Annotated in this window: 38 protein-coding genes (2 of these 38 running past the window's edge); 12 read left to right on the top strand and 26 right to left on the bottom strand. The window is 30.6% G+C overall.

Features of this window, described 5'->3' with window-relative positions; all coding sequences use genetic code 11:
- A protein-coding gene (gene recG / locus ACY2RX_RS06715; protein WP_490103201.1) for an ATP-dependent DNA helicase RecG crosses the window boundary here: on the bottom strand, positions 1–485 show its 5' end (the start). 1,612 nt of this gene lie to the left of the window's left edge; only the first 485 of its 2,097 coding nucleotides appear in the window; it begins with the start codon at positions 483–485; its stop codon lies beyond the left edge, outside the window.
- Positions 486–674: 189 nt separating this feature from the next.
- Between recG and ACY2RX_RS06710 the strand changes: the two genes are divergently transcribed.
- The 6 genes from ACY2RX_RS06710 to purL all read left to right on the top strand — a co-directional run bounded on the left by ACY2RX_RS06710 (position 675) and on the right by purL (position 20,242).
- Positions 675–8,708 carry a DUF8693 domain-containing protein gene (locus ACY2RX_RS06710; protein ID WP_490103200.1) on the top strand — a complete coding sequence of 2,678 codons (8,034 nt, stop codon included), beginning with the start codon at positions 675–677 and terminating at the stop codon, positions 8,706–8,708.
- A gap of 207 nt (positions 8,709–8,915) precedes the next feature.
- Positions 8,916–10,127 carry an RsmB/NOP family class I SAM-dependent RNA methyltransferase gene (locus tag ACY2RX_RS06705; RefSeq protein ID WP_490103199.1) on the top strand — a complete coding sequence of 404 codons (1,212 nt, stop codon included), beginning with the start codon at positions 8,916–8,918 and terminating at the stop codon, positions 10,125–10,127.
- Between the two features lie 76 nt (positions 10,128–10,203).
- Positions 10,204–12,339 (top strand): endonuclease, encoded by a 2,136-nt coding sequence (locus ACY2RX_RS06700; RefSeq protein ID WP_490103198.1) that lies wholly within the window; start codon positions 10,204–10,206, stop codon positions 12,337–12,339.
- On the top strand, positions 12,339–13,448 hold the full coding sequence (locus tag ACY2RX_RS06695) for an endonuclease (protein WP_490103197.1): 1,110 nt from the start codon (positions 12,339–12,341) through the stop codon (positions 13,446–13,448). The genes ACY2RX_RS06700 and ACY2RX_RS06695 overlap by 1 nt, the downstream gene beginning before the upstream one ends.
- Positions 13,449–13,580: 132 nt before the next feature.
- A complete protein-coding gene (locus tag ACY2RX_RS06690; RefSeq protein ID WP_490103196.1) occupies positions 13,581–16,382 on the top strand; it encodes a starch-binding protein in 2,802 nt (933 codons plus the stop codon).
- Between the two features lie 128 nt (positions 16,383–16,510).
- Positions 16,511–20,242, top strand: coding sequence for a phosphoribosylformylglycinamidine synthase (purL, locus tag ACY2RX_RS06685; RefSeq protein WP_490103195.1), 3,732 nt, complete (start codon positions 16,511–16,513; stop codon positions 20,240–20,242).
- Between the two features lie 259 nt (positions 20,243–20,501).
- Here the strand turns inward: purL and ACY2RX_RS06680 are convergent, their stop codons facing one another.
- The 5 genes from ACY2RX_RS06680 to ACY2RX_RS06660 all read right to left on the bottom strand — a co-directional run bounded on the left by ACY2RX_RS06680 (position 20,502) and on the right by ACY2RX_RS06660 (position 27,233).
- Positions 20,502–22,190, bottom strand: a complete 1,689-nt coding sequence (locus ACY2RX_RS06680; protein ID WP_490103194.1) for a LamG-like jellyroll fold domain-containing protein — start codon at positions 22,188–22,190, stop codon at positions 20,502–20,504.
- Positions 22,191–22,491: 301 nt separating this feature from the next.
- Positions 22,492–22,632 (bottom strand): FtsX-like permease family protein, encoded by a 141-nt coding sequence (locus ACY2RX_RS06675; RefSeq protein ID WP_490103229.1) that lies wholly within the window; start codon positions 22,630–22,632, stop codon positions 22,492–22,494.
- 114 nt (positions 22,633–22,746) lie between these two features.
- Entirely contained in the window at positions 22,747–25,161 is a 2,415-nt protein-coding gene (locus tag ACY2RX_RS06670; RefSeq protein WP_490103193.1) for an ABC transporter permease, read from the bottom strand.
- Between the two features lie 49 nt (positions 25,162–25,210).
- Positions 25,211–25,912 carry an ABC transporter ATP-binding protein gene (locus tag ACY2RX_RS06665; protein ID WP_490103192.1) on the bottom strand — a complete coding sequence of 234 codons (702 nt, stop codon included), beginning with the start codon at positions 25,910–25,912 and terminating at the stop codon, positions 25,211–25,213.
- Positions 25,913–25,988: 76 nt separating this feature from the next.
- Entirely contained in the window at positions 25,989–27,233 is a 1,245-nt protein-coding gene (locus ACY2RX_RS06660) for an efflux RND transporter periplasmic adaptor subunit (RefSeq protein ID WP_490103191.1), read from the bottom strand.
- Between the two features lie 162 nt (positions 27,234–27,395).
- Between ACY2RX_RS06660 and ACY2RX_RS06655 the strand changes: the two genes are divergently transcribed.
- Together ACY2RX_RS06655 and ACY2RX_RS06650 are read left to right on the top strand one after the other, a co-directional pair.
- Positions 27,396–28,766, top strand: coding sequence for a sigma-54-dependent transcriptional regulator (locus tag ACY2RX_RS06655; RefSeq protein ID WP_490103190.1), 1,371 nt, complete (start codon positions 27,396–27,398; stop codon positions 28,764–28,766).
- Between the two features lie 144 nt (positions 28,767–28,910).
- Positions 28,911–30,089, top strand: coding sequence for a sensor histidine kinase (locus tag ACY2RX_RS06650; protein ID WP_490103189.1), 1,179 nt, complete (start codon positions 28,911–28,913; stop codon positions 30,087–30,089).
- 68 nt (positions 30,090–30,157) lie between these two features.
- Here the strand turns inward: ACY2RX_RS06650 and ppdK are convergent, their stop codons facing one another.
- On the bottom strand, positions 30,158–32,887 hold the full coding sequence (gene ppdK / locus ACY2RX_RS06645) for a pyruvate, phosphate dikinase (RefSeq protein WP_490103188.1): 2,730 nt from the start codon (positions 32,885–32,887) through the stop codon (positions 30,158–30,160).
- Between the two features lie 290 nt (positions 32,888–33,177).
- Here ppdK and ACY2RX_RS06640 point away from each other — a divergent pair, with 290 nt between their 5' ends.
- Entirely contained in the window at positions 33,178–33,963 is a 786-nt protein-coding gene (locus tag ACY2RX_RS06640) for a pentapeptide repeat-containing protein (RefSeq protein WP_490103187.1), read from the top strand.
- A 264-nt stretch (positions 33,964–34,227) separates the two neighbouring features.
- On the opposite strand, the gene ACY2RX_RS06635 is transcribed toward ACY2RX_RS06640, so the two are convergent.
- The 13 genes from ACY2RX_RS06635 to ACY2RX_RS06575 form a co-directional block, all read right to left on the bottom strand.
- Positions 34,228–34,491: a membrane lipoprotein lipid attachment site-containing protein gene (locus ACY2RX_RS06635; protein WP_490103186.1), complete on the bottom strand. Its 264-nt coding sequence runs from the start codon at positions 34,489–34,491 to the stop codon at positions 34,228–34,230.
- Between the two features lie 251 nt (positions 34,492–34,742).
- Entirely contained in the window at positions 34,743–36,284 is a 1,542-nt protein-coding gene (locus tag ACY2RX_RS06630; protein ID WP_490103185.1) for a hypothetical protein, read from the bottom strand.
- Positions 36,285–36,293: 9 nt separating this feature from the next.
- Positions 36,294–38,585 carry an FdhF/YdeP family oxidoreductase gene (locus tag ACY2RX_RS06625; protein ID WP_490103184.1) on the bottom strand — a complete coding sequence of 764 codons (2,292 nt, stop codon included), beginning with the start codon at positions 38,583–38,585 and terminating at the stop codon, positions 36,294–36,296.
- Positions 38,578–39,396, bottom strand: a complete 819-nt coding sequence (fdhD, locus tag ACY2RX_RS06620; protein ID WP_490103183.1) for a formate dehydrogenase accessory sulfurtransferase FdhD — start codon at positions 39,394–39,396, stop codon at positions 38,578–38,580. The genes ACY2RX_RS06625 and fdhD overlap by 8 nt, the downstream gene beginning before the upstream one ends.
- A 214-nt stretch (positions 39,397–39,610) precedes the next feature.
- Entirely contained in the window at positions 39,611–40,789 is a 1,179-nt protein-coding gene (locus tag ACY2RX_RS06615) for a class I SAM-dependent methyltransferase (RefSeq protein ID WP_490103182.1), read from the bottom strand.
- Between the two features lie 8 nt (positions 40,790–40,797).
- On the bottom strand, positions 40,798–41,880 hold the full coding sequence (locus ACY2RX_RS06610; protein ID WP_490103181.1) for an AI-2E family transporter: 1,083 nt from the start codon (positions 41,878–41,880) through the stop codon (positions 40,798–40,800).
- A complete protein-coding gene (locus ACY2RX_RS06605; RefSeq protein WP_490103180.1) occupies positions 41,880–43,157 on the bottom strand; it encodes a hypothetical protein in 1,278 nt (425 codons plus the stop codon). Before ACY2RX_RS06605 ends, ACY2RX_RS06610 begins: the two co-directional genes overlap by 1 nt.
- Before the next feature lie 53 nt (positions 43,158–43,210).
- Positions 43,211–43,870, bottom strand: coding sequence for a pyridoxamine 5'-phosphate oxidase family protein (locus tag ACY2RX_RS06600; protein WP_490103179.1), 660 nt, complete (start codon positions 43,868–43,870; stop codon positions 43,211–43,213).
- Positions 43,871–43,872: 2 nt separating this feature from the next.
- Positions 43,873–44,388: a GNAT family N-acetyltransferase gene (locus ACY2RX_RS06595; protein WP_490103178.1), complete on the bottom strand. Its 516-nt coding sequence runs from the start codon at positions 44,386–44,388 to the stop codon at positions 43,873–43,875.
- A gap of 2 nt (positions 44,389–44,390) precedes the next feature.
- Positions 44,391–44,681, bottom strand: a complete 291-nt coding sequence (locus tag ACY2RX_RS06590; RefSeq protein ID WP_490103177.1) for a DUF1272 domain-containing protein — start codon at positions 44,679–44,681, stop codon at positions 44,391–44,393.
- A 167-nt stretch (positions 44,682–44,848) separates the two neighbouring features.
- On the bottom strand, positions 44,849–45,328 hold the full coding sequence (locus ACY2RX_RS06585) for a pyridoxamine 5'-phosphate oxidase family protein (RefSeq protein ID WP_490103176.1): 480 nt from the start codon (positions 45,326–45,328) through the stop codon (positions 44,849–44,851).
- A gap of 203 nt (positions 45,329–45,531) precedes the next feature.
- On the bottom strand, positions 45,532–46,053 hold the full coding sequence (locus tag ACY2RX_RS06580) for a DinB family protein (protein ID WP_490103175.1): 522 nt from the start codon (positions 46,051–46,053) through the stop codon (positions 45,532–45,534).
- Positions 46,054–46,068: 15 nt separating this feature from the next.
- On the bottom strand, positions 46,069–46,371 hold the full coding sequence (locus ACY2RX_RS06575; protein WP_490103174.1) for an antibiotic biosynthesis monooxygenase family protein: 303 nt from the start codon (positions 46,369–46,371) through the stop codon (positions 46,069–46,071).
- 110 nt (positions 46,372–46,481) lie between these two features.
- Here ACY2RX_RS06575 and pdxR point away from each other — a divergent pair, with 110 nt between their 5' ends.
- Entirely contained in the window at positions 46,482–47,954 is a 1,473-nt protein-coding gene (gene pdxR / locus ACY2RX_RS06570) for a MocR-like pyridoxine biosynthesis transcription factor PdxR (protein WP_490103173.1), read from the top strand.
- On the opposite strand, the gene ACY2RX_RS06565 is transcribed toward pdxR, so the two are convergent.
- Both ACY2RX_RS06565 and ACY2RX_RS06560 read right to left on the bottom strand, forming a co-directional pair.
- Positions 47,951–48,991 carry a 4Fe-4S dicluster domain-containing protein gene (locus ACY2RX_RS06565; protein WP_490103172.1) on the bottom strand — a complete coding sequence of 347 codons (1,041 nt, stop codon included), beginning with the start codon at positions 48,989–48,991 and terminating at the stop codon, positions 47,951–47,953. The genes pdxR and ACY2RX_RS06565 overlap by 4 nt on opposite strands.
- A 25-nt stretch (positions 48,992–49,016) precedes the next feature.
- On the bottom strand, positions 49,017–49,886 hold the full coding sequence (locus ACY2RX_RS06560) for an RluA family pseudouridine synthase (RefSeq protein ID WP_490103228.1): 870 nt from the start codon (positions 49,884–49,886) through the stop codon (positions 49,017–49,019).
- 71 nt (positions 49,887–49,957) lie between these two features.
- Between ACY2RX_RS06560 and ACY2RX_RS06555 the strand changes: the two genes are divergently transcribed.
- Entirely contained in the window at positions 49,958–51,724 is a 1,767-nt protein-coding gene (locus tag ACY2RX_RS06555; RefSeq protein ID WP_490103171.1) for an AMP-dependent synthetase/ligase, read from the top strand.
- Between the two features lie 84 nt (positions 51,725–51,808).
- Positions 51,809–53,584, top strand: coding sequence for an AMP-dependent synthetase/ligase (locus ACY2RX_RS06550; protein WP_490103170.1), 1,776 nt, complete (start codon positions 51,809–51,811; stop codon positions 53,582–53,584).
- Between the two features lie 62 nt (positions 53,585–53,646).
- On the opposite strand, the gene leuB is transcribed toward ACY2RX_RS06550, so the two are convergent.
- The 4 genes from leuB to leuC all read right to left on the bottom strand — a co-directional run.
- Positions 53,647–54,702 carry a 3-isopropylmalate dehydrogenase gene (leuB, locus tag ACY2RX_RS06545; RefSeq protein ID WP_490103169.1) on the bottom strand — a complete coding sequence of 352 codons (1,056 nt, stop codon included), beginning with the start codon at positions 54,700–54,702 and terminating at the stop codon, positions 53,647–53,649.
- Positions 54,703–54,775: 73 nt separating this feature from the next.
- Positions 54,776–56,296 carry an alpha-isopropylmalate synthase regulatory domain-containing protein gene (locus tag ACY2RX_RS06540; protein WP_490103168.1) on the bottom strand — a complete coding sequence of 507 codons (1,521 nt, stop codon included), beginning with the start codon at positions 56,294–56,296 and terminating at the stop codon, positions 54,776–54,778.
- A gap of 59 nt (positions 56,297–56,355) precedes the next feature.
- Positions 56,356–56,955 (bottom strand): 3-isopropylmalate dehydratase small subunit, encoded by a 600-nt coding sequence (gene leuD / locus ACY2RX_RS06535; protein ID WP_490103167.1) that lies wholly within the window; start codon positions 56,953–56,955, stop codon positions 56,356–56,358.
- 90 nt (positions 56,956–57,045) lie between these two features.
- Positions 57,046–57,671 carry the end of a 3-isopropylmalate dehydratase large subunit gene (leuC, locus tag ACY2RX_RS06530; RefSeq protein ID WP_490103166.1) on the bottom strand. Its footprint extends 775 nt past the window's final position, so only the last 626 of its 1,401 coding nucleotides appear in the window; the start codon falls outside the window, past its right edge; the stop codon is at positions 57,046–57,048.

Raw genomic sequence — 57,671 nt, 5'->3', positions numbered from 1 at the left:
GAAACTCCAGAATTTGATAATTTTTCTGTTGATGGATATATAGGCTGCATTTTAGTTTGCAACTTTTTTTTGTATTCGGTCACCAATTCCATTTCTGGATGTGGAATACTAAAACTACCATTATAATGATTTAGTTTTCCATAAATTACATACGGTTCATTAATTTTTAGAGAATCTTTAATCCATTTTTGCCCTTTAAACCAAACTAATTCCATAGCACCAGAAGCATCTTGAAAAGTGGCCACTAACCTACTTCCTCTTTTTTGAGCCACCATTTTTACAGAAGTAATTTTACCAACAATTTGTACTTCCGAAGAATTGGGTTGTAATTCATTTATTGCATAAAACTTGGTTTTATCAATATATCTAAAAGGAAAAAAGTTTAGTAAATCATTACAAGTTTTTATACCCAACTCTGTATACAAAAGTGTTGCTCTTTGTACACTAACTCCTTTTATATATGTAATTGGTTTACTTAAATTCAATTGAAAAAGTTATAAATAACGAAAATAAATAAAACTTAGTAAATTTTATGAAATTATATTTTTAAAACCTGTATTATAAATTTTAAAAAAAAGATTATATAAACCTGTGACTTTTTAATAATTAGTGCATCTAAACAGTATATACTGATTAAAAAGTTTATTACTTTTGTAACAATTAAATGTTTTTTTATGATTCTTAATCTAAAAAAAACGAAATTATTTGGGGAAATAATTCGTTTTAACAAGAGTAGCATTGCTATGCTATTTTTTCTGTGCTTTTCTATAAGCTCTTTTTCACAATTTTTATATAGCGATTGTGCAGACAGTCCCTCAAGTTTCACTTGGAGTACTTCACCATCTGGCAATGATAAATTTGATTGGCCTGATGGAAACCTAACAAGAACTCTAACTAATGTAGATGGTACAGGGGTAAATATGACCTTTACTTTTTCTGGTGAAACAGGAACTTTAGCACAATGGCAATCAAGTTCAACAACTACAGATTCGCCAGCAGTGGGTTTAGATGCTAATCCAGAAGAAATGCTACAATATTTTACTTCTGGTTTTTCTAGTGGAGGAGTAACATTAACAATTACTTTTAGTGAACCTATTTATTCTGTAGGATTCGATTTATTTCACGTAAATGGTAATGGTACTAACGGAGATAAATACACTATAACCGCAAAAGATAATTTTAACAATACTGTTTTACCTAAGTTTACTAGCTCACTAAACCCTAATTATTATACTATAAATGAGAATACTGGAATTGTAGACTCTAATGCGAGTGGATCATCAACTGTTGGTGATGATGACAATGTTGGTGTCAATTTTTCTTCTGCAAATAAGATAAAATCTATCACAATGCTTTGGCAAGATTGCTCTGTTTGTACAGCTGGTAATGTGCACGGATCTGGTATGACTGGTTTAACTTTTTGTAAAGACTTTGCTGATGTAGATAAAGATGGGGTTGGAGACAATGTAGATATAGATAATGATAATGACGGTATTTTAGATATAAATGAAGGTGCTTGTCCTGGTAGTACTATAACAACACCAGTTGATAGATTAACAGTATCTGGAGGAACTACTGGTTCTGTAAAAAACATAGATGTTTCTTCTTTGGGAGTTTCTGTTGGCGATCTAGTACGTGTAAGTAATGTGAGAGCAAGGGGTGATATAGATGATGCAGCTTCTACAGAAGGTTTTACACTTAACTTTAATAGTGGTACTATAACTAGTACATTGCTATCTCCTTCAGGTACACAATGTAGTGCAAATTTAGATGCAGTTGTTCCTACTGTAAATCAAACACTAACAGTTATTGATATTGGTGGAGGTGTCCCTGGAATCACCATACAAGCAACTACACTTTCTGGTGTAAATAATTTTTGTGAAAATGCTGGAGGATCTTCAGGGTCAGATTTTGCTTTAGAATATACAGTAAATATTAATTGTGTTAATTCTAGAGATTCAGACGGAGATGGTGTTGCAGATTATTTAGATTTAGATTCTGATAACGACGGTATTCCTGATAATATAGAAGCACAATCTACTACTGGTTATAAAGCACCAATAGGTATAGACTCTGATAAAGATGGTTTAGATAATACTTACGACACTACTCCAACAGGAGAATCAAATGGTGCTGGTTCTATAGGAATAACACCACAAAACACAGATGGTACAGATAACCCAGATTATTTAGATTTAGATTCTGACAATGATGGCTCTAATGATATTGTAGAATCTGGTAGTGGATTAGCTCAATCTGGAGGTAAAGTTACTGGTGCTGTTGGTACTAATGGTTTGGTAAATACACTAGATAATGGAGATAATTATACAGATGTAAATGGTAATTTTGATATTTCTCAAACAGACAACTTTACAGATTCTGATGGTGATATAAACTCTGGTGGTGATGTAGATTATAGAGATATCCCTGGTAAAGATACAGATAATGATGGTATTGCTGATGTAGACGATTTAGATGATGATAATGATGGAATTTTAGATACAGTAGAATGTTCTCAACCTGCAGTTGTAGACTTCGAAGATAACTTTGGTAGCATTTTAGCAGATAATGGTACAGATTCTGACTTAAATAAATCACCTGGAGATGCTGGCTATAACGCTACAAGTTTAAATAGCTCATCAAAAAGCACAGCTTCCGCAGCTTACCTTAATGGTCCTAAAAACACTCTAGGTTCGTATGATAACGGAACAATAACTGATAATCTTTTCGGATTAGCAACAGATGTTACTTCTGATACGGGAGATGCTTTCTTGTTTCACAACACAAGTGTATCAGGAGGAAATATATATAACCAAGTAGTTTGGTATAACAAAAATACTATTACAGCTTTACCTAATACTACATATACTTTTAAATATTCCGTTTTTAGTTATGGTAGTGCTCCTCCAAACCTTAGCGTTGTAGTTGATGAAAACACTGCTGATGGTGCAAACAACTGGGTTACAAAAGGAAGTGCTTACACAGCAACAGCATCTTGGGTAGAACAAACAGTAACTTTTACTACTGGTGCTTCAACTACATCAATATATGTTGGTATTTTAAATAATAATAATGTTGGTAATGGTAATGATTTTGGCTTAGATAATATAATCTTAACACATACTGCCATTTGTGATTCTGACGGAGATGGCATTCCTAATTCATTAGATTTAGATTCAGACAATGATGGTATTCCAGACGTAATAGAAGCTGGAGGTACAGATGCTAATAATGATGGTAGAGCAGATGGTAATGTAGGCACTACTCCAACAACCAATGGTGTTCCAAGTACTGCTGGTACAGGTACTACCCCTACAAATTCTGATGGAGATACTATACCAAACTTTTTAGACATAGATGCAGACAATGATGGAATTCCAGATAATATTGAAGGGCAAACTACAAGCGGTTATGTAGCTCCAAGTGGTGTAGGAGCAGGTATTACAGATGCAAACAACAACGGTTTAGATGACAATTATGAAAACGGATCTATTATAGGTCTGACTCCTACAAATACAGATAACACAGACAATCCAGATTATACAGATACAGATTCTGATAACGATGGTATTAACGACATTTCAGAAAACGGAGATGCACAAAATACATTAGCAAACGCAGATGCAGATGCAGATGGTTTAGATGATAATTTTGATGATAATAACGATTCTGCCATAGCTGGCTCAACTGTAAACGACAATCATAACCCACCTGCCGCAGGTAATTTAGGTGATGCAGATGCAGATATAACAACAGGAGGAGATGTAGACTACAGAGACATACCTGGTGTAGATACAGATAATGATGGTATTGCTGATGTAGACGATTTAGATGATGATAATGATGGAATTTTAGATACTGAAGAAACCTGCCCTAATGCAGTAATAAATCAATCTATTATAAATGTGTATATAGATCTAGGAGCTTATGAAAACGAAAATAGTTGGACACTTACTGGACCTGGAGGTTTTTCTCAAAGCGGAGGACCGTATGCAGATGGAGATGAAATAATAAATATAAACTATACCGTTACTACTACTGGATCATATGTATTCACACTCTCTGATACTGCAGGTGATGGTTTAGATGGCCCTGGCACTGGAGGTTCAGGAGGTAGTAGTAATGAAAACGCTACTTCATTATACAGAATTTCTTTAGATGGCACTACAGTATTTCAAAGTGGAACTTTCCCTAGATTTGGTAATGCTGCTGCTGCTGCCACAGTAAATGTTTCAGTTACATTACCAAGACCAGCAACGGGTTTCTCTTGTTTAACAGCAGATCCAAGCGCAGATTCTGATGGGGATGGAACACCAAATTATAAAGACCCTGATTTTGCAGCAGCTAACAGCTCAACTATTGTTAATGGAGTTATGGCTAGTTTAGACGCAGATGGAGATGGTATTCCAAATTATTTAGACTTAGACTCTGACAACGATGGTATCCCAGATGTAACAGAATCTGGTGGTACAGATGCAAATAATGATGGTAGAGCAGATGGTACAGTTGGTACTACAACAACAACTAAAGGTATACCAAGTACAGCAGGTACAGGTAATGACCCAACAAATTCTGATGCAGATTCTTTAGATAATTATCTAGACATAGATGCAGATAATGATGGTATTCCAGACAATATAGAAGGGCAAACAACAAGTGCTTATATTGCACCAAGTGGTGTTGGTAATGCTATAACAGATGTAAATAAAAATGGAATTGATGATAATTATGAATCAGGAAGTAATATTGGCTTAACACCAACAAACACAGACAATACAGACAACCCAGATTATATAGATACAGACTCCGATAACGATGGTATTAACGACATTTCAGAAAACGGAGATGCACAAAATACTTTAGCAAATGCTGATGCAGATGCAGATGGTTTAGATGATAATTTTGATGACAATAACGATTCAGCCATAGCAGGTTCAACCGTAAATGATAATCACAATCCTCCTGCTGCAGGCAATTTAGGAGATGTAGATAATGACATTAACTCAGGTGGAGATGTAGATTACAGAGATGTATCTGGTACAGATACAGATAACGATGGTGTTGCAGACAAAGATGATTTAGATGATGATAATGATGGTATTTTAGATACAGTAGAATCTGGAGGAAATATCCCTAATGGTGATGAAGATGGAGATGGAATTCCAAATTATAAAGATACCTCAGATGGAGGTAATGGCGGAGATGGTTCTACTACAGATTATACAGATACAAATGGAGACGGAATTCCAGATGTTTATGACACAGATGGAGATGGTGTTCCTAATCATTTAGACTTAGATTCAGATAATGACGGAATTCCAGATGTTATAGAATCAGGTGGTACAGATACAAATAGAGATGGTAGAGCAGATGGCACAGTTGGTACAACACCAACAACAAAAGGTATACCAAGTACAGCAAATACAGGAAATACGCCAACACATTCAGACACAGATGGTATTCCTAATTATTTAGATATAGATGCAGACAATGATGGTATACCAGATAATATAGAAGGGCAACCAACAAAAGGTTATGTTGCACCAAGTGGTGTTGGAGCAGCTATGACAGATGCAAACAATAATGGTGTAGATGATAATTATGAAAGTGGAGCCATTATTGGTTTAAATCCAGAAAATACAGATAATACAGACAACCCAGATTATATTGATACAGATACTGATAACGATGGTACTCCTGATATCGAAGAAAATGGAGTTGGTGTTCCAAATTCATTAACTGGAGGTGATGTTGATGGTGATGGATTATTTGATATTTTTGATCAAAATAACGATTCAGCAATAACTGGTTCAACAGTAAATGACAATCATAACCCTCCAAACGCAGGTAATTTAGGCGATGCAGATAATGATATTAACAGTCCTTTTGGAGATTTAGATTACAGAGATACTGCAGGAGCTCAAGGTATACCAATGATTACGCAGGTATATCAATTTGGCTCAGAAAAATGGATAGAAATTACCAACATTAGCACAACCAGTTCTATTGATGCAAATCAAATTAAAATACAATTATATAAAAATCAAACAGGAGATAGATCTAATGTAACACCAAGTGTTACCTATAATGTTACAACTCCTTTAGCACCAGGTAAATCTATATTATTTAAAAACACTGCAAATACCATTTCAAATTTAGATGGTACTGCTACAGTAGTTACAAATAATACGCTTACTGATATAGAAGGAGCCAATGATATTATTACTTTATCTCCTAAAAATGATACTTCTTCTTGGGAAAACAGATTTGATGTTGTTGCTGCTTTTAATAACAAAACATCCTTTGTAAGAATTGATGAAACATTAGTTCCTAACAAAACATACACTGCAAATGAGTGGGTTATTTTTATAGATGATGAATTAAATCCATACAGATTATTAGGAGCTGGTGGTGCAGAAAGACATCCTCACGATCCGTTAGTTTCCGAAATTAAAAATGCTAGTGCAGAAATGAACACAAGACTTGGTCTTCACAGAATAAACATTACAACAAGAACAGCTGGTAATTGGAGCAATGGTGTGCCAGATAGATCTAGACACGTTGTTATAGATCAAGATTATAATCATACAACCAATAAATTAAGTGCAAGAAAATTAACAGTAAATGCTGCTCGTAAATTAGGAATCACAGATAATTTATTAGTTGTTACTAATAATGTTACTTTAAACGGAGATATTCGTTTAATAGATGCATCCAAAGAAAGTAAAGCACAATTAATACAAACACACACTTCTGCCAGTTTAGTTTCTGGTGGCGGTAAATTATTAGTTGATCAAAACTCTGCTGTTCCTAGTAAATACAGATATAATTATATTGGTTCTCCTGTAAAAAATAGTGCAGGTTCTGCAACGTATACTGTTGCTGATATTTTAAAAGATGGTACAGTACCAACAAACTTTGCTGGTACAATAAACACTAATATTGCCAAAGATATTACTTGGATTGGTGGTTATGATGGTAACTTTAATGCAAGCCCAATATCTCTTGCTCATTATTGGATTTATACTTACGCTTCTGGTAATGGTACTAGATCTAATTGGTCTCAAAAATATAGTACAGGAACCATACCTAACACAGATGGATTTATTTTTAAAGGTCCTGGTAGAGCTCAAAACTATACATACTTAGGTACACCAAAAGACGGGAATCTTACAACTGCAATTGGTAAGGGAGAATCTTACTTGGTGGCAAACCCTTATGCATCTGCTATTAGTGTTAAAAAGTTTTTAGAAGATAACAATTCTTCTTTAAGTGGTACTTTATACTTCTGGGAACACGCAAGTGAAGTATTAAGTGAAGAAGGTACTATCTATGGACATAGATTTGCAGGTTATATTGGTGGTTATGCTACAAGAACTATAACAATGGGAGTTTCTGCTCTTGCGGCTGCTGGTAGCGCTATAGATGTAAATCTTAAAGCTGAAAGTGCAACAATATTAAATGGTACTGTAGAAAGTGTTACTGATGGAGTTGGAAATATTAATGTTGTAAAACTAAATCAATACAGTCAATCTATTACTTTTAAAAATATTCCTTCTGGTGTAGACACTTTAAGAATTAGATATAAATCTGATACTGATAAAATTATCAGAATTAAAGAAAACAATGAAGTTAAATTAAGCGTTACGCTACCTGCAACTTCTGGAGTCTTTTCTGTAAAAAAAATTAAGCTTTGCGTAGTTATTGGTAGTAATATTACATTAGAGTCTATAGATTCAAATGTAGTTCAAATAGACTATTTAAAAATTAAAGATGATGGTAAAATAACTTGTGCTCCGAATATTGGAGGTGCTAGTATTACTTATACTGAACCTAAAGATTATATTGCTATAGGTCAAGGATTCTTTATTCAAGGTGATGCTGTAGATGGCGGAACTGTAGTATTTAACAATAGTCAAAGAGAATACAAAAAAGAAGGTGCAGAATCTGTTTTCTTTAAATCGTCTAAAAAATCTTCAGGAAAATCTAACCCTAACACTAGTATTAAAAGTTTACCTGTTATTAAATTGGGTATGGACTTTAAAAACACTTCAGAAGGTAAAAATTATCACCGTCAAATAGGAGTATCATTTAGTCATTACACTTCTTTTGCTTATGATAGAGGTTATGATGCCGAAATTAACGATATAGGTACTACAGACTTCTACTGGAAATTCCCTAGTGATGATAGAAAATTTGTAATTGCGGGAGTGCAAGCTATTTCTAATGATTTAGAAGTGCCTTTAGAAATCATTATGGGATATTCTGGTGAGATAAATATTAAAGTTGATGAAATGAAAAACATCAATCAAAAACTTTATATTACCGATAAAGTAACAGGTATTTCTCAAGAATTAATTAGCGGTAAAGCAAAATTAACTTTAGATAAAGGTGTATATACAGATAGGTTTGTTTTAGCATTTACACCAAGTACAGCTTTATCTGTAGATGATGATCTAACAAATAGTTTAACAAACATCTATGCAGATAACAAAAACAAACTATTAGTAATTTCTAAAAACGAAGAAATTAACATTAAAGATGTACAACTATACTCTATTTTAGGTAGAAAAGTAAACTCTTGGAAAATCAAAAAACAAGAACAAAAACTTCAATTAAAAATTGGTAAACAATTACCAACAGGAGTTTATATTGTTAAACTGAAAACCAATAAAGCAGACAGCTCTAAGAAAATTGTAATTGAATAATAAATAAAATTCCTCAAATAGTTAAAAAGCGTTTCTAAAGAAACGCTTTTTTTATGACAATTTTTACAATACAACTCCTACTCTATTCTTTTAATTTTATAGAAATTAATATTAAAAAGTTAATCCAAAATTTAACTATTTAAAAAAGAAAAGAAAAATTAAAAACCTATAATTTAGCGTATATTTGCATCCCATTATAATTTTACAATGAGATTACACAGAAACTTAACTTTTGCAGTTATAGACAGCATTAGAGATATTTTTAATGAAGGAGTTTATGCAGACAAAGCTGTAGAAAAAGCACTAAAACGCGATAAACGTTGGGGCGCAAGAGATCGTAAATTTGTTGCAGAAACCATTTACGATATTGTACGCTGGAATCGTTTATACGCAGAAATTGCAGAAGTAAAACTTCCTTACGATAGAGATAATATCTGGCGTTTATTTTCTGTTTGGTGTATTTTAAGAGGAATTACATTACCAGATTGGAATCAAATAGGTGATGTGCCAGAAAGAAGAATTAAAGGTCGTTTTGCAGAATTATCTAAAACCAGAAAATTTAGAGAATCAATTCCAGATTGGATGGATGAATTGTGTGTTTCTGAATTAGGAGAAGAAATTTGGACCAAAGAAATTGCAGTCTTAAACAAAAAAGCAGATGTAGTTTTAAGAACAAATACGTTAAATATTTCTAAAGAAATGCTTCAAAAAAAATTAAGAACAGAAAATGTAATTACGCAATTTGTTCCTAATTACCCAGATGCGTTAGTTTTAGAAGAAAGAGCCAATGTATTTAAAACAGAAGCTTTTCATAATGGTTTTTTCGAAGTGCAAGATGCTTCTTCACAATTAGTGGCTGCATATTTAGATGTGAAACCAGGAATGAAAGTAGTAGACACTTGTGCTGGTGCAGGTGGTAAAACCTTGCATTTATCAGCTTTAATGGAAAACAAAGGACAAATTATTGCAATGGATATTTACGAAAGCAAATTAAAAAAATTAAAAATAAGAGCCAGAAGAAACAAAGCTCATAACATAGATTTACGCGTAATTGATTCTACAAAACCAATTAAAAAATTACACAATAAAGCAGATAGAGTTTTAATAGATGCTCCTTGTTCTGGTTTAGGAGTTATCCGTAGAAACCCAGATTCTAAATGGAAATTACAACCAGAATTTATAGAAAACATAAAAAAAGTACAACAAGAAGTTTTACAAAGTTATTCTAAAATGGTAAAACCAGGAGGTAAAATGGTATATGCAACTTGTTCTATTTTACCATCAGAAAATCAAAACCAAGTTCATACTTTCTTAACATCAGAAGCTGGTAAAGAGTTTACCTTTGTAAAAGACAAAAAAGTGTTAGCTCATATTTCTGGTTTCGACGGATTTTATATGGCTTTATTAGAAAAAAAATAATTTTTATACTTTAATTGCTCGTATAAAAATTTAGTATCACAGAAAAAGAAATCGTTTTAATTTAATAGTATATATTATGATAAAAAGATTACTTTGCTTTTGGATTTTTGTATTCATTACACTAACAACATTCTCGCAACAAAGTTATTATAACGATGTTAACCTAAACTTAACAGGTATAACTTTAAAAAATGCTTTAGCCACAAAAATCATTACTAGCCATACTAGAACGCTATCTTATGATCAAATTTGGGATGCTTCAAAAATTACCGATAAAAACCCACAAAATAATTCGCAAGTTTTATTAGTTTATGGTTGGGAAAATGGTTCTGATTCTAACGTTACAAACGATAGAACTAGAGGCGTAAATAATAATAGTGGTAGTGTTGGAGGTTGGAATCGTGAGCACGTATATTCTCGTTCTTTAGGAACTCCAAATTTGGGTACTTCTGGTCCTGGTGCAGATGCACATCATTTAAGACCTTCAGATGTACAAAGAAATTCATCGAGAGGAAATAAAAAATTTACTACAGGTTCTGGTGTTGCCTCTGGTGCATCAGGTAGTGGTTGGTTTCCTGGAAATGAATGGAAAGGTGATGTTGCTAGAATGATGATGTATATGTATTTACGCTATGGCAGCAGATGTTTACCTACCAATGTGGGTATAGGCAGCTCCTCTTCTACTCCAGATGATATGATCGATTTATTTTTACAATGGAATGCAGATGATCCTGTTTCAGATTTTGAAAAACAACGAAATACCTATCACGAAAATATTTCTAATGCAAATGCACAAGGTAACAGAAATCCGTTTATAGACAACCCAAGACTGGCAACTAGAATTTGGGGTGGTCCTGAAGCAGAAGATACTTGGGGTATTTATACAAATTCTGATACTGAAGCACCTACAATTCCTACCAATCTTACAGCTGCAAATATTACTACTTTTTCTGTTGATGTTTCTTGGACAGCATCAACAGATAATATTAAAGTAACAAGTTACGATGTTTTTGTTGATGGAAATTTAAAAACCAATACTACAAATACTTCTATAAATATTGCTGATTTAAACTCAGATACTTCTTACTCAATAACAGTGTTAGCAAAAGATGTTGCTGGTAATAAATCTTTGCAAAGTACACCTCTAAATGTAACTACTTTAAAAGATACACAAGCACCAAGTGTTCCTTCAAATATTGTAATTAGTAATGAAACCGGAACAAGTTTTATTGCAACTTGGTCTGCTTCTACAGATAATACTGCAGTTACAGAATATGATATTTATATAGATAGTAGTTTAAAAGCATCAACAAATTTAACAACATTTACTATAACAGGTTTAAGCAACGCTACAACTTATGCTGTTCAAATATTAGCAAAAGACGCTGTAGGTAATAAATCAGCTTTATCATCATCAGTAAATGCAACTACAACAGATGGCTCTACAACAACTGCTAATGAATTATTTTTTTCTGAATATGTAGAAGGTTCTAGTAACAACAAAGCATTAGAAATTGTAAATGTTACCAATGCTGATGTTAACTTAAGTGGATATAGTATTAAAAGGCAAAAAAATGGTGGACAAGATGGGCATATTTGGGGAACACCTTTAAATCTTTCTGGAACTTTACAAAAAGGAGAAGTTTATGTTTTAATTAATGGAAGTGCTACAAATCAAACTTTAAAAGATGAAGCAGATTATGTACAGCCAAACTCAAGTGCTACAAATTTTGGAGACCCACTTAATTTTAATGGTAATGATCCTGTAGGTTTATTTAAAAATGATGTTTTAATTGATATTATTGGTACTTACAATGGTGGCTCATCAAACTTTGCAAGAGATAAAACACTAAGAAGAAAAAGTGGTGTTGCCCAACCAAACACTTCTTTTGATATTAATAATGAATGGGATATTTTCTCTAAAGACACTGTAGATGATATTGGCAAACACAATACTACTTTAAATGTAAAAAGTTTTTTATTTACAGGAATAAACTTTTATCCAAATCCTGTTGATGTAAATTTAAACATACAAAACAGTAAAAATCTGACAATAAAAAATATTTCAATATATAATTATCTTGGTAAAAAAATAACTTCATTTAAAAATCCAAATAAAAAAATTAACTTAAAATCTTTATCTAAAGGAATATATATTCTTAAATTTGAAGTAGAAAATAAATTGTACTCAACAAAATTCATCAAAAAATAATGAAGAAAAAATTATCTTTATTACTATCAATCATTTCTATTTCTATTGGGTTTTCGCAAATTCCAACTGGCTATTATAACAATGCAACTGGCAGTGGTTATGCTTTAAAAACACAATTAAAATCTATCATTAAAAACGGTCATACAGACAAAGGTTATAATGCTTTATACAATGCATACATTAAAACAGATAACGATTCTTTTTACGAAAAAGACAACACTGTTTTAGATATGTATTCAGAAAATCCTGCAACATCTTCTTCTAATAACGATGCTTACAATTACAACCATAATACAAGAAAATGTGGCAATTACAATTCAGAAAACGATTGCTATAATAGAGAGCATATTTTTCCGCAAGGTTTTTTTAATAAAAGATATCCTATGCGTTCAGATATTCATCACGTTGTTCCTTCTGATGGATATGTAAATGGAAGAAGAAGCAATTATCCTTTTGGAGAAGTTACTAATTTTACTTGGAAATCTAATAACGGATCTAAAGTTGGAGCAAATACTGCTTTTGGTTATTCAGGCACCGTTTTTGAACCTATTGATGAGTTTAAAGGAGATATTGCAAGAATGTTATTTTATTTTGCAACGCGTTATGAAGATGATGTTACAAGTAGTTCTTGGGATCCTCATACTGATAATAATAATCCGTTAAACGGAACAAACAATCAGGTTTATGAAGATTGGTATATTAAATTATTATACAAATGGCATACAAACGATCCTGTAAGTACAAGAGAAACCGTTAGAAATAATGAAGCTTATACTTTTCAAGGAAACAGAAATCCGTTTATTGACCATCCAGAATTTGTTAGTCAGATTTGGGGTGCTGTTTTATCTGTAGAAAATATTGTTTTGCTAGAAAACATTTCTGTGTATCCAAACCCGAGTGCTACAAATAGAATTATCATTAACATTCCTCAGGGCTTAAATGTTTCTTCCATAACTTTATATTCTATTTTAGGTTCTAAAATTTATCAGAATAAAAAGCCTAATACTACCAATAATAAAATTAGGATTAAAAACTTAAAAAGTGGGATGTATTTGTTGAAAATCACCAATAATACTTCTAGTATTTCTAAAAAAATAATAGTAAACTAATCTAATTAGCATAGTGTTTTTATAAGGTTGAAAAAAATATTACGAACACGTTTTCGCAATGTTAATATCTTATTCTTGCTTTTTATCTAAGTGAAAAGTAACTTTATCAAGTTGATTTTCAATTGATTTCATATGAAATATAAATTACTTTTTTTCTTGTTTTTTATTATCTTTTCTATAAATTCTCAAGTACATACTTCTTACCTCTGGCATATGCAACAACCTATTTATTGGCCAGATAAAAGCGTAAGTAATCCTTTTGAATATCAAAAAGTATGGGAATCTTATCAACTAAAACAAAATGGAAAAAATAACTATGCAAGTGGTTTGGCGCATCCTTTAAATAATTTACAAGAAATTTTTAGCAAAGCAGACAGAGTAAAGGCCTATCAATGGGAAACTAAAAATGCAATAAACTCCATTAAGCATCATAAAAATGCTGGAGCTCAAGTAAATTATGGAGGTTGTTTAATAGAAAACATCAATTCTTTAGCTACAAATAATGCTTGGGGCTATACTCAAAACTGGAAAGATAATATCAAAGAAGCACAAAATTGGCAAACGTCAAATAATTTTCCAAGAATGGATGTAACTGGTTTTACCTGGCATCATGTATTATCTCCTTTAGTTTCTGATCGAGTTTTAAAAAAAGAAATTCAAGGTCATAAATATATAGTAGAAAATAATTTTAACGGAACAATCTCTAAAGGATATTGGCCTGCAGAATGTTCATTTTCTGAAAGAATTATACAAGTTTTAGTAGAAGAAGGTTTTGATTGGTCTGTGGTTGCAAATAGTCATTTAGCAAGAACTTTAAACGATTATCCAAACACAAATTTTGGCACTTCTGGTGTAAATTCAAACCCTCCAAACAAAGCCGACAAAGTAGCTACAAATGGTACAAATTGGTGGAGTGGGCAAATTGATGGAAGAGGAGGTACATTTGCTGCACCTTACGCCTATCAAGCTCATAAAGCAAAATATGTGAATCCAGAAACAGGTATAGAGTACAAAATAAATGTAATACCAATGGCAGATTTATTGAGTTATAAAGATGGTTTTTCTGAACAAAGCACAGCAGATATTGATGCAAATATTGCTCCTTTTTCAGACCCAAATCATCCATCAATAGTATTATTAGCTCACGATGGAGATAATGCTTGGGGTGGAGGTTCAAGTTACTATCAAGAAGCTGTAAAAAACTTTACGAATGCTGCTGCTAGCAAAGGATATACTCCAAATACAATTCAGCAATTTTTAAATGATAATCCTGTTCATGAAAGTTCTTTAGTTAAGGTTGAAGACGGCTCTTGGGTAAATGCTGCAAACGATTGGGGAAGCCCACAATTTATAAATTGGTTGTGGCCAATGTATACTTCAGATTTTAAGTTTGATGTAAATGGTTGGACAGAAGATGCAAGAAATTGGGCAGTTTTAACAGCAGCCGAAAATTTTGTAATTATGGCAGAAGATTTAGAAGGTAATAATAAAATCGAAAACATTGTAAAACCTTCTGCTAATTCTAAAAAATCTGAACTAGCTTGGAACGCATTGTTGCCTGGTTTTACAAGCGGATATATGTATTATGGAAAAGCTATAGATATGGAAATAAAACAAACAATAGCCTCAAATAATGCCGTTAAATTAGCAAAAGAAGTTATCGCTGCAAATACCAATATAGACAACACAAAACCATCCGTTTTTATTCCGCAAAGATATCCTTACAATCCTGGTGAAATAGGTTTTGGACCAACTTACGGATATAAACAACATCTAAATTCTGCTGATTTTACAGTCTGGACTTTTGCTTTTGATGTTAGCGGAATTCAATCTGCTAAATTAAAGTTTAGAACAGATAAAGATGGTAAAAATCCATTATCAAATAATGAAAATGAAACCTATGCTGGTGGAAATTCGGTCGGTTCTTGGGAAACTATTTCTATGACTAAAAGATTTTTTCCTAAAGGAAATATTACAAACGACTCGGAAATAGATTTTTTTGTTTTACCAGAATATATTGCTGACCAATACTATGCAAAAATTGAAGGAAAATCTGAAGTTTTATTAGATTATTATATCGAAATAACCGATACAAAAGGAAATATCGAAAAAACAAAAATACAACACGTTTGGGTAGGAAAAAACAAAGATTTAGCTCCAAAAGTTACTTTTACTCCAGAAAATAATTATGCGCCTAATGCTATTGATGTAACTATAAATGCAACAGATTCTTCTGATGCAAATCCAAAAATATACTACACTACCAATGGCTCAGAACCTACTACAAGTTCAGCATCAGCAACATCAACTGTAACAATTAATATTACAGAAACTACAACTTTTAAAGTTTTTGCAATTGACAATGAAAATAACAAATCTAATATCATTACAAAAACCTACAATATTGGCAGTATTCCAGATATTACTGTGTATTTTAAACCTGATGCAAATTGGAATACTACTCCAAAAATTTATTGGTGGAATGCTACTCCTTCAGGAAATTTAGCAAACCAAACTTGGCCAGGAATTGATATGCAAACACATAATTCTGAATGGTATAAATACACTTTTAGCGGAGTTTCATCAATCAATATTATTTTTAATAATGGTTCTGGTGGTAACGGAAATCAAACAGAAGATATTACAAATGTTACAGGAGAAATTTGGTACGAATGGGGAACAGGGATTTTATCTGTTGATAAAAATCAAATTAAAAAAGTAAAAGTTTTCCCAAATCCTGTTTCTAGTTTTTTAAAAATTGACTCAAACCTTAAAGTAAATAAATATTTTATTTACAATTATTTAGGTAAAGAAGTTTTAAAAGGTCCTATAAAAAATAAACAAATAGACGTTTCTAAACTAAAAAAAGGAATATATTTCTTAAATCTTTTTTATAGAAAAAAAGCTATCAAAACTATTAAAATCATCAAATAAATCATATCAAATTCAGATGTTAAAATAAAGTGAATAACTATCTTTTTTCATAATTATAAATCCTTTAAAATAAAAAGAAAAAAAGTAAATTTGCATTTTTACAACAACACGCAAACACAACTTTTAAAATGATTCATTTCTTTGGAAACAAAAACAGTAAAGTATTCGCTGTTCAAACAACAAAAGAATTAACTTCAGAAACAACTGCTAAATTAACTTGGTTATTTGGCAATCAAAATAAAATAGAAGCGTCTTCACTCGACGCTTTTTTTGTGGGCCCAAGAGCAGCTATGATAACTCCTTGGAGTACAAACGCTGTAGAAATTACTCAAAATATGGGTATTTCTGATATTATTAGAATTGAAGAATTTGAATCTGTTGCTGAAGAATTTAAAGGTTTTGACCCGATGATTTCTCAAAAATTTGAGGGATTAAATCAGGATACTTTTACCATTAATATTCAACCAAAAGCTATTTTAAATATTGATGATATTGCTGCTTATAACATACAAGAAGGCTTGTCTTTAAGTGATGAAGAAGTTGAATATTTAGAAAGTGTTGCAAAAAAAATAGGTAGAAAATTAACAGATTCTGAAGTTTTTGGTTTTAGTCAAGTAAACTCAGAACACTGTCGTCATAAAATATTTAACGGAACTTTTGTTATTGATGGAGAAGAGCAACCTACTTCTCTATTCAAAATGATAAAAGAAACATCTAAACAACATCCAAACGATATTGTTTCGGCTTATAAAGATAATGTTGCTTTTATTAAAGGCCCTAAAGTGGAACAATTTGCACCTAAAAGTGCAGACAAACCAGATTTCTATACAACTTCTGATTATGAATCTGTTATTTCATTAAAAGCAGAAACGCATAATTTCCCAACAACTGTAGAGCCTTTTAATGGTGCCGCAACTGGTTCTGGTGGAGAAATTAGAGATAGACTTGCTGGAGGAAAAGGCTCTTTACCTTTAGCGGGTACAGCCGTTTATATGACTTCGTATTCTCGTTTAGAAAAAGATAGATTTTGGGAACAAAAATTTGAAGCCAGAGATTGGTTATACCAAACACCAATAGATATTTTAATTAAAGCATCTAATGGAGCATCTGATTTTGGAAATAAATTTGGGCAACCTTTAATTACAGGTTCTGTATTAACTTTTGAACATGAAGAAAACTCGTCTTCAAGTAATTCTAAAGCTAGAAAATTAGGTTACGACAAAGTAATTATGCAAGCAGGCGGAATTGGCTATGGAAAAGCCTCTCAAGCAATAAAAGACACTCCAAAAGAAGGCGATAAAATTGTAATTCTTGGTGGAGAAAATTATAGAATTGGAATGGGTGGTGCTGCGGTTTCTTCTGCCGATACTGGAGAGTTTGCATCTGGAATAGAGTTAAACGCGGTACAACGTTCGAATCCAGAGATGCAAAAACGTGCTGCAAATGCTGTTCGTGGAATGGTAGAAAGTGATGAAAACTTTATTGTTTCTATTCACGATCATGGTGCGGGTGGACATTTAAATTGTTTATCTGAATTAGTAGAAGATACTGGAGGAAAAATTGATTTAGATAAATTACCAGTTGGTGACCCGACCTTATCTGCAAAAGAAATTATCGGAAACGAATCTCAAGAAAGAATGGGATTAGTTATTGCCGATAAACATATTGATAAGTTACAAAAAATTGCTGAACGTGAGCGTTCGCCAATGTACACTGTTGGTGATGTTACTGGAAACGATCGTTTTACTTTTGAATCTAAAACCAAAGGTGATAAACCAATGGATTTAGCTTTAGAAGATATGTTTGGTTCTTCGCCAAAAACAGTTTTAACTGATAAAACGGTTACAAGAAATTATAAAAATTCAAGATATAAAACCAAGAATTTACAAATCTATTTAGAGCAAGTTTTACAGTTAGAAGCTGTTGCGTGTAAAGATTGGTTAACAAATAAGGTAGATCGTTGTGTTGGTGGTAAAGTTGCCAAACAACAATGTGTAGGCCCTTTACAAATTCCGTTGAATAATGTGGGTGTTATGGCACTAGATTATAATGGAAAAGAAGGTATTGCAACGTCTATTGGCCACTCACCTATTTCTGGATTAATTCATCCAGAAGCAGGAAGTAGAAATTCAATCACAGAATCTTTAACCAATATTATTTGGGCGCCTTTAAAAGAAAACCTAAAGAGTGTATCGCTCTCTGCAAATTGGATGTGGCCTTGTAAAAATGAAGGTGAAGATGCGCGTTTATATAAAGCTGTTAAAGCAATTTCAGAATTTGCTATCGATTTAGGAATCAATGTGCCAACAGGAAAAGATTCGCTTTCTATGAAACAGAAATATCCAGACGGCGAAGTAATTTCTCCGGGAACGGTTATTATTTCTGCTGCTGCCAATTGTAATGAAATCTCTAAAGTAGTTGAACCAGTTTTACAACAAAACGGAGAAAACATTTATTATGTTAATATTTCTCAAGATGATTTTAAATTAGGAGGAAGCTCTTTCAACCAGGTTTTAAATACCATTGGAAATGAAGCTCCTGATGTTAAAAATTCAGCGTTTGTAAAAAATACGTTTAACACGATTCAAAATTTAATTAAAGCTGATAAAATTTCTGCAGGACACGATGTTGGGTCTGGTGGATTGATAACTACTTTATTAGAAATGTGCTTTGCTGACGTTGATTTAGGTGCAGATTTCGATATTTCTAGGTTGAATGAAGAAGATTCTATAAAGGTTTTATTTGCTGAAAATTCAGGACTTGTTTTTCAAGCAGATGCTTCTATAGAAATTGTTTTAGCAGAAAATAATATTGAATTTTTTACCATTGGAACTGCAAATAATTCTGGGACAGTAACTATTAAAAACAATGAAGACAACTTCTCTTTTGATGTTACTGAAATGAGAGATGTTTGGTATAAAACCTCGTATTTATTAGATGATAAACAAACTGCAAACGGTTTAGCAAAAGATAGATTTGATAATTATAAAAATCAGCCTTTAACCTATAAATTTCCAGAAAATTTTGATGGTAAATTAAGTTCTGTATTGTCAGGTCGAGCGCAGTCGAGATCTAATAATAACCTCTCGACTACGCTCGAGGAGACAACAGTAAAGCCAAAAGCAGCCATTATTAGAGAAAAAGGTTCTAACTCAGAACGCGAAATGGCAAATGCGATGTATTTGGCTGGTTTTGATGTAAAAGATGTTCATATGACCGATCTTATTTCTGGTCGTGAAACCTTAGAAGATATTCAGTTTATTGGTGCTGTGGGTGGCTTTTCTAATTCTGATGTTTTAGGTTCTGCGAAAGGTTGGGCTGGAGCTTTTAAATACAACGAAAAAGCAAATACTGCTCTTAAGAATTTCTTTAAACGTGAAGATACTTTATCTGTCGGTATTTGTAACGGAGCTCAATTATGGATGGAATTAGACTTGATAAATCCAGACCATAAAGTACACGGAAAATTAATCCATAACGATTCTAAAAAGCACGAAAGTTCTTTTACATCGGTTAAAATTCAAGAAAATAATTCGGTAATGTTAAGTTCTTTAGCAGACACAGAATTAGGTGTTTGGATTTCTCACGGAGAAGGAAAATTCAGTTTACCAGAAGCTGAAGAAAATTATGATATTGTTGCCAAATACGGTTATGAAGGGTATCCTAATAACCCAAATGGTTCTGATTTTAATACCGCAATATTATGTGATAAAACAGGAAGACATTTAGTGACGATGCCTCATATAGAACGTTCTATTTTCCAATGGAGTTGGGCTAATTATCCTGCTGGTAGAAAAGATGAAGTTTCGCCTTGGTTAGAAGCTTTTGTAAATGCTAGACTTTGGATTGAAAATAACTAAATTAATAATAAACAGACCTCACAGGTTTTTAAAAACCTGTGAGGTCTTGTTATAAAAAACCAGCTTTTAGAAATGCTAAAAGCTGGTTTTTGCGTTAGAGATTGAAACAACATCCTTTTTATAGATCTAATAAGTAAGCGTCATTACGAGTTTACAAAGTAACTTTTCTTAAAAAAGGGAACTCAACCATAAATTGTCGTATATAATAAAAAACTAATTTAACTACTTATATCGTTACTGAAAAGTTCTAATATGCTACTTATTTACAATCTTTTTCTATAATAGACTTTCCAACCAAATCCCAACTAGATTTTATATCTATACATAAATGAGTTAAAGCAGTTACAGCAACATCAACAGTTCTTGGTGTGTTATCATAATTATGAACAATTTTTACAGTAGAGGCTGAAGTATCATTCCATACACCATTTGCTAAAGTTCCATTATAATTATTTGTACTAGAATCATTTATTGTTGTTCCTGTACCTTCGGTTAATTTCCAGTGTCCTAATACATTTGCATATTTTGGATGCGTATTATCTAATACTTTACATTTCCAAGTATTTATTTCACTCGCATCTAACAAAGTATTAAATATTCTAACTTCGGCAAGAGATCCTTTATATTTATATTTTAAATTACTATCTGCACCTATAACAAAAGGTAAATTGTTATTTATATCTCCTATTGATGCAATAGATGCAGTTTTTATTAAAGCGCCATCTACATACACTTTAAGATCTCCATCTCTGTCAAAAGTAGCACTAACTGTATGCCATTCGTTGTCTGTAATTTCACTAGTCTCAACATCTACTCTATTGGTTCCATCACCTACATTTACTTTAAACTTTTTAGTTCCAGGCTTAAATGAAAAAATGTAACCTTTTTTTCTACCATGAGACCAGTCTTTTTTACCAACAATACCAACATCTGCAAGTTGATTTGAACGTATTCTACATTCAATAGAAAAATCTTGAGATGCCCCAAAATTAAATTTTTTTTGATGAGGTACGCTTATTGTTGTATTATCAAACACCAATTCCGAATCACTATTCAAACAATTTGTAACTGGCTTTACTGTAACTTGTGAAGTGGTTTTTTCTATTTTTTTATTAGGTACGTTGTCGCCACTGGCAATAACAAAAATAGTACGTTCTTCTTCAGATCCTCCTCCATGAGTTTTACCAATACCTCCATGATCTGTACTTAATAATATCAACCAATCTTCATTTTTATAAGTTTTTCTAGCCTTTAAAGCAGTAATTATACTTCCTATTTCCTTATCCTTTGTTTCAATTGCAGAAACATATTTAGGATTTGACGCACTAAAACCTGTACTATGACCAGCATAGTCTACATTAGACAATTGTGAAAACAATACTGTTGGATTATTATTAGTTAACTCTTTAATAGTTTCTTTAGTAACAATTTCATCAGTAGCAGCATTTATAACAACATCAGCTGCTAATTTTGCCATTCCATCATTAATTGGATTCCATTGTACAATTGATACGGTTCTATTTTTTGAATCTGCTTCCTCAATTCTCTTAAAAAAGTGAGGATACTTATCATATTTACCAACACTCATATCATTCCATCTTACATCGTGCTTATCTTGCCAAACACCTGATAACATTGAAGTCCAACCAGGACCACTCGAAGTTCTAAACAGACATCTTGCATCTAAAGAATAGGTTGCATTTGAAATTAAAGCATCAATATTTGGTGTACTTGCAGATGTTAATACATCTGGTCTACAACCGTCAATTCCAATAATTAATACTTTTTTAACTTTCTCTTTTACTTCTGGTTCTGGAGGGGTAATATTCTCTTCTACTGATTTACTACAGGCTGTAAAAACTAAAATAGTAAAAATGATTAATGTAAAAAATACTTTATTTATTTTATTGATTGATTGATTGACTGATTTTAAATCCTTTAACATCATTTCTTAATTGTTTAAGTTTAATTAAAATTATTTTATTATCGCTATAGATAGATTCTAATACTTAACAAAAATACAAAGAATTAATGTGCGTTTGGTAAGGGTATCTGTTCATAAAAGAGGTGTTTTTTGTTCAGCCAATTAAATAAACAACTTATTTGGAATGTGTATATTTAACTTTCTAGTAGTGTATATTGCTATAAATTGCGATTACCCCAGTTTTAGTTAATATTTCTAAATTTAAGATTGAAATCTATTTTTCATAAATCATCATTAAATGATAGTAAAACAAGTTCTACTAAAATTAATGATAATACAAGCTAAAACTTTGCATTACAATTTCTAACGCATATTGTCTAGTTAAAGATGATTTAGACATCCCTAAAGTTTTCTTTACACCAACTTCTTTGGCTCTTTGTTTTGCTGATGCTATTAATAGATTGATAAAGACAACATAATTAATATGAGTTGATATATACTTTTTCCTCCTGATACAGTTTCTTTGCTATTGCTTTTAAAGGAATATCTTAAGAGGTTCAAAAATATTTTTTTTCTCATTTTATTCAAACTTTAAGTACTTAATTAAATCAACTTTTGTGGCGTTAAATGCTTTTAATCCGACTACAACAAATACTAAAACAGTTAATATAATTGGTGTAATTATAAATGGAAAAACTGGCATATCTATTCTATACACAAAGTTTTCTAACCAGTTTTGCATAAAATAATAAGCGATTGGAATTAAAATTACCGAAGCAATTAAAGTGATTTTTAAAAAGCTTTTTATGAGTTCGAACATAATTTCTTTTACAGAAGCGCCTAATGTTTTTCTTATTGCCACTTCTTTTAATCTTTGCTGGATGGTTAACGTTGCCAATGCAAACAAACCTAACAACGAAACGATGATTACAACAGATGTTAAGATAAAAAACAAAGTTTGCTGATTTTGATATTTTTTATACGTTCTAGCAAAACGTTTGTTTACAAAACCTGGACTAAATGGGTATCCTTCTTCTATGTTTTCTTTCCAATAATTTTCGATATATTTTAAGGTTTCTTGAATATTGCTGGGTTTAATTTTAAACTGTATGAATTGAAAGTTACTCTTCATCCAATCATAACTATTCCAATGCATAAAAAATGTTGGCGGAATTTTAGCATCTAATCCTCTCGTATGATGGTCTTTTACAACACCTATAACAGTCATATTTTTTCCATCATTATCATCACTATTAAAACCTAAATTAATTTTCTTACCTATTGGATCTTCATAAATATTGAATGCTTTTGCTAATGTTTCATTGATTAAAATATTTTTAATGGTGTCTGACGCTCTACTCTCTTTAAAACCTCTTCCCTTTACAATTTTAATATCCATAACATCTAAATAATTAAAATCGATTGCATTTGCGTTTGCTTGTACAGTAATTCCTTTATATTCTGAATTTGTTGAAGACGAACTTCCGCCACCAATGGTAAAAGAATTGCTTGTAATGGCTTCAATATTTGGGTGTTTTATCAGTTCATTTTTTGCTAATAGATATTTTTGAAACCTATTTTCATATTTATTCATAACCACACCAACAACTTGTTCTCCGTTAAAACCAAGGTCTTTATTCATCATATAATTTACTTGTTGATTGATGATAATAGATCCTGTTAAAAAGAATCCTGAAATTAAAAACTGTAAGCCCAACATTACATTTCTAGCAAATACACCTTGTTTACTTCTAGATACATTTCCTTTTAAAACTTCTACTGATTTAAATTTTGATAGATAAACAGCTGGAATAAAACCAATTGCAAGAGATATTATTATGGATAGCAAACCAACTTTAGCTAATAACTCAAAATTTAATATTGAAATGTCTTTTCTCATAAAATCGTTAAACGAAGGTAAAATCAACTCAACTAAAATTAATGATAATACAAAAGCAACAACACCTTGTAAAACAATTTCTAACGCATATTGTCTTGTTAAAGAAGCTTTAGACAATCCTAAAGTTTTCTTTACACCCACTTCTTTGGCTCTTTGTGTTGCAGAAGCTATGGAAAGGTTAATAAAGTTTACACAAGAGATTATGATTAATAAAATTGATAAAGACAACATAATTAATATTAACTGATAATTTCCTTTTCCTTCCGGTCCTGCTTCATTTGCTATTGTTTTTAATCGAATATCTTTGAGAGGTTCAAAAATAATTTCTGCCCCGTATTTTTCTTCAAACTCTTCAACAGATATTCCTTCTTTTTCAGCTTCTGGTACAATGGCATTATCAAACCAAACTTTATTCGCTTTTTTAGTAATTTCATCTAAAACAACAGCTTTATTGGTTTTTATAAATAAGTTATTAGAAAAACTTCCCCAATTCCCTTCTGGATGTTCTTTATACTGTGTAATAACTTTTGGCATATAAAAATGTTTTCCTTCAATTTTATAAACTGTAGAAATAACATAGGTTTTTCCTCTAAAAGTAAAACTTTTACCAATTGCCGATTTCTTACCAAAATAAACTTTGGCTTGTGCTTCTGAAATGGCTGCATTTGTAGTAACTTCTTTAAAAGCTTTTACACTTCCTTCTACTATTTTATAAGGGAAAAAGTCGAAGAAGTTCTCATTTCCACGTAACATATCTCTTGTGTAAACTTCTTTACCATCAATTTTTACAACAAAATCTCCATACCAACCATCACTTAAATAAAAATTAGTTATTTCTGGTATTTCTTCTACATATTTTGGACCTTCAACATTGGTACTATTAGACCAAACATCTCCATCAGACATTTTATGAATTACTCTGTAAATTTCATTCACATTTGTATTAGTTGCATTGTAACTTTCTTCATCATTTAAATACAACAACACTATTAATAAACCTGCAAAACCTAGTGTTAACCCGAAGATATTTACTAAAATGTTTAGCCAATTCTTTTTACTATTTCTAAAAAATATTTTAAACCAAATTTGTAACATCTGTTCTCTTTTTTATTTGTTTTAGATTCCCGTTTTCTATCTCTCAAAACTAATTAACTAAAACATCTACTTTATGCTCGTTGGTTTTTTCTGAAATGATTTCTCCGTCTTTTAATGTGATAATTCTTGATGAAAACTCAGCATCGTAAGAAGAGTGTGTTACCATAACTATGGTTGCGCCTGTGGCGTGTAATTCTGTTAGTAATTCCATCACATCATTACCACTTTTACTATCTAAATTTCCTGTAGGTTCATCCGCTAAAATCAACTTCGGATTGGTTACCAACGCTCTTGCAACGGCTACTCTTTGTTGCTGACCACCAGACAATTGCAACGGAAAATGTTTTGCTCTATGCGCAATACCAATGCGTTGTAAAATCTCATTTACTCGTTGTTTTCTTTCAGATGATTTTACCTTGTTGTAAATCAAAGGCAATTCAACATTTTCGTATACTGAAAGCTCATCAATTAGGTTAAAGTTTTGAAACACAAATCCGATGTTTGCTTTACGCAAACCTGCTCTTTGTTTTTCATTGAATTTCGCAACTTCGGTTCCGTCAAAAAGATAGCTACCGTTATTTGGTGCATCTAATAAACCAATAATGTTTAATAAGGTAGATTTTCCGCAACCAGAAGCTCCCATTATAGATACAAATTCTCCTTCTTTTACTTCTAAACTCAACTTGTTTAAAGCAGTTGTTTCTACTTCTTCTGTTCTGTAAACCTTAACTAAATCTGTTATTTTTATCATTTTATATGTTTTTAATTTTTATTATTAATAGTTCTCGACTGCGCTCGAACTCACATTAACTTTGTATTTTTTTTACTTACTGAATATTTATTTCTTCTACTTTTTCAAAATCATCATAACTAGAAGTTATAACTTTATCACCTTCTTTTAAGCCACTTAAAACCTCGTAATAAAAAGGGTTTTCTCTTCCAATTTTAATAGTTCTCTTTACTGCTTTATTTTCAGAATTTAATACAAAAGCCCAAGTTCCGTTTGTACTTTGGTAAAACTGACCTTTAGAAATTAACAAAGCTTTACTATCGTTAGACAAGAATACTTTTGTTTTTAAAGACATTCCTCTTTTTATACTTTGAGGAATAGCATCATTTGTAAACTTTAATTCAACTTGAAACTGTCCATTTACAACTTCAGATAATACTTTAGATAATGTAATGTCATAGTTTTTAGTATTCACAGCAACTCTCCCATTGATGCCTTCTTTTAGTTTAGAAATATAATATTCATCTACGTTTGCAACTAATTTATAACCATCTAAAACATCTATTTTTCCAATAGGCTGCCCTTGATTATAACTTTGTCCTAAAATAGGATTGAAGGATGATAAAAGTCCATCAACAGGAGCTTTTACCGTAAAATTCTCTTTGTTTTTTCGTAACAAATCTAAACTCTTTTGCATATTGGCAATAGAAACATCAATTCTTGCTAATTGTACACTTCTACTCTTTTTTTCTTCGGAAACACTTTTTTTAATAACTCCACTTCTTTCTTTTTGAAATGTATATTCTTGAGCTGTTTTTTGATAATCGTTTTTAGCAACCACTTCTTTACTATATAAAGTAGAGTCTAACTTATATTGACGCTTTGCATTTCTAAAATCATTACTTATACTCAATAATTGTTGATCTAAATTTAATTGCTGATTTTTAATGTTTACACGAATATTTCTTAGATTATTTATCTGTTCTACAATGGCAGTTTCTTGCGTTAAATAATTTAATTCTGCGTTTGGATTGTACACTTTTAAAAGCGGCGTTCCTTTTTTTATCATTTGCCCGCTTTCAACAAAAATTTCTGAAACCGAACCTCCTTGAATTACATTTACCAAAACCGATGTTTTAGGCTCAACTGTGCTGTTAAATAGTACAACATCTTCAAAATCGCCTTTAAAAACTTCTCTAATACTTAAAGAGTCTTTTTGTAAGTTTACTTGTTTTTTACGTGTTAAATTCATCAAAATTATTACTGATAAAATTAAAATCGGAATTCCCCATAGTAACATTTTCTTGGTGGTTTTACTTTTAGGTTTTATTTGCTTATCCATTTGTTTTTTGTTCGTTTGGTAAGGTAGATGCCAGAAATATGCCATCAAAAAACAAATAATTAAAACCTTTATTATCAGTCAATTAATTTAAATTCAAATTTTTATGTGTTCAAAAACGAACATTTTCTTGTTCGTATTCAAACAAATATGTAACTATGTAGTATGAGAAAAAAAGACGCTACCATTTTAATTGTTGATGATGATGACGATATTTTATTTTCAGCAAGAATTAGTTTAAAAAAATATTTTTCTGAAATAATTACAGCCAACAATCCGAAGAAAATAAGCAATCATTTAACAGCTACAACTGTAGATGTTGTGTTGTTAGATATGAATTATAGGATTGGGTTTGAAGACGGAAAAGAAGGTTTGTATTGGCTAAAACATATAAAAGAAGTTAGTCCAGAAACCACAGTAATTTTAATGACTGCCTTTGGTAGTGTTAATTTAGCAGTAGATGCGATAAAAAAAGGTGCAACTGATTTTATACTAAAACCTTGGAATACCGAAAAATTATACGGAGTTGTAAATGCGGGTGTAGAATTGGCACGTTCTAAAAGAAAAAACACGCAATTAGAAACGGTTCAGAAATTAAATGACAAAGATTTTCATCAACAGACCGAACATATTATTGGAAATTCTCCTGCAATGCAATCTTCTGTAAATTTAGCTCAAAAAGTTGCGCCAACTGATGCAAACATTTTAATTTTAGGTGAAAATGGAACAGGAAAATATGTGTTTGCTAAAGAAATTCATTTAAAATCTGAACGTAAAAATCATCCGTTTATACACGTAGATTTAGGTTCTCTGAATGAAAATTTATTTGAAAGCGAATTATTTGGTTATGTAAAAGGTGCGTTTACAGATGCTCATAAAGATACTATTGGTCGGTTTGAACTCGCTAAAGGAGGTACCATTTTTTTAGATGAAATTGGCAATCTTCCACTCCACTTACAAGCAAAATTATTAACTGTTGTTCAGAATAGAAAAGTCACTCGTTTGGGTGAAGGAAAAGAACGAGAAATTGATGTACGCATTATTTGTGCTACCAATGCAAATATTCATCAAATGGTAGATGAACAAACATTTCGTCAAGATTTATTATTTAGAATAAATACGATTGAATTAAACTTGCCTCCGCTTCGTGATCGTATTGGAGATATCGAATTATTAGCAAATCATTTCTTAAAAAAACTAAATAAGAAGTATAGAAAAAGTATTAACGGGTTTAGTAAAGAAGCCATAAAAGGATTAAACAATTATCCGTGGCCTGGAAATATTAGAGAAATAGAACATATTATTGAACGTGCTGTAATTATTACAGATAACGATACAATTATGCCAGAAGACTTGCACTTTTCAGCAAAAAAAACACCTTTAAATTTAGAAAATAATTTAAATTTAGAGGAAACTGAAAAGTTGTTAATTCAGCAGGCAGTAGAAAAGCATCGAGGTAATATTTCTAGAGCCGCTAAAGATTTAGGCTTAACCAGAGCAGCTTTGTATAGACGTTTAGAAAAGCATCAATTATAAATGGGAAAACCACAATACATTCAAATTATTGTTAGGGTTTTATTGATGATATTCAATGGAATCATTGTTTTTTATAGCTATAAAAACAACTATATAATAAATACAATCGGTTTTTCTCTATTACTTTGTTTTCAACTATTTTTATTGATAGACTATCTCAAAAAATTATTTAATGATATTGAAAAATCTATGGATTGTCTATTATATGACGATTATTCTAATACCATTTCAAAAGAAAAAAGGAAAAATCCGTTGCACAATAAAACCGCTTTATTATTAGAAAAACACAGAAAACAAAGTCTGCAAAAATCATCTGAACAATTAATTTTCACGAATATTATTGAAAGTTTAAGTATCGGAATTCTTATTTTAAGAAAAGATAGCGATGAAAATATTGACGTCTTTCAAATAAATAAAGCATTTACAGCGTTTTTAAAAATTCCGAAGTTTTATAATTGGAACCTTTTAAAAGGAAAAATTGGATCCCTCACAGATTTTATAACAAAATGGGAAGCAATAAAACACACTGTAACCATTGATGTAAATGATAACAAAGAGAGTTTTTTCTTAAAAACTTCGGTTACACAAACCAATGAGTTTGAGTATTTAATTGTGTCTTTAGAAACCATTCAGCAATTAATTGATAAAAAAGAAAAAGAAGCTTGGTTTAAATTGATGAATGTAATGTCTCACGAAATTATCAATACCATTACTCCTATTAGTAGTTTGGCAGAAAATTTAGATTCGCTTTTGCAAGAAGAAAATACAGACGAAGATACTATCGAAGAATTATCGCAAGGATTAAACATTATTAAACGACGTTCGCATCATTTAACTTCATTTGTAGATACCTATAGAAAATTGGCAGAATTGCCTTTACCTCAAAAAAAAGAAATCAATTTAACAGAATTGGTACAAAATACCTTACAGCTTTTTGAGCAAGAATTCAATCAAAAAAATATAGAAATCGATTTTAAAATTACGGATTCATTTACAATTAATGCTGATAAACAACAAATAGAGCAAGTAATTATCAATCTAATTTCTAATTGTTTGTATGCTTTTGAAGGAATTGAAAAACCAATAATAGCAATCAATATTACTTCAGATAATAAAAGAACACATCTATCTATTTCTGATAACGGTATTGGAATTTCAGAAGAAATAAAAGACAATATTTTTATACCCTATTTTACTACCAGAAAAGATGGTTCTGGTATTGGTTTAACGCTTTCAAAAAGTATTATGGAAGCTCATAACGGAACTATTCAGTTTACCTCAACAACTGAAAAAACAAAATTTCTACTAACTTTTTTCTCTTAATTTTTAAAATTAAAACCCAGAAACATTACGTTTCTGGGTTTCTTTAATCTAATTAAATTATGGAAATATTACTTAATTGATTTAATGGCAGCTTGTGCAGAAACTAATCTTGCAATTGGCACTCTATAAGGAGAACAACTAACATAGTTCATACCTGTATTATAACAGAATTCTACAGAACTTGGCTCACCTCCATGTTCACCACAAATACCAACTTTTAAATTTGGTTTTGTACTTCTACCTCTTTCAGTTCCCATTTTTACTAATTGTCCTACACCTTCTTGATCTAAGACCTCAAAAGGATCGTTTTTTAGAATTCCTTTTTCTATATAAATAGGTAAGAATTTACCAGCATCATCACGAGAATAACCAAAAGCCATTTGTGTTAAATCGTTTGTACCAAAAGAGAAAAAATCTGCTTTTTCTGCAATTTTATTAGCCATTAAAGCTGCTCTTGGTATTTCAATCATTGTTCCTACTAAGAATTCAACACTTTCATTTCTTTCTTCAAAAATAGTTTTAGCTGTACTTCTAATAATATTTTCTTGTGCTTCAAATTCTTTAACGGTACCAATTAAAGGAACCATTATTTCTGGTATACAAATAATACCTTTTTCTTTTAAATTAAGTGCAGCCTCAATAATTGCACGAGTTTGCATTTCTGTAATTTCTGGATATGTATTACCTAATCTACATCCTCTATGCCCTAACATTGGGTTAAACTCCTCTAATTCTGCTACTTTATTTTTTACAGCTTGTAAAGAAATATGCATTTCTTCTGCCAAGTCTTTTTGAGTTGCTAATTGATGAGGAACAAACTCATGTAAAGGTGGGTCTAGTAAACGAATAGTTACAGGAAAACCTTCCATAGCTTCAAAAATACCTTCAAAGTCTTCACGTTGCATTGGTAATAAGTCTTCTAGAGCTTGTCTTCTACCTTTTACAGTATCTGCCAAAATCATTTCGCGCATTGCTTTAATTCTATCTAACTCAAAAAACATATGTTCTGTTCTTGTTAAACCAATTCCTTGCGCTCCAAATTGTCTAGCTATTTTTGCATCTTTAGGGCTATCTGCATTGGTTCTAACTTTCATAAGAGCATATTTATCTGCTAGTTTCATTAGTTCTGCAAATTCACCACTTAGTTCAGGTTCCATAGTTGCTACTTTACCTTCTATAATATTACCTGTAGAACCGTTTAAAGAAATCCAATCTCCTTCATGGTATTCATGACCATCTACAGTAAGTGTTCTTGTTTTATAGTTGATTTTTAAAGCTCCAGCTCCAGAAATACAACATTTACCCATACCACGTGCAACTACAGCTGCGTGAGAAGTCATACCACCTCTAGCGGTTAGAATTCCTTTGGCAATGTTCATTCCTTCTAAATCTTCTGGTGAAGTTTCAATTCTAACTAAAATACTGTTTTTGTATTTATCTGCTTCATCAGCAAAGAAAACAATTTTACCAGTTGCTGCCCCTGGTGAAGCTGGTAAACCTTGCGCAATTACATTTGCACTTTTAAGTGCATTAGCATCAAAAACTGGGTGCAATAATTCATCAAGTTTATTAGGTTCTACCAATAATAAAGCTTCTTTTTCATCAATCATTCCCTCTTTTAGTAAATCCATTGCAATTTTAACCATTGCAGCACCAGTTCTTTTACCATTTCTTGTTTGTAGAATCCAAAGTTTACCATCTTGCATTGTAAACTCCATATCTTGCATATCTCTGTAATGCTTTTCTAGCGTATCTTGATAAGCGTTTAACTCTTCAAAAATTGAAGGCATTAATTCTTCTAGTGATGGATATTTTTCAATTCTATCTTCTTCTTCTACTTTTGCTAATTCTGCCCATCTTTGAGATCCTAATTTTGTAATTTGTTGTGGAGTTCTAACACCAGCAACAACATCTTCTCCCTGTGCATTAATTAAATATTCTCCATTAAAAACGTTTTCTCCTGTACCTGCATCACGTGTAAAACATACTCCTGTACCAGAGTTATCGCCCATATTACCATACACCATTGCTTGAACATTAACAGCTGTTCCCCATTCTGCAGGGAAACCATTCATATTTCTATAATATACAGCTCTATCTCCGTTCCAACTATTAAAAACAGCAATTACTGCTCCCCAGAGTTGATCCCAAGGATTTGTAGGGAAATCTTTACCTGTACGTTTTTTTACGGCATCTTTAAAATCGTATACTAAATCTTTTAAATCTTGAATAGTAAATTCAGTATCTAATTCAATTCCTCTTTTTTCTTTTAAATGCTCCATAATTTCTTCAAAAGGATCTATATCTTCTTTTGAAGCTGGTTTCATTCCTAAAACAACACCACCATACATTTGTATAAAACGGCGGTAAGAATCCCAAGCAAATTGATCGTTATTTGTTTTTTTTGCTAAACCTAAAACTACCTCATCATTCATCCCTAAATTTAGCACAGTGTCCATCATTCCAGGCATAGAAACTCTTGCTCCAGAACGCACAGAAACTAATAATGGGTTTTCTTTATCACCAAATTTAGTACCCATTAAATTCTCTATATTTTCAATAGATTCTTCAACTTCTTTTCTAATCATTTCTATAACAGAATATTCTCCTAACTCATTATATTCTGTACAAACTTCTGTAGTAATTGTAAATCCTGGAGGAACAGGAATTCCTATAGAGCTCATTTCTGCTAAATTAGCTCCTTTACCTCCTAACAGATTTTTCATTGTGCTGTTTCCATCAGCTTGTTTATCCCCGAATTTATACACTCTCGGTTTTACATCTTGTAACATTTCCATAATATGTTTATTTGATTATTTTTATTTAAAAATATGCTTGTCTAAAGCACCCTTAAATGTATAATCAAACTAGATAATTAAAGATGATAAAAATCATATAACTAGCATTTTACAAATAGAATAACACTTTTTATCGATTTTTAAAAAATGTGCAAGCAATCTCTTTTTATGATGATATTTTATGCTAAAAATGATAAAATTTGTATCACTTTTTTAATTACCTTATTAATAGTGTCACAAACAAAAACTTAATGTGTCATTAATATATAAACAAATTAAAACTTTTGATAATGAAAAATAAAATTATTCTTTTTGCTCTCAGCTTATTTTTAGTTTCAACAATAACTTTTGGACAAAAAACTGTAAAGGCTTCTAAAATTATGGAAGACATTAAGGCAGGAAAATCTATTACAATTAATAACGCTACCATAGTTGGTACATTAGATTTTACATATATGGATGAAGCTTTAAAAAAGCTTCCTAAAAGAAGAAAAAGAAGTTGGTGGGGAAGTAACTCAAACAATGTTATAAAAAAATTAATTGACACTAAAATTTCTTTTACAAACTGTACCTTTAAAGACAATGTGTTGGCTTATATACCAGATGAAGATAGTGGCTATACTTTTGTAGCTAGTTTTGAAGATATTGCTATTTTTAAAGACTGTAAGTTTGAAGGAAAAGCTATGTTTAAATATTCTCGTTTCGAAAGAAATTCAGATTTCTCTAGTTCTTCTTTTAATGACGATAGCACATTTAAATATGCAAAATTCGATAAAGATATTAGTTTTGCTAACACTGTTTTTAATGAAGTAGCAACTTTTAAATATGCAAAATTTAATAACAATGTAAGTTTTTCTAATGCCATTTTTAAAGACTCTGCTATTTTTAAGTATACTGAATTTTATGAAGGTGTTTCTTTTAATAATACTAATTTTAAAGAAGATTTAAATATAAAATTTATGAAAGTATCTGGAGATTTTAACATTACAAATATGAAAGTAGCTTATGATATAGATTCTAAGTATACCAAAATTAATGGCAAAAGTTTTAGTAAATACTTAGTTGACAAAAAATAGGTATTTATACCTATTTTTATTTTTAAAATAAGTTCTAACTTGCACACTAATGTTATTGGTTAGATTAGGGGCTAACTCATAACAATTTTAGACTAACTATAATTAAATAGTTAGTCTTTTTTTATTTATTAAGTCTGTAAATTTTGCAAGTTTACTAAATGGCCAAACAATAGGGTGTAAAAAAGAGTAACCTTAAAAGATTACTCTTAAACATAACACTATAGATGGGGTGTTATATCATTATAAACATACTTGTGGGAGTAGTTATCTTTTTACAACAGAACTAAACACTTTTAAAGTATCTCTTTTAATTATTTTAGCATCTCTATCTAGAGTAACTTTAATTATATGTTCTGGGTTTGACACCTGAAACACATAACTAAACTGTCTAAAAGAAGTAATATGGTAATTAGGAAATTCTTTTTCTACACTGGTTTTATTAGACTCGTAATGTTCTAATTCTGTTTTTACGGGTTGGCAACTTGCTAATACCCCTACAAATGTTAAAGCAAATAATACTTTTTTCATAATAAAATATTTTACAATTAAAAAACACTATTATTTTATAAACAAACAGAAACTAACTTTGTAGAGGAGTTTAAATTTTAGATTTCCTACTGACTATAAAAAATAGCACAACTAAATAATACTTATAAAGCTAGGGAACTTTAATAAATTATAACACGTTAAGACAAACCTAACAGGTTATGAACTTAATTATAAATTTTTAAAAAGAGGGTACATCAATAAGGGGATATTGATGTTGCAAATATATAAAATTATTTTAATTTCAAAAACGAGATGCTATATTTTATTCCTAAATTGATAAAAGGGCTACTTAACGTTCCGCCTTTTGCTTTTACAAAACCTCCTGCACCTCTTATATTTAAAGTGTTTGAAAGTTTGTAATTAATTCCTAAACTAGGTTTTATGATTAATCCTTGTCCTGTACTAATATTACCACCCCCAGCTGCTCCTCCTAAAAACTGAGCAAATAAAGTTGTAGAATTGTTAAATAATGAATTCGTTTTTAATCCTAAACCCACTAAACCTTCTGCATATGCCCCTGCGTTTCCAAAATTTGCAAATGAAGTTTGACCAGCAACAAATATATTTTTGTTTAAATCAACATTAATTTGAAGCGAAATTTGATGCAAATCTTCTGTAGGATTATCATCTCTTTTGGCTTTAAAATATAAATCTTGTTTCACTACAACTTCAAAACCTTTAAATTTTCCTTTAGAAAAAGAAGCATCTACATTTTTAACGCCACTTCTTTCTAAGTAATATTTTAAACCAACACCAAAAGTTGAAGTGTTAAACTTTTTATTTGGCGTTAACAAATATCCTTTATTTATAGATACATAAATATCGTTAAATAATTTTTGCTCTAAAGATACATCAGGATAAATCATAAAACCACCTTGAGAATCTACACCACCACCACCACCAGCACCAATACCAAATTTGGCTAAAATATTTGTTCTATTTCTATTCATTGACAAGTGATATCCACCACCTAAAAAAACATCCATATAACCCGCTTTTATACCACTGTAAGCACCATCTACTTTTACAAAAGCAAACCAATTATCATTTAAATAAGAAGTAAGTTCAAAGCCAGCTAATTTTATAGTTTTTCCTTTTAAAACTTCTCCAGTTGTTGCTTTTGCTTCACTTAAAACTTTTAAATTATTAAAATGTACCATTAAAGAGTTTGTCTTTGGTTTTTTATTCCAAGTTGAATTCTTTAAGTTATGAATGCTAATTTCTTTTTCAGAAAAATTATAATTAGCGTAATCAAAATCTAAAGGTATTTCTAACCCAACATTTAATTGATGGCTTTTAATGGCTCCACCATCAAAGAAGTTTACATAACTCCAACCACTATTAATAGAGAAGTTTTTAAAATCATAACCAAAATTAAAATGAGGTAAAATAAACGCCCCTCCTCCATCTGGTGCTGATACACCTCCACCTCCACCAAAATGAAAGCCAGTATCTAAATAAAATTTATGAGACAAGTATTTCTTTATTCCTGCATTTACTCCTAAAGTAAAGAAACCACCTTTATTTCCAGAAACTGCTCCATAAATTCCAAGTCCAGCATAAATCCAATCATTTAACATTAAGTTATAATGAATTCCTGTATATCCCATATTTGGGTCGTCTAAACCTTGAGGATTTGAAGGTAAATCTATAGATAAAAAATCTATTTTACCAAATCCTTTTTGTACAATATTTTTAGGAATTTCTTCTGTTTGAGAAAATAAAAATTGATGAGAACTAAAAAGTGCAAATAAGAAAATAAACTTTTTCATTGGTTGAAATTATCTTTTTTTAATGGTAATAATTACAGTTTTAGAAGCAGGTGTATTGCTTATATCTGCCTTACTTTTTATAGGAACTAACACATTAGCTTCCGGAAAATAAGTAGCTGTACATTGTTTAGGAATATTGTAAGGAACTACTAAAAAACCACTTGCTTTTCTTTTTTCATTGTTAAAATGGCTTGTTAAATCTACTAAATCTAGCTTTTTTAATCCTAAAGATTTTATATCATCTTTATTCATTAGAATAACTCTTCTTTCATTTAAAATGCCTCTATATCTATCATCTAAACCATAGATTGTAGTATTGTATTGATCGTGCGTTCTTATGGTCATCATCAAAAATTGATTATTTTCTAACTCAATTTCTGAGGGTTTATTTACACTAAAATTAGCTTTACCTGTTTTTGTTGGCGCAAAATTATTGTCTCTTGCGTTGTTTGGCAAATAAAATCCTCCCTTCATTCTTACCCGTTTATTATAGTCTTTAAAACCAGGAATGGTCGCTTCAATTTTATCGCGAATTAAATCGTAATTAGAAATTAATTTCGTCCAATTTGTTGATGATTTTTTTAGAGTTGCATTGGCAAGTTTAGCAACAATTGCTGGTTCGCTTAACAATTTTTTTGAACACGGTTCTAGAGTTCCTTTAGATTGATGCACAACTCCCATTGAGTTTTCTACAGATACAAATTGTTCTCCAGAAGCTTGAAAATCTTTTTCTGTTCTACCCAAACAAGGTAAAATCAATGCTTTTTTTCCTGTAATTAAATGACTTCTATTTAGTTTTGTTGAAACCTGAACCGTTAAATTACAATTGCGCAAAGCATTTGCAGTATAAATTGTGTCTGGTGTTGCAGAAATAAAATTACCTCCCATTCCAAAAAATACTTTTGCTTTTTTCTGATGCATCGCTTCAATAGCATCAACCACATCAAAACCGTGTTTTCTAGGAGCTTTAAAGCTGAATTCTTTTTCTAAATTATCTAAAAAAGCATCTTTAGGTTTTTCCCAAATACCCATTGTTCTATCACCTTGTACATTAGAATGCCCACGAACAGGGCAAGTTCCTGCACCTTTTTTACCTATGCTTCCTTTTAATAATAAAATATTTACGATTTCACGAATATTATCGACCGCATTTTTATGTTGCGTTAAACCCATTGCCCAGCAAATAATAATTTTATCATTGTTGATAATAAGATTTGCGGCTTCTTTTATTTCTTCTAAAGACAAGCCAGTTTGCAGCAATAAATCATTAATAGCATAGTTTTCTAAATCTTTTAAAAGAGAGTCTAAACCCGCTGTTTTTTCTTTTATAAATTGATGATTAAAAACGGAACCAGGATTTTCTGTTTCTTGTTCTTTCATCAATTTTAAAATAATTTTTAGCAAAGCCACATCACCATTAATTTTAACTTGTAAAAATAAATCTGTTAAATCTTGCCCTTTTCCAATCCATTTTAATGGATTTTGAGGGTCTTTAAAATTCATCAATCCAACTTCTGGAAGCGGATTAATCGTCATTATTTTTCCGCCTCTTTTTTTAGTTTCAGATAATGCACTTAACATTCTTGGATGATTTGTACCTGGGTTTTGACCCATTACAATGACCAAATCTGTATGATTAAAATCGTTTAAAGTTACAGAACCTTTGCCAATTCCTAGAGTTTCTGAAAGTGCAGCACCACTAGATTCGTGACACATATTAGAACAATCTGGTAAATTATTTGTACCAAATTGTCTTACAAACAATTGGTATAAAAAAGCAGCTTCATTACTTGTTCTACCTGAAGTGTAAAAAATAGCTTCATTAGGAGAATCTAGCGTATTTAGTTCATCCCCAATCATTTTAAAAGCATCATTCCAAGAAATTTCTTTATAATGAGTTGCGCCTTCTGGCAAATACATTGGGTGTGTTATTCGTCCGCTTTTACCAATTTCATAATCTGATAATTCTGATAATTCTTGTACAGAATGTGTTGCAAAAAATATTGGAGAGACTTTATTTTTTGTGGCTTCTTCAGCCACTGCTTTTGCACCGTTTTCGCAATATTCTGCTAAAAAAGCTCTTTTATCATCTGGATCTGGCCACGCACAACCAGGGCAATCAAAACCATTTTTTTGATTTAATTTTGATAGCAATTTTATTCCTCTAAAAATGCCAACTTCGTCTTTTATATGCGTTAATGCAGAAGTAATTCCTTTTACACCCGCAGAAGTTTTTGGTGCCTTTTTTAAATGAATTCCTGTTCGCTTTTCTGGTGGCTGTTCTTGTATTTTTTTAGACATAAGACACTTTTGTTTTAACTTTTAATGGGTTAGCATAAACAGTCATTTTTTGGTTTCTTGTAAACCCAATTAAACAAATACCAAATTCTTTTGCAAAATCTACCGCTAAAGAAGAACAAGCAGAAACTGCAACAATTATTGGAATTTTTGCTAAAAATGATTTTGATACAATTTCGTAAGAAACTCTACCACTCACTAACAAATAATTTGCTTCATTCAGCTTATTTTTAATCAATAAATCTCCAATAGTTTTATCTACAGCATTATGTCTGCCAATATCTTCTTTAATAGTTAACAACTCTTGTTTTTTATTAAAAATTCCTGCAGCATGACTTCCGCCAGAACTATTAAACGTTTTCTGAAAAGTTTCCATTTTAGTGTACATACCTTGCAATTCATCACTTAAAAAATGATGGTTGTTTGTTAACTTTTCTCCATCAACTTTTATATCTTTTAGTGCTGTTTTTCCGCAAATACCACAAGAAGAAACTGATAGTAAAGTTCTTTTATTTAAGTAGCCTTTTCCTAATTTATCAACAGGAATATTTACATTGATAATTGTTGGAATACTATTTTCTTCTTTAATAATTTGATGCTTAAAATGACTGCTATTTTTGTGATTTTTGTAAATATCTTCAGCAAATAGCAACCCTCTAATTAACTCTATATCATCATCTGGAGTTCTCATTACCACAGTGTAAGGTTCGCCATTTATATTAATTTGCAAAGGAGCTTCTACCACCAAAACGTCTTTAATTTGTGTTGACGTGTTTTTGTTAATTTTTACTGCTTGATAGGTTAACGTTTGCATACTTAAAGAGTTGAACTTCTTATACAAACTTACTGAAAAAAGTAGTTCATAAAAAACAAAAGTCCCGAAAGTAAATTCGAGACTTTATATTCAAGTGTTTTATACCCCTAATAATAAAACACCTAAACGCGCCACTAATTTAATAAAAAAATTTATTATACACTAAAAATGAGGAAGTTAATTTATTAACAATAAAACAAGCATTATAAATACACTAATTTATTTTTTTACAAACTATAACAACATACTCATTATTATTGAGCGTTGTAAAGAATAAATATACATTACCACCCTCTTTTATTTTAGTTTCTTTTCTAATTTGTGCTACCGTTTTTGGAAAATTTCTAGTAGTAATATTTGCTTTGTTATTGTTTAAATAACTTTTCATTTTTTTCTTATTGTATGGAAAAATTTGATCAACTTTAAAAACTCTTCCAGGAAAATTAATCGGTTTTTCTGATGTATATAAATGTGAATGTTGTTGAAGTTTATAGACTTTCAATTGATGCGAAATTTGATGAAATCCGCCTGATTTTAAAATGGCAGCATTGGGTTCATACAAATAAGAAAGAGGTTTAGAATATATTGATAAAACTTGTTCTTGATAAGTAAAATTAAAAAACTGAATATTCTTTTTACCAATATTTATAGTTTTAATTTCGATGGCATTTTTATAACCTTTTTCTAATAAAAACAGTACTTCTTTTACTTCGTTATTTACAGCTACAATATGAATTTCTTTTACAAATTGCAACTCATTAATAGCACTTGTAATATCTAAAATGGGTGAATTTTTAATAAGAATTGTATGGGTCTTAGAAAACAAAAATTCTAAATTTTCTGGCACATTTGGCAAACAATCTTTTAATAAAAAAACTTTTCCTTTTAGATCATTTCTTCTTGATGGATCTATATAAATACAATCAAAATTGTGATTATTGTTTTTTAAAAATTCGAATCCATCACCAGAAAAAGTGGTTATATTTTCTGTTTTTAATTGTTGATAATTGTGTTTTACAATTGTTGATAAGTCTGTGTTAATTTCACAGTGAGTTACTTTTTTAAATTGCTTAGAAAAATAAAAACAATCTACACCAAAACCGCCTGTAATATCGATAATTGAATTTCCTGAAACTAATGCTGATTTATACTTTGCCGTAATTTCTGACGAAGTTTGCTCAATACTAATTATGGGTGGATAATACATATTTTTGGTAGAAAACCAAGTAGGTAGTTTGTATTCCGATTTTTGTTTTGCAACAATTTGATTTGCCAACTCTTGAATTGAAATAGCATCAAAAGAACTGCCTTTTAAAATCAGTTTTGTAATGTTAGACTTTAAATTATCAGTAATAAATTGCTGAACTTTTGGATGTAAAATTGCAGGATTCAAAAAGCTTTCTAAATATCTTTTGTAATAGATTTTACAATTTTATTATCCGCTAAAAACTCTTTTAAAATTACTTTTAAAGCGGTATACAAAGGTACAGCAGTTATCATACCAACCACACCAAAAAGCAAACCTCCAATAATAATAATTAAGAAAATTTCTAAGGGATGAGATTTTGTTGTTTTTGAAAAAATAATGGGCTGGCTCGCAAAATTATCTATTAATTGCGCTATTAAATAACCAATCATTACATAAATAGTTGTTGGTAAAATTTCTGACTGAAAGTCTTGCCCAATATTACTTGTCATCGATAAAATAAACATTATTACAGCTCCAATCATAGGCCCTACATAAGGGATTAAATTTAACAAAGCACATAAAAATGCAATGACAACAGCGTTGTTTATTCCAAAAATTAATAAAATAATGGTGTATAAAACAAATAAAATGGTGATTTGAAAAATTAACCCAATAAAATATCTTGATAATAAATTGTTAATGGTTTCTAACGATTTTGAGAATCTTTTTTCTTTACCAATTGGTATCATTGTCATTACTCCTTTTTTTAATAATTGACTATCTTTCATAAAAAAGAAAGAGATAAATAACACCGAAAACAAACCCACACTTAACGATCCTAAAGTTCCTAAAACTGAATTTAATAAATTAGGAATTTCTTGAAATTGAGACAAAAAATCGAAGTTTTTAATTTTGCCCAAAACATCTATTCCTTTTGATGAAAAATAGGCTGTAATTTGATTGAATATTTGCTGAATATTTTCTTGTAATTGTTCTACTTCTAAAAGTGACAAACTCTTGCCTTGTTCTGCAATTAACGGAATAAACATTAAGATTAAACCTGTTAGCAAACTTAACATTAAAACCATTGTAAAAACAACTGCTAATGTGTTAGGAAATTTTAGTTTTGTTCTTAAAAAAAGGATGATTGGTCTAGCAATTAAAGACAAAATTGCAGCAATTATAATATAAATAATTACGGATTGAATGGTGTATAGAAAATAGCCCAAAAGAAAAATTCCGACTAACATTCCTAGCGCTCTTAAAATTCCGTTTGAAATTATTTTTGAATTCATTAGTTGTATCCTTTTACAGTTCCCATACTTAATTTTCTGTCTTTACCAAAGGTATGATTTGTTGGTAATAAAGTACCACTTTCTGTGGTAATCCAATCTTGCCAAGTTGCAAGAGTTCCTTCCATTTTCATACTTGGCACATACATTTTATAACTTTTAGGAATATTTTTATCGTCTAAAATCCAAATATAAGTATCTCCAGGAGTTGTGCCACCACTTGTATAGGTAACTCTTAAAGCTTCTTTGCCATCAATAATTTCTATATTTCTGATAACACCATCATCAAATAATTTATGAGGTGCCACTAGCCAAAAAGAGTCGTTATTAAAAATATCCCAAGCTTGTTTTACAATTTTTTCGTCAGTAATTTCTTGTTTATCGCCTTTAAAAAAAACAGTGCTTTTTTCTTTTTCTTGCGGATGCAAACTCACGCTAAAATCATCCCAAGAAACAGTTACAATATGTTTTTGTTTATCCCATTTAAAATGTCTTTTTCCTGCAAAACTCCATTCTAAATAGCGTGTGTTTTTATAATTCTTGTGTTTTATGGCTTTTAAAATTTTATTTGCAAGATTGTTTGCTTTTGTGTTATATGCTTTTACATTTCCCATATCAATTTCTAAACCGAAAAGAGAAAGTGTATGTTTTGTGGGTAATTTTATACCAGCTTCTGTAGTTTTCCAATCTGACCAAGTTGCAGAAACACCTCCAATAGGAATGATGCTTGTCCACATTTTAAATGCAGTTGGATGATAGTTTTCATCTAAAATCCAGAGGTAAGAATCTCCAGGAGTTGAGCCACCAGAGGTGTATGTTACTAAAAGTGCGTCTTTATTATTGTATTTTACAATGCGTCTTTCTGTACCAGCATCAAAAATTTTATGAGGTGCAATTAACCAAAAAGAATCGTTGTTAAAATAATTTTGAGCTTTTTGTATTAACTCATTGTTTTCAATACTATGATTTTTAACTAATATTTTATTTTCTTTAGAGTTTTTAGTATTTATTAGAATAACATTTCCACCCCACTCAACTTTAACTTCATTTTTATTTTTATTCCAAACATAAAAATGTTCTCCTCTAAAACTCCATTCTAAAACTTCAGTATTTTTAAATCCTTTATGGTTTATTGCTTGTAACATTTTGGTTGCCAAAGCATCAGCTTCTTTGTCTTTTTTACCTTCAGGAATTGGTTCATTTTTCACAAAATAATAAATTCCTGCTGCAATAATTAATAGTAAAAATAGAAATCCAATAAATTTAAAAAGCTTCTTCATTTTTTGATAATTAAAAAATCAGAAGCTAAAATATCAATTTTAATAATAACAAACTATTTGTTTGCTTTATAATAATCTAACACGTGTTTTGGAATTTCCATTTCTTGTGGTTTTCCTTTATCAGGAATTGGATATCCTGCAACCTGTTTTACAGGAACTAAGCCTGCCCAAACATCTAACTCATAATCTTCTGACTCATCAACAACACCTACATTTCTAATTTTTGCAGAAGCAGTTTCTATGGTCATTTCTACCACTAAAGTTCTGTCAAATTCTTCTTGATTCATTTCACGAATTCCATTCCATCTGCCTTTCATCATATGTTCCATAAAAACAAATAATGCTTGGTTTTTTTCTTCTTTTTCTTCAATTTTTCTAACGGTACCAAACAAGGTTACAGATCTATAATTTACAGAATGATGAAACCCAGAACGTGCCAAAACCAATGCATCTAAATGCATAACTGTCATACTCATTTCTCCTGCTTTTAAAAGCGATGTTAACATTCTATTGGCGTTAGAACCGTGCAAAATAATTTTGTTTTCTTTTCTGCCATAAGCCATAGGAATTGTGATTGCTTTGTCTTGGAAAACATAGCCAACATAACCAATAAAACCAGCGTCTAAAATGGAATTTATTTTTTCGACATCGTAAACTGCTCTGTTTGCACCTCTTTTAATTCTGTTTAATTTTGATTTTTCGTATGCTTTCATTCTTACATATTTTTGGTAAATATCAAGTTTTCATAATTTGTTTTTCCAACAAAAAAGTCAATACTTCCAACTTGTTGGAAACCGTATTTTTGATAAAAATTAATTCCTTTTATATTTTTGTGATAAGCAGTTAACCAAATGCTTTTAAATTTTAAATCAATTGCAGTTTTTAAGATAATTTCTTGTAATTGAGAGCCAATTTTTAATCCTATAAAATCATTCAAAATATATAATCTTTGCAATTTACAAGACCTGGTTTTATCAGATTTAGAAAAGTTTTCATTTAAAGAAAGTTTGGCAAAACCGATTGGTAATTCCTCAGAAAATACAATCCAGAAAATGTTTTTATCATCATTTAATTCTTCTCTTATTTTTGAAACGGAATAATACATATTGTAAAACTTTAATAAGTCTTCTTTTTCTGTAATGTAATTTCCGTGAGATTCTGTGTAGGTAACTCTGCCTAACAAAGCAATATGAGTTGCATCAGTTACTTTTGCTCTTCTTATTTTAATCATTTTTACCTTTTAGTAGGATGAATATCTTTAAACTGATTTGTATTTATTTTTGCGTTACCTAAATCTTTTGGTTTATAAACTCTATTCTTAGAAGCAGAATATTTCTCAATCATTTTTAATGGACGGATTGGGCGTTCTACAAAATTACCAGCACAACTTGGACAAACATTTTCAAAAATTTCTAAAGCACAAGTTTTACAATAGGTACATTCAAACGAACAAATCATTGCTTCTGTAGAGGTGTTAGGCAAATCTTTGTTGCAGTGTTCGCAATTGGGTCTAATTTCTAACATTATAAATACATTTTTTTTAATTTTATTTTTTTACGTGTCAAAAGTTTAAACTTCAAATTAAACCATTTGTTTTTAATGCTTTAGGCTTAATTTGTTGTGCAGACCTCAAAGGTTTTTAAAACCTTTGAGGTCTTTAATATCTCGAAAACAAATAATTTTTTTTAGCTCTAAAAGTTAATTTTTGTTATGCAATTAGAAATTTTATAGGCTCTTTTAGCACTTTCAATTTGTGCAGCTTCTGTGGTTTCTGGGTAGAGTATGTATTTTGGAGCAATAATGGGTTTTACTTGATTTACGCTAATTTCAGTTATTGTTGAAAAAGGGAAATTACCAAGCGTCATTTTAATTAATAGTTGTTCCATTTCTATAAAATCGATATCAGATTTTTTGATGATTTTAGCTGTTCCTTTTAATTGATAGCCTTTTTGAACTAAAATATCAATAAAACTAATGCAAACATTTTTGTTTTGATTGATGTTTTTTACAGTTTGAGGAGAAGCAATATTGGCAACAATTATTTTATCATTTTTATAAAAACTAAATATTTCTTTTGGAGATACATTGGGTATGTTTTCTTTTGAAACAGTTGCCAACCAACAAAGTACACTTGAGTGCATATATTTTTTTACTTCTTCAGTTATTTTCATTTTTCGGATTAATTTATTTTTACACATTTGTAGTGTGCTGTTAGTTTTTATTTGGGTAGCATCATACTTTTTTTTGCCACGAATTCACGAAATTGTTTACAAATAACTATCTATAGATTCGTGAATTTATGGCTAAAGTTTGCGCTGATTTCTTTTTTCAAAATATGATTTTGCTCAATAGTGTTTTACTCTCATTTATAATATTATAAATACTTTTCTTTAATAACTTGGGTATGCCAAATATCGTGTCCAGGAATTATAAATGCAGCTGCTCTTGCAGATATTTTTCCGCCATTGGCATTTCCAATAAAGCTCAAATCATTATTGGATAAACTTTGTAATAAAGCTATAGAATTATTTCTGTTGATGATAAACTCATTCAATAAATCATCTAAAGATTTGTTATCAGCATTAGAAGGTTTTATATAAATTTCTTGGTCATAACCAGCTAAAACAGTTGTGTCTTGTCTTGCAATTCTAAAACATCTGTACATAAAGATTCTTTCAGTATCTATTAAATGTTGTAAAATTTCTTTTATAGACCATTTTTTAGGTTGATATCTGAAATTTAATTTACTTTCTGGAATCGATTTAAAAAATGAAACCAGTTCTGTTTTTCCATCAATAAAACCTTGAATTAACTCAGTTTTATCGTCCAATTTATCAATATATCTTTTGTAATATTCATCAAATTCTGTTGCTTGAAGCGCTTGTTTTTTTATCATAATATGTTTTTATTTTTATTCTGCAAATACATCATAATGAATTACTTTTTCTTCAAAATCAAGTAGATAATCTTTGTCTTTTGGGTAATATTTGGCAGTATCATACTCTTTACCAGCAAAATTTTTGATAGCATCTATATCTTGCCAAAAAGTAATCAAATTAAAATGTGCTATGTTTCCATCAATACGTTTAAGAAATATCAATTTTACAAAACCTTTGGTTTTTTTGTAATCAGGAATCGCTTTAACTTTCATAAAGTTTGCATATTCTTCATAATGTTCTGCTTTAGTTTTTCCGTGCCAAATTCTTGCTATCATTTTTTAATTATTAAAATATTAATTTTTTTTAGCTTAATGCTATTCAAATATATTATTTTTATGGACTACTAAAGTAATCCAGAATAAAAATAAATAATAGTCCAGTTTTTATGTTTCCTTTCAAAACAAGTTTTAAATTAAATAGAAAAAGCAATCAAGCTTTGTATTTACAATTGGCAAATCAATTTATAGCATTGATTAAAGAACGAAAACTAATTCCTGAAACTAAATTACCAGGAAGCAGAATGTTAGCAGATTTATTAAACGTTCATAGAAAAACAGTGGTTGCATGTTACGAAGAATTGTTACTGCAAGGTTGGGTAGAAAGTGTGCCCAAAAAAGGAACATTTGTAAATGCTAATTTACCTGAATTACAACAACAAAATTTTTTAGATTTAAAAGCTATTTCATCAATAAAATCAGTAGGATTTAAATTCTATAAAAACGCATCTTTAGAAAGAAAATATTATAAGCCACAAAAAGATTTCATCTATTTAAACGATGGTATTTCTGATACAAGATTAACACCAACAGAAGATTTAGCAAGAACTTATAGAAGAATTTGTAGCAGAAAAAATGTTTATAAAGAAATGTCTTATGGCTCTCTTTTTGGCAATGAAAAACTACGAATAACTTTAGCAAATTACCTTAATAAAACTCGCGGATTAAATATTACCAAAGAAAATCTTTTGATTACAAGAGGCAGTCAAATGGGAATTTTTTTGAGTGCAAAATTGTTGTTGCAAAAAGACGATACTATTATTGTTGGGCAAACTAATTACACATCATCAGACACCACTTTTTTACAAAGAAAAGCCAATTTATTACGAGTTACAGTAGATAAAAATGGCTTGGTTACTGATGAAATTGAGCAAATTTGTAAACAAAAAACCGTAAAAGCAGTTTTTGTGACCTCTCATCATCATCATCCAACAACAGTTACGCTATCTGCAGAAAGAAGAATTTGTTTGTTGAATTTAGCCCAAAAATACAATTTCGCCATTATAGAAGATGATTACGATTACGATTTTAATTACAATCATTCTCCTATTTTGCCTTTAGCCAGTCATGATACTAATGGAAATGTAATTTATATTGGATCCGTTTGTAAAACAGTTGCGCCTGTTTTTAGAATTGGCTATTTGATTGCGCCTAAAGAGTTTATAAATGAAGCTGCAAATCAGAGGCGATTTATAGACAGACAGGGAGATGCTTTGTTAGAATTAACGTTTGAAGATTTTATAAAATCTGGAGATTTAGACAGGCATATTAAAAAAGTAATGAAGATTTATAAAATGCGCAGAGATTTGTTTTGTAAACTATTAAAAGATAATTTTTCTGCTGTTTTTTCTTTTGAAATTCCAAAAGGAGGAATGGCAGTTTGGGTAAAGTTAAATGACAATTACTCTTGGAAAACAGTTGCAGAAGTTGCAAGAAAAAACAAATTAGAAATAGGAGAATGGCAACGTTATGACAATGCAAAATTAGGACATAATTCTATTAGAATGGGTTTTGCAACGTATAATGAAGAGGAAACTTATGAACTAATTAAAAGATTGAAATTAAGTTTTAAAAATATCTAAACTTCAACTTTATTCATTCTCTTATGATATTTCTCCATTAAACGAGTTGCTACTTTTTCTTTAGACCAAGGGCAAACTTTTAAGCAAATTCCACATCCAAAATTATCAGTCATATATGGCATACATTTTTCAAAATCTACATAAAATTTTTTAACACCTCTTACCATTTTTTTGCTTTCGCTAATTGCTTTTGGCGGGCAAGCTTTTGTACAAACTTGGCATTTATTACAAAAATCATCTATACCAACAATCATTTGCTCATTTGTTTGTAAAGGCATTGTTGTATAAACTACTCCTAGCCTAAAATTACCTCCTAGTTTTGGGTTGATAAGTGATCCGTGTTTTCCTAACTCGCCAATACCAGCTTCAATAGCTGCTGGTGTTAACAAAAACTCACCAGCTTCTGGCCCACCATGACCATAGGCATAATATCCTTGTTCTAAAATATAATTGGCAATGTTAACAGCTATATCAGAACCATTATTATATTGATTGGCAATTTCTAAAGAAAAATCCCAATGAGGAGCTTTATTAAAAGCTTCAGGTAAATGTTGTACTGCAAAAATCACTAAAAATAATTCTTCTTTTTTTAATGCTTTTTTTGCCCATTTTGGTAATTCATATCCTGTAAAAAGCCATTCTTTTTTTAGTTTTGTAATACCAAAAGCATCCACTTTATTTTTATCAGCAACTTTTTTTACTAGTGTAGAAAAAGCTTCTGGAGTTTCTTTTTTTGGTGCAACTACAGGTGTTGATTTTCGAAGTCTATATTTTCTAATTTTTAAGGAAGCATACTTTTTTAAAACGCTAGTGTGAAATAAAATAATACGAGGTCTAAAATTCATTTTAAATAACATTTGTATGTATTTATATTGAATTCTAGAAGGTGTATGCCAAAGTAACGGAATAGGTTTTCTTACTTTATCTTCTCCTAAACCATTAATTTCATTTCCAGATTTTTTTGGTTTTAAAAACCGAAAAAGAAATGAAGATTCGTAAGTTCCTTCTGGTGTTATTTGTCCTCTAAAAAATCCCAAGCAATACTAATTTTGCTTAAATATACTAAAATTTAAAAGATGGGAATATTTTTTTAAATTTCTTAGGTAATTCCTTAAAAACAGTTATTCTTTCTTTTGTAAAAGGATGCATAAAATCTAACGAAAAAGCGTGTAAATACAAACCTTTCCCTTTTAAAATAAGTTCAGTTTTCCCATATTCTTTATCTCCTAAAATTTGATGATCAACTGCTGCCAAATGCTTTCTAAGTTGATGTTTTCTGCCAGTTTTTGGTGATAATTTTACCAAATTTAAATAATTAAAACGTGCAGATTTTACAGATTTCATCACCATAAATTCTGTTGATGCTTTTTTATCATCTACATTAAAATTTATAATTCCGCCCACACACATTTTACCAATAGCAATTGCATAATACGTTTTTTGTATCTCTTTATTTTCAAATAATTTATTTAGCGTAAGAATTGATAAAGCTGTTTTACCAACCAATAAAACACCACTTGTTGGATAATCTAATCTATGAATAGGCTGCGGTTTTACAACATCTGATTGATTGCTTTTTTTTAGATTTTGAGGCAAAGCATTTGCAATGGTTACAAATTTATTTCCGCTGACTAAAATTCCTGCTGGTTTATAAATTACAGCTAAATAATCATCTTCAAAAAGCACTTCTAACTTTAAATCTAACCTTTTAAAAGTTGATGATTCTTCTGGTTTAAACAACTCAATTTTTTCTCCTCCAAAAATATATTTTGATGTTGTTGCTTTTATTCCATCAATAAAAATGAAACCTTTTTTAATGGATTTTTTTAGTCCAGATTTGGTTAAATTTGTAATAAAAACACCCACTCCATATTCTTGAAAACGAACAGGTTTTTCTTGTTTAGGAACAATATGAGTTTCTACAATTTGCATCATTCATCAAAAGTAAACAATAAGAAACCGAATATAAAATACTTTATTATATTGTACATCAATAATAAAATATGTCAGACCAAATTACCCGACTTTTCGATTTTGCCTATTATCAGTTAAAAAAAACTCCGCAAAACAAATGCTTTAACTATAAAATTGACAATCAATGGAATTCTATTTCTGCTAAAGAATATCTAATTTTAGTCAATAAAGTAAGTAGTTCTTTGCTGCATTTAGGAGTAAAACCGAATGATAAAATTGCTGTAATAACAGAGCATAATAATGCAAATTGGCATATTTTAGATATTGGTATTTTACAAATTGGTGCACAGAATATTCCTTTATATGCAACTTTAGCCCAGAAAGATTACGCGTATATTTTAAATCATTCTGATGCTAAATTTTGCTTTGTTTCTAATCATAAAATTTATGAAAAAGTAAAATCAGTAGCCTCAAAAACACAGCTAATAAATATTTTTTCTTTAGAAGAATTAACAACAAATTATGGCTGGAATGCTTTCTTAAAATTGGGCGAAGCAGAAAACTATCAACCAAAAATAGAAGAATTAAAAAGCAATGTTAAAGGTAATGATTTGGCAACAATCATATATACATCTGGCACAACAGGAACTCCAAAAGGCGTTATGTTAAGCCATAAAAATATCATTACAGCCGTTTTTGCAACAATGGCTTCTTTGCAAGAAATTAAAAAGCAAAATGTAAGAATTTTAAGCTATTTACCTATTTGTCATATTTTTGAAAGAGCCTCTTCATATTACAATCAATATAGAAGTGCAGAAATATTTTTTGCTGAAAGTTTAGAAAAAATTGGCGATAATATTAGAGAAGTAAAACCTCATTATTTAGCAGTTGTACCCAGATTATTAGAAAAGATTTTTGATAAAATTGTTGATAAAGGCAGTAACTTAAATGGTATTAAAAAACGCCTTTTCTTTTGGGCAATTCAGCTTGGAGAGAAATATGAACCTTATCAAAAAAACGGTTTTTGGTATCACTTTAAATTAAAGATTGCCAACAAACTTATTTTTTCTAAATGGAGAGCTGCTTTAGGCAATCATTTAGAATATATGGTTTCTGGTAGCGCGCCAATGCAACCAAAATTAATTCGAATATTTACAGCAGCAAACCTCCCTGTTTTTGAAGGTTATGGATTGACAGAAGCTGCACCAACAGGTTCTTTAAACGATTTAAGAAATAACAATTTTAAGATTGGTACTGTTGGCAAACCTTTGGTTGGTGTAGAAATAAAAATTGCTGATGATGGAGAAATTTTGATGAAAGGCGATAATATTATGATGGGCTATTACAAAGATTCTGAAATGACCAATAAAACTATTATCAATGATTTTTTACATACAGGCGATATTGGAGAAATTGACTCAGAAGGTTTCTTAAAAATTACCGATAGAAAAAAAGAAATATTTAAAACTTCTGGAGGTAAATACATTGCTCCGGCTGCTTTAGAAAGCGAGTTTAAACAATCTCGTTTTATAGCACAAATAATGGTTATTGGTGAAGGAAAAAAAATGCCAGCAGCACTTATTCAATTAAATTTTGAATTTGTTATAGAGTGGGCAAAAAGACACCATCATTCTTTTAATCAAATACATTCTGATGAAAAAATTATTAAAAGAATACAAAAAGAAATCGATTTTTACAATCAAAAATTTGGTAAGTGGGAACAAATAAAAAAATTCGAAATCACACCAGATGAATGGACAATAGAGGCTGGACACTTAACTCCCACTTTGAAAATGCGTAGAAAAATTATTCTAGAAAAATATCAAAATTTGTATCATAAAATATATAATTCTTAAAAATTATCAATAAAAAAACTCTTGAAATTAGTATTTGTTAAATCGAGTTAAAATTCCTAATTTGCCTAGCTCAAATAAAGATTTATGCCAATAGAAGTTTCACGATTATTCGATTTTCCTTATTACCAATTAGAAACATACAATTTAAAAAAAGCTTTTACTTCTAAAACTAGCGGTAAATGGCAATCTATAACCACACAAGAATATATAAACAAAGCCAATCAAATTAGTAGAGGGTTAATTGAACTAGGTGTAAAACCAAATGATAAAATTGCTATAATTTCTTCTACAAATAGAACTGAATGGAATATTTGTGATATAGGAATTTTACAAACAGGTGCACAAAATGTGCCTATTTACCCAACAATTTCTAAAGAAGATTATGAATATATTTTAAATCACTCAGAATCTATTTATTGTTTTGTTTCTGATGATGAAGTTTTGAAAAAAGTGAATAAAATTAAAAAGAAAACCAAGCTAAAAACTGTTTTTACTTTTGATGATATTAAAGGAGAAAAAAGTTGGAAAGAAATTTTAGAACTTGGCAAAGATGAGAGCAATCAAAATCTTGTAGAAGAAAGAAAAAACAATGTAAAAGAAGATGATTTAGCTACTTTAATTTATACTTCAGGAACAACAGGCAAACCTAAAGGAGTTATGCTCTCTCATAAAAATATTGTATCTAACGTTTTAAGTTCTTTTAAGAGAGTTCCTTTAGATTATGGAGATTCTAAAGGTTTAAGTTTCTTACCCGTTTGTCACATTTTTGAGCGTATGATTTTATACCTATATCAATATTGTGGTGTTTCTATTTATTTTGCAGAATCTATAGAAAAGTTGTCTGAAAATGCTCAAGAAATAAAACCAAACGTAATGACTGCTGTACCACGTTTGTATGAAAAAATTTACGATAAAATTATTTTAAAAGGCGAAACCTTAACAGGTATTAAAAAAGGATTATTCTTTTGGGCAGTTAATTTAGGCTTAAAATACGAACCAGATGGCGCCAATGGTTGGTGGTATGAAAAACAATTAGCGCTTGCCAGAAAACTAATTTTCTCTAAATGGCAAGCTGCTTTAGGAGGAGAATTAAAGCTAATGGTTTCTGGTAGTGCAGCTTTACAACCAAGACTAACAAGAGTTTTTGCAGCAGCAGCAATGCCAATTATGGAAGGTTATGGATTAACAGAAACATCGCCAGTAGTATCTGTAAACGACCAAAGAAACAAGGGTTTTAAAATTGGTACAGTGGGTAAAATTATTGATGGTGTAAAAATAAAAATTGCAGAAAATGGAGAAATTTTAGTAAAAGGTCCAAATGTAATGCAAGGCTATTTTAAAGATGAAGAACGAACAAATAATGTAATTAAAAATGGATATTTTCATACAGGTGATAAAGGTAAAGTAGATGAAGAAGGCTTCTTAAAAATTACTGGAAGAACCAAAGAAATGTTTAAAACTTCTGGTGGTAAATATGTAGTTCCGCCTTTATTAGAAGGAGAATTAAAACAATCTTTATTCATAGAACAAGTAATGGTTGTTGGTGAAGGCGAAAAAATGCCTGCAGCTTTTATACAACCAAATTTTGAGTTTATCAAAAAATGGATTCATCATAAAAAACTTAATGTTGGAGACTCTAACCAAGAAATTACTAATTCTGAAAGAGTTATAAAAAGAATTCAGAAAGAAGTAGATAAATGTAATAAAAACTTTGGTAAGTGGGAACAAATAAAACGTTTTGAATTAACACCAGATATTTGGTCTATAGATGATGGTCATTTAACCCCAACAATGAAGATGAAACGTAAAATTATTAAAGAAATTTATAAAGATTTATATGATAAAATTTATAAAGAATAATACCCAAAAAAGCTCTCGAAATTCGAGAGCTTTTTTAATATATTTAAACTAAAATCTAAGGATTAAATATTTTCAGCTAACCAATCTCCTACTTCAGAAGTTCCGTAAGATTTTCCGCCATCAGCTAAATCTTCGGTTACAATTCCTTTATTTAAAGCATTATTTACAGCATCTCTTATTGCTTTTCCTTCTTCTTGTAAACCAAAGTTTTCAAACATCATTGCAGCCGATAAAACTGTTGCCATTGGGTTTGCTATATTTAATCCTGTTGCTTGCGGATAAGAACCGTGAATAGGTTCAAACAAACCAATGTCTGCTCCTAAAGAAGCACTTGGCATTAATCCCATAGAACCAGAAATTACAGAAGCTTCATCCGTTAAAATGTCTCCAAATAAGTTTTCAGTAATTAATACATCATAACTATTTGGCCACTGAACCAAACGCATTGCAACTGCATCAACAAACTCATAAGAAACCTCCACTTCTGGATACTCTTTTTCCATTGCTTGTACAGTTTCTCTCCACAAACGTGAAGTTTCTAATACATTGGCTTTATCTACACAACATAATTTCTTACCACGTGTCATTGCCAATTCAAAACCTTTTTTGGCTAATCTTTGTACTTCAGCTCTTGTGTACACACAATTGTCATATGCAGTTTCTCCTTCATCTCTTCTACCTTTTTCGCCAAAGTAAATTCCACCTGTTAATTCACGTAAAAAAACCAAATCTGTTCCTTCAATACGTTCTCTTTTTAGAGGCGATTTATCTAATAAAGATGGAAATGTAAACGTTGGTCTAACATTTGCAAACAAACCTAATTTCTTACGCATTTTTAACAACCCTTGTTCTGGACGAACTTTTGCTGAAGGATCATTGTCAAACCTTGGATGTCCAATTGCACCAAACAAAACCGCATCAGAAGATGCACAAATTTCGTGCGTTTCATCTGGATAAGGTTCTCCAACTGCATCAATAGCTGCTGCACCCGTTAACGCTGGTTTCCAATTAATTTGGTGGTTGAACTTTTTTGCAATGGCATCAGATACTTTTACTGCTTGGTCTATTACTTCAGGACCAATTCCATCTCCTGCTAATAAGGCTATGTTTAATTTCATAATTTTTATTTTGGCTTTTGGCTCTTTGCTTTTGGCATTTAGCTAATTGCTAATTGCTAGAAGCGAAAAGCTATTATATAATATTCAACATTTTCTCAGTGGCTTTAATGGCAGATACTGTTTGGTCTGAATCTAAACCACGTGTTATAAATTCGTGTTTTTCTCTTTTCCAAGTAATGATGGTTTCGCACAATGCATCAGAATGACTCCCAGGAGGAATTCGAACTCCATAATCTACTAAATCTGGTAAATCTTTTTTGCTGTGTGTTTTGTACAACTTTCTCAACGCATTCATAAAAGCATCAAATTGTCCATCTCCTTGTGCATGTGCTTCATATTGAACACCTTCTACAATTAATTGTAAAGTTGTAGATGGCTTCATTCCTTTAGCATGTCCTAAAACATAATTTTCTACAACTACTCGTTTTTCTATGGTGTCAGAATCTAAAACATCAGAAATAATATAAGGCAAATCATCTTGAGAAACCACTTCTTTTTTATCACCTAATTCAATGATTCTTTGGGTAACCCTCTTTAGTTCTTCGTCATTTAAACGGATGCCTAAATCTTGTAAATTCTTTTGAATATTGGCTTTTCCTGATGTTTTACCAAGAGCATATTTACGTTTTCTTCCAAAACGCTCTGGCATTAAATCGTTAAAATACAGGTTGTTTTTATTATCTCCATCTGCGTGAATTCCAGCAGTTTGTGTAAATACGTTTGCACCTACAACTGGTTTGTTAACTGGAATTCTAAATCCTGAAAACGTTTCAACTAACTTACTTACTTTGTTTAATGCTGTTTCGTTTATAGTAACTTCAACTTCTTTTAAAAAATCGTTGATAACTGCAATAACACTTGCCATTGGTGCATTTCCTGCACGCTCTCCCATCCCATTTATGGTTAAATGCAAACCATTTGCACCCGCTTTTATAGCTTTCATAACATTGGCAACTCCTAAATCATAATCGTTATGACCGTGAAAATCAAAATGTGTTTTTGGATATTTTTTGCGAACTTCTTTTATAAACTCAAATGTTTCTTCTGGAGTTAAAACTCCTAAAGTGTCTGGCAATAAAACGCGTTCTATATTTTGAGTTGTTAAAAAATCTAAATACTCAAAAACATAAGTTTTGGAGTTGCGCATTCCATTAGACCAGTCTTCTAAATACACATTGGTTTTAATGTTGTTTTTAGCAGCTAATTCAATATTTGCTTTAATATCAGCAAAATGTTGTGTTGGTGTTTTTTTAAGTTGATGCGTAAGATGATTTAAAGAACCTTTGGTCAATAAATTTTGGACTTTTGCTCTAGCTTTTAACATCCAATCTATAGACTTTCCTCCATCAACAAAAGTTAATACTTCTATTTTATCTAAAACATTTTGTTCTGTCGCCCAAGAAGTAATTTTTTGTACAGCTTGCAATTCACCTTCAGAAACTCTTGCTGATGCAATTTCTAAGCGATCTACTTTTAATTCTTCTAAAAGTAATTTTGCAATTGTTAATTTTTCAGAAACTGAAAACGACACGCCTGATGTTTGTTCTCCATCACGCAATGTGGTATCCATTATTTCGATTTTTCTTACAGACATTTATTATGTTTTAAGAATAAAAGAGATTCTTCACTTCGTTCCTCGTTCTGAATGACAGTTTAAAATGGTCTTGTTTCTGCAAATGCAACAATTTCGTTTTCGATGTTTTTTAAATAATCAATATCATCAAAACCATTTAACATATTTTCTTTTTTGTAACTGTTAATTACAAAAGATTCAGATTCTCCTGTTGCTACTAATGTTACTGTTTGATTTGGTAAATCAACCTTAATTTCCGTTTTAGGATCAGCCATAATTGCAGCAAATAAAGCCTCAGCAAATTCAACAGAAACCTGTACAGGCAATACCCCAACATTTAAGCAGTTATTCTTAAAAATATCAGCAAATGCTGATGAAATTACACAACGTAATCCAAAATCATATACAGACCAAGCTGCGTGTTCTCTAGAGGAACCCGAACCAAAGTTTCTACCTCCCACTAAGATTTTAGAACCTGCATAAATTTCTTTGTTTAAAGGAAATTCTGGTTTTGGTGTTCCATCTTGATTAAATCTCCAATCTCGGAAAAAATTGATATCAAAATCTTTACGTTCTGTTGCTTTTAAAAAACGTGCAGGAATAATTTGATCTGTATCTACATTTTCTGTTGGTAATGGATATGCTGTACTTGTTAATACATTAAATTTATCGTAAGCCATATTTTTTATGCTTTTAGCCTCTAGCTTATAGCTGTTGGCAAATAATTTATAATTTTTAGCTAATGGTTAAAAGCCAAAAGCTAATAGCTTTTATTTTGTTAATAACGTTCTTGGGTCTGTAACAACTCCTTCCACAGCAGAAGCTGCAGCTACTAATGGAGAAGCTAATAATGTTCTAGATCCTGGTCCTTGACGTCCTTCAAAGTTTCTGTTTGATGTAGAAACTGATAATTTTCCTGCAGGAATTTTATCATCATTCATTGCCAAACAAGCAGAACAACCTGGTTCTCTTAATACAAAACCTGCATCGTCAATAATTTTATCTAAACCTTCTTCTTTAATTTGATCTACCACTTTGTGAGATCCTGGAACTAACCAAGCAGTAACATTGTCTGCTTTTTTACGTCCTTCTACAATAGAACAAAAAGCTCTAAAATCTTCTATACGTCCGTTTGTACAAGAACCTAAGAAAACAAAATCTATTTCTTTACCAATCATAGCTTCACCTTCTTTAAAAGACATATATCCTAATGATTTCTTATAAGTTTCTACACCACCTTCTACATTTTCTGCAAGCGGTATAGACTTTGATACTCCAATTCCCATTCCTGGATTTGTACCGTAAGTAATCATTGGCTCAATATCTGCTGCATCATAATTAAATTCTGCATCAAAGCTTGCTCCTTCATCAGTATATAAAGTTTCCCAATAATTCA

The sequence above is a fragment of the Polaribacter sp. 2405UD43-2 genome, assembly GCF_058147125.1.
The sequence above is the reverse complement of the archived record's forward strand: the minus strand, read 5'-3'. Positions and strand labels throughout refer to the sequence as shown.

Coding starts and splice junctions, on each gene's coding strand:
- ACY2RX_RS06710 (WP_490103200.1), top strand. CDS start 675: ATGATTCTTAATCTAAAAAAAACGAAATTATTTGGGGAAATAATTCGT.
- ACY2RX_RS06705 (WP_490103199.1), top strand. CDS start 8,916: ATGAGATTACACAGAAACTTAACTTTTGCAGTTATAGACAGCATTAGA.
- ACY2RX_RS06700 (WP_490103198.1), top strand. CDS start 10,204: ATGATAAAAAGATTACTTTGCTTTTGGATTTTTGTATTCATTACACTA.
- ACY2RX_RS06695 (WP_490103197.1), top strand. CDS start 12,339: ATGAAGAAAAAATTATCTTTATTACTATCAATCATTTCTATTTCTATT.
- ACY2RX_RS06690 (WP_490103196.1), top strand. CDS start 13,581: ATGAAATATAAATTACTTTTTTTCTTGTTTTTTATTATCTTTTCTATA.
- purL (WP_490103195.1), top strand. CDS start 16,511: ATGATTCATTTCTTTGGAAACAAAAACAGTAAAGTATTCGCTGTTCAA.
- ACY2RX_RS06680 (WP_490103194.1), bottom strand. CDS start 22,190: ATGATGTTAAAGGATTTAAAATCAGTCAATCAATCAATCAATAAAATA.
- ACY2RX_RS06670 (WP_490103193.1), bottom strand. CDS start 25,161: ATGTTACAAATTTGGTTTAAAATATTTTTTAGAAATAGTAAAAAGAAT.
- ACY2RX_RS06665 (WP_490103192.1), bottom strand. CDS start 25,912: ATGATAAAAATAACAGATTTAGTTAAGGTTTACAGAACAGAAGAAGTA.
- ACY2RX_RS06660 (WP_490103191.1), bottom strand. CDS start 27,233: ATGGATAAGCAAATAAAACCTAAAAGTAAAACCACCAAGAAAATGTTA.
- ACY2RX_RS06655 (WP_490103190.1), top strand. CDS start 27,396: ATGAGAAAAAAAGACGCTACCATTTTAATTGTTGATGATGATGACGAT.
- ppdK (WP_490103188.1), bottom strand. CDS start 32,887: ATGGAAATGTTACAAGATGTAAAACCGAGAGTGTATAAATTCGGGGAT.
- ACY2RX_RS06640 (WP_490103187.1), top strand. CDS start 33,178: ATGAAAAATAAAATTATTCTTTTTGCTCTCAGCTTATTTTTAGTTTCA.
- ACY2RX_RS06635 (WP_490103186.1), bottom strand. CDS start 34,491: ATGAAAAAAGTATTATTTGCTTTAACATTTGTAGGGGTATTAGCAAGT.
- ACY2RX_RS06630 (WP_490103185.1), bottom strand. CDS start 36,284: ATGAAAAAGTTTATTTTCTTATTTGCACTTTTTAGTTCTCATCAATTT.
- ACY2RX_RS06625 (WP_490103184.1), bottom strand. CDS start 38,585: ATGTCTAAAAAAATACAAGAACAGCCACCAGAAAAGCGAACAGGAATT.
- fdhD (WP_490103183.1), bottom strand. CDS start 39,396: ATGCAAACGTTAACCTATCAAGCAGTAAAAATTAACAAAAACACGTCA.
- ACY2RX_RS06610 (WP_490103181.1), bottom strand. CDS start 41,880: ATGAATTCAAAAATAATTTCAAACGGAATTTTAAGAGCGCTAGGAATG.
- ACY2RX_RS06605 (WP_490103180.1), bottom strand. CDS start 43,157: ATGAAGAAGCTTTTTAAATTTATTGGATTTCTATTTTTACTATTAATT.
- ACY2RX_RS06600 (WP_490103179.1), bottom strand. CDS start 43,870: ATGAAAGCATACGAAAAATCAAAATTAAACAGAATTAAAAGAGGTGCA.
- ACY2RX_RS06595 (WP_490103178.1), bottom strand. CDS start 44,388: ATGATTAAAATAAGAAGAGCAAAAGTAACTGATGCAACTCATATTGCT.
- ACY2RX_RS06590 (WP_490103177.1), bottom strand. CDS start 44,681: ATGTTAGAAATTAGACCCAATTGCGAACACTGCAACAAAGATTTGCCT.
- ACY2RX_RS06585 (WP_490103176.1), bottom strand. CDS start 45,328: ATGAAAATAACTGAAGAAGTAAAAAAATATATGCACTCAAGTGTACTT.
- ACY2RX_RS06580 (WP_490103175.1), bottom strand. CDS start 46,053: ATGATAAAAAAACAAGCGCTTCAAGCAACAGAATTTGATGAATATTAC.
- ACY2RX_RS06575 (WP_490103174.1), bottom strand. CDS start 46,371: ATGATAGCAAGAATTTGGCACGGAAAAACTAAAGCAGAACATTATGAA.
- pdxR (WP_490103173.1), top strand. CDS start 46,482: ATGTTTCCTTTCAAAACAAGTTTTAAATTAAATAGAAAAAGCAATCAA.
- ACY2RX_RS06560 (WP_490103228.1), bottom strand. CDS start 49,886: ATGCAAATTGTAGAAACTCATATTGTTCCTAAACAAGAAAAACCTGTT.
- ACY2RX_RS06555 (WP_490103171.1), top strand. CDS start 49,958: ATGTCAGACCAAATTACCCGACTTTTCGATTTTGCCTATTATCAGTTA.
- ACY2RX_RS06550 (WP_490103170.1), top strand. CDS start 51,809: ATGCCAATAGAAGTTTCACGATTATTCGATTTTCCTTATTACCAATTA.
- leuB (WP_490103169.1), bottom strand. CDS start 54,702: ATGAAATTAAACATAGCCTTATTAGCAGGAGATGGAATTGGTCCTGAA.
- ACY2RX_RS06540 (WP_490103168.1), bottom strand. CDS start 56,296: ATGTCTGTAAGAAAAATCGAAATAATGGATACCACATTGCGTGATGGA.
- leuD (WP_490103167.1), bottom strand. CDS start 56,955: ATGGCTTACGATAAATTTAATGTATTAACAAGTACAGCATATCCATTA.